56 protein-coding genes and 1 pseudogene (1 of these 57 only partly in view) are annotated in these 57384 nt (G+C 44.2%); 12 read left to right on the top strand and 45 right to left on the bottom strand.

Annotated elements, in window-relative coordinates; all coding sequences use genetic code 11:
• The 4 genes in view from modC to FTW16_RS06130 are tightly spaced (at most 43 nt apart) and all read right to left on the bottom strand, a layout consistent with a single transcriptional unit that may run on beyond the window.
• A protein-coding gene (gene modC / locus FTW16_RS06145; RefSeq protein WP_146490444.1) for a molybdenum ABC transporter ATP-binding protein ModC crosses the window boundary here: on the bottom strand, positions 1-641 show its 5' portion. It extends 466 nt beyond the left edge of the window; the window shows 641 of its 1107 coding nt (coding positions 1-641); the start codon lies at positions 639-641; the stop codon falls past the left edge of the window.
• Entirely contained in the window at positions 638-1336 is a 699-nt protein-coding gene (modB, locus tag FTW16_RS06140) for a molybdate ABC transporter permease subunit (RefSeq protein ID WP_146490443.1), read from the bottom strand. Before modB ends, modC begins: the two co-directional genes overlap by 4 nt.
• A complete protein-coding gene (gene modA / locus FTW16_RS06135; protein WP_146490442.1) occupies positions 1337-2095 on the bottom strand; it encodes a molybdate ABC transporter substrate-binding protein in 759 nt (252 codons plus the stop codon).
• 43 nt (positions 2096-2138) lie between these two features.
• A complete protein-coding gene (locus tag FTW16_RS06130) occupies positions 2139-3617 on the bottom strand; it encodes a cobyric acid synthase (RefSeq protein WP_146490441.1) in 1479 nt (492 codons plus the stop codon).
• A 280-nt stretch (positions 3618-3897) separates the two neighbouring features.
• Here FTW16_RS06130 and FTW16_RS06125 point away from each other — a divergent pair, with 280 nt between their 5' ends.
• Positions 3898-4296, top strand: a complete 399-nt coding sequence (locus FTW16_RS06125) for a YgiW/YdeI family stress tolerance OB fold protein (protein WP_146490440.1) — start codon at positions 3898-3900, stop codon at positions 4294-4296.
• Positions 4297-4394: 98 nt separating this feature from the next.
• Complete coding sequence (locus tag FTW16_RS06120) at positions 4395-4919, top strand: hypothetical protein (protein ID WP_019822713.1); 525 nt, start codon at positions 4395-4397, stop codon at positions 4917-4919.
• A 160-nt stretch (positions 4920-5079) separates the two neighbouring features.
• On the opposite strand, the gene FTW16_RS06115 is transcribed toward FTW16_RS06120, so the two are convergent.
• From FTW16_RS06115 to FTW16_RS06100, 4 genes are all read right to left on the bottom strand, one after another.
• Positions 5080-6687, bottom strand: coding sequence for an ABC-F family ATPase (locus FTW16_RS06115; protein WP_146490439.1), 1608 nt, complete (start codon positions 6685-6687; stop codon positions 5080-5082).
• A gap of 288 nt (positions 6688-6975) precedes the next feature.
• Positions 6976-7662 carry a RimK/LysX family protein gene (locus FTW16_RS06110; protein ID WP_146490438.1) on the bottom strand — a complete coding sequence of 229 codons (687 nt, stop codon included), beginning with the start codon at positions 7660-7662 and terminating at the stop codon, positions 6976-6978.
• Between the two features lie 11 nt (positions 7663-7673).
• The gene (locus FTW16_RS06105; RefSeq protein WP_146490437.1) at positions 7674-8858 is read right to left on the bottom strand and encodes an amino acid aminotransferase; all 1185 of its coding nucleotides are present in this window, start codon (positions 8856-8858) and stop codon (positions 7674-7676) included.
• A gap of 200 nt (positions 8859-9058) precedes the next feature.
• Entirely contained in the window at positions 9059-9907 is an 849-nt protein-coding gene (locus FTW16_RS06100) for an AraC family transcriptional regulator (RefSeq protein WP_146490436.1), read from the bottom strand.
• A gap of 90 nt (positions 9908-9997) precedes the next feature.
• Here FTW16_RS06100 and FTW16_RS06095 point away from each other — a divergent pair, with 90 nt between their 5' ends.
• Positions 9998-11425, top strand: coding sequence for an MATE family efflux transporter (locus FTW16_RS06095; RefSeq protein ID WP_146490435.1), 1428 nt, complete (start codon positions 9998-10000; stop codon positions 11423-11425).
• Between the two features lie 114 nt (positions 11426-11539).
• Here the strand turns inward: FTW16_RS06095 and nrdG are convergent, their stop codons facing one another.
• Complete coding sequence (gene nrdG / locus FTW16_RS06090; protein WP_102435170.1) at positions 11540-12010, bottom strand: anaerobic ribonucleoside-triphosphate reductase-activating protein; 471 nt, start codon at positions 12008-12010, stop codon at positions 11540-11542.
• Positions 12011-12184: 174 nt separating this feature from the next.
• Positions 12185-14305, bottom strand: coding sequence for an anaerobic ribonucleoside-triphosphate reductase (nrdD, locus tag FTW16_RS06085; protein WP_146490434.1), 2121 nt, complete (start codon positions 14303-14305; stop codon positions 12185-12187).
• A 303-nt stretch (positions 14306-14608) separates the two neighbouring features.
• Here nrdD and FTW16_RS06080 point away from each other — a divergent pair, with 303 nt between their 5' ends.
• On the top strand, positions 14609-15484 hold the full coding sequence (locus FTW16_RS06080; protein ID WP_146490433.1) for an endonuclease/exonuclease/phosphatase family protein: 876 nt from the start codon (positions 14609-14611) through the stop codon (positions 15482-15484).
• Between the two features lie 99 nt (positions 15485-15583).
• Here the strand turns inward: FTW16_RS06080 and FTW16_RS06075 are convergent, their stop codons facing one another.
• From FTW16_RS06075 to FTW16_RS06055, 5 genes are all read right to left on the bottom strand, one after another.
• Complete coding sequence (locus FTW16_RS06075) at positions 15584-16015, bottom strand: YeeE/YedE family protein (protein WP_146490432.1); 432 nt, start codon at positions 16013-16015, stop codon at positions 15584-15586.
• Positions 16015-16476: a YeeE/YedE family protein gene (locus tag FTW16_RS06070; protein WP_146490431.1), complete on the bottom strand. Its 462-nt coding sequence runs from the start codon at positions 16474-16476 to the stop codon at positions 16015-16017. The genes FTW16_RS06075 and FTW16_RS06070 overlap by 1 nt, the downstream gene beginning before the upstream one ends.
• 200 nt (positions 16477-16676) lie before the next feature.
• Complete coding sequence (locus FTW16_RS06065; protein WP_146490430.1) at positions 16677-17909, bottom strand: glycosyltransferase family 4 protein; 1233 nt, start codon at positions 17907-17909, stop codon at positions 16677-16679.
• A gap of 99 nt (positions 17910-18008) precedes the next feature.
• Positions 18009-18473, bottom strand: coding sequence for a GNAT family N-acetyltransferase (locus FTW16_RS06060; protein WP_146490454.1), 465 nt, complete (start codon positions 18471-18473; stop codon positions 18009-18011).
• A gap of 22 nt (positions 18474-18495) precedes the next feature.
• Positions 18496-19593, bottom strand: a complete 1098-nt coding sequence (locus FTW16_RS06055) for a ketoacyl-ACP synthase III (protein ID WP_146490453.1) — start codon at positions 19591-19593, stop codon at positions 18496-18498.
• A 122-nt stretch (positions 19594-19715) separates the two neighbouring features.
• On the opposite strand from FTW16_RS06055, the gene trxC reads away from it, so the two are divergent.
• Positions 19716-20150 carry a thioredoxin TrxC gene (gene trxC / locus FTW16_RS06050; protein ID WP_004731082.1) on the top strand — a complete coding sequence of 145 codons (435 nt, stop codon included), beginning with the start codon at positions 19716-19718 and terminating at the stop codon, positions 20148-20150.
• A gap of 109 nt (positions 20151-20259) precedes the next feature.
• Here the strand turns inward: trxC and FTW16_RS06045 are convergent, their stop codons facing one another.
• Positions 20260-21927: a GMC family oxidoreductase gene (locus FTW16_RS06045; protein ID WP_146490429.1), complete on the bottom strand. Its 1668-nt coding sequence runs from the start codon at positions 21925-21927 to the stop codon at positions 20260-20262.
• Entirely contained in the window at positions 21920-23503 is a 1584-nt protein-coding gene (locus tag FTW16_RS06040; RefSeq protein WP_146490428.1) for a long-chain-fatty-acid--CoA ligase, read from the bottom strand. Before FTW16_RS06040 ends, FTW16_RS06045 begins: the two co-directional genes overlap by 8 nt.
• A 392-nt stretch (positions 23504-23895) precedes the next feature.
• Here FTW16_RS06040 and FTW16_RS06035 point away from each other — a divergent pair, with 392 nt between their 5' ends.
• The gene (locus FTW16_RS06035; protein ID WP_146490427.1) at positions 23896-24927 is read left to right on the top strand and encodes an AraC family transcriptional regulator; all 1032 of its coding nucleotides are present in this window, start codon (positions 23896-23898) and stop codon (positions 24925-24927) included.
• A gap of 529 nt (positions 24928-25456) precedes the next feature.
• Positions 25457-26608, top strand: coding sequence for an MFS transporter (locus FTW16_RS06025; protein WP_048662820.1), 1152 nt, complete (start codon positions 25457-25459; stop codon positions 26606-26608).
• Positions 26609-26749: 141 nt separating this feature from the next.
• Here the strand turns inward: FTW16_RS06025 and FTW16_RS06020 are convergent, their stop codons facing one another.
• From FTW16_RS06020 to FTW16_RS06010, 3 genes and pseudogenes are all read right to left on the bottom strand, one after another.
• On the bottom strand, positions 26750-27085 hold the full coding sequence (locus tag FTW16_RS06020) for a helix-turn-helix domain-containing protein (RefSeq protein ID WP_048660133.1): 336 nt from the start codon (positions 27083-27085) through the stop codon (positions 26750-26752).
• Positions 27086-27232: 147 nt separating this feature from the next.
• Positions 27233-27671 (bottom strand): annotated as a pseudogene (locus FTW16_RS06015) (transcriptional regulator).
• A 69-nt stretch (positions 27672-27740) separates the two neighbouring features.
• On the bottom strand, positions 27741-28634 hold the full coding sequence (locus tag FTW16_RS06010; protein WP_146490426.1) for an AraC family transcriptional regulator: 894 nt from the start codon (positions 28632-28634) through the stop codon (positions 27741-27743).
• 50 nt (positions 28635-28684) lie between these two features.
• Between FTW16_RS06010 and FTW16_RS06005 the strand changes: the two genes are divergently transcribed.
• Positions 28685-30082 (top strand): MATE family efflux transporter, encoded by a 1398-nt coding sequence (locus tag FTW16_RS06005; protein ID WP_146490425.1) that lies wholly within the window; start codon positions 28685-28687, stop codon positions 30080-30082.
• Between the two features lie 107 nt (positions 30083-30189).
• Here FTW16_RS06005 and FTW16_RS06000 read toward each other — a convergent pair whose 3' ends face one another.
• Entirely contained in the window at positions 30190-30585 is a 396-nt protein-coding gene (locus tag FTW16_RS06000; RefSeq protein ID WP_146490424.1) for a nitrous oxide-stimulated promoter family protein, read from the bottom strand.
• Between the two features lie 2 nt (positions 30586-30587).
• Entirely contained in the window at positions 30588-31103 is a 516-nt protein-coding gene (locus tag FTW16_RS05995) for a GNAT family N-acetyltransferase (RefSeq protein ID WP_146490423.1), read from the bottom strand.
• Between the two features lie 97 nt (positions 31104-31200).
• Between FTW16_RS05995 and FTW16_RS05990 the strand changes: the two genes are divergently transcribed.
• Positions 31201-31410 carry a DUF2986 domain-containing protein gene (locus FTW16_RS05990; protein WP_146490422.1) on the top strand — a complete coding sequence of 70 codons (210 nt, stop codon included), beginning with the start codon at positions 31201-31203 and terminating at the stop codon, positions 31408-31410.
• A 123-nt stretch (positions 31411-31533) separates the two neighbouring features.
• Here the strand turns inward: FTW16_RS05990 and FTW16_RS05985 are convergent, their stop codons facing one another.
• The 9 genes from FTW16_RS05985 to FTW16_RS05945 all read right to left on the bottom strand — a co-directional run bounded on the left by FTW16_RS05985 (position 31534) and on the right by FTW16_RS05945 (position 38266).
• Entirely contained in the window at positions 31534-32457 is a 924-nt protein-coding gene (locus FTW16_RS05985; protein ID WP_146490421.1) for an ABC transporter substrate-binding protein, read from the bottom strand.
• Between the two features lie 2 nt (positions 32458-32459).
• Positions 32460-33335 (bottom strand): metal ABC transporter permease, encoded by an 876-nt coding sequence (locus FTW16_RS05980; protein WP_004739197.1) that lies wholly within the window; start codon positions 33333-33335, stop codon positions 32460-32462.
• Entirely contained in the window at positions 33335-34069 is a 735-nt protein-coding gene (locus tag FTW16_RS05975) for a metal ABC transporter ATP-binding protein (protein WP_146490420.1), read from the bottom strand. The genes FTW16_RS05980 and FTW16_RS05975 overlap by 1 nt, the downstream gene beginning before the upstream one ends.
• Complete coding sequence (locus tag FTW16_RS05970) at positions 34069-35004, bottom strand: metal ABC transporter solute-binding protein, Zn/Mn family (RefSeq protein ID WP_146490419.1); 936 nt, start codon at positions 35002-35004, stop codon at positions 34069-34071. The genes FTW16_RS05975 and FTW16_RS05970 overlap by 1 nt, the downstream gene beginning before the upstream one ends.
• 49 nt (positions 35005-35053) lie before the next feature.
• The gene (locus FTW16_RS05965; RefSeq protein ID WP_146490418.1) at positions 35054-35647 is read right to left on the bottom strand and encodes a DUF6162 family protein; all 594 of its coding nucleotides are present in this window, start codon (positions 35645-35647) and stop codon (positions 35054-35056) included.
• Positions 35644-35979, bottom strand: a complete 336-nt coding sequence (locus FTW16_RS05960) for a hypothetical protein (RefSeq protein WP_146490417.1) — start codon at positions 35977-35979, stop codon at positions 35644-35646. The genes FTW16_RS05965 and FTW16_RS05960 overlap by 4 nt, the downstream gene beginning before the upstream one ends.
• 116 nt (positions 35980-36095) lie before the next feature.
• Entirely contained in the window at positions 36096-36932 is an 837-nt protein-coding gene (locus FTW16_RS05955) for a DUF4198 domain-containing protein (protein WP_146490416.1), read from the bottom strand.
• Between the two features lie 101 nt (positions 36933-37033).
• Positions 37034-37552 carry a DUF2271 domain-containing protein gene (locus FTW16_RS05950; RefSeq protein ID WP_146490415.1) on the bottom strand — a complete coding sequence of 173 codons (519 nt, stop codon included), beginning with the start codon at positions 37550-37552 and terminating at the stop codon, positions 37034-37036.
• 84 nt (positions 37553-37636) lie between these two features.
• Positions 37637-38266 (bottom strand): PepSY-associated TM helix domain-containing protein, encoded by a 630-nt coding sequence (locus FTW16_RS05945; RefSeq protein ID WP_146490414.1) that lies wholly within the window; start codon positions 38264-38266, stop codon positions 37637-37639.
• A gap of 342 nt (positions 38267-38608) precedes the next feature.
• Between FTW16_RS05945 and FTW16_RS05940 the strand changes: the two genes are divergently transcribed.
• Positions 38609-38929: a hypothetical protein gene (locus FTW16_RS05940; RefSeq protein WP_146490413.1), complete on the top strand. Its 321-nt coding sequence runs from the start codon at positions 38609-38611 to the stop codon at positions 38927-38929.
• 130 nt (positions 38930-39059) lie between these two features.
• On the opposite strand, the gene FTW16_RS05935 is transcribed toward FTW16_RS05940, so the two are convergent.
• The 7 genes from FTW16_RS05935 to FTW16_RS05905 all read right to left on the bottom strand — a co-directional run bounded on the left by FTW16_RS05935 (position 39060) and on the right by FTW16_RS05905 (position 46254).
• Positions 39060-40238 carry a tetratricopeptide repeat protein gene (locus tag FTW16_RS05935; RefSeq protein WP_146490412.1) on the bottom strand — a complete coding sequence of 393 codons (1179 nt, stop codon included), beginning with the start codon at positions 40236-40238 and terminating at the stop codon, positions 39060-39062.
• The gene (locus FTW16_RS05930) at positions 40235-40855 is read right to left on the bottom strand and encodes an energy transducer TonB (protein WP_048612627.1); all 621 of its coding nucleotides are present in this window, start codon (positions 40853-40855) and stop codon (positions 40235-40237) included. The genes FTW16_RS05935 and FTW16_RS05930 overlap by 4 nt, the downstream gene beginning before the upstream one ends.
• Positions 40856-40874: 19 nt before the next feature.
• Positions 40875-41279, bottom strand: a complete 405-nt coding sequence (locus tag FTW16_RS05925) for an ExbD/TolR family protein (protein WP_004731145.1) — start codon at positions 41277-41279, stop codon at positions 40875-40877.
• Positions 41276-41836 carry a MotA/TolQ/ExbB proton channel family protein gene (locus FTW16_RS05920; RefSeq protein WP_146490411.1) on the bottom strand — a complete coding sequence of 187 codons (561 nt, stop codon included), beginning with the start codon at positions 41834-41836 and terminating at the stop codon, positions 41276-41278. Before FTW16_RS05920 ends, FTW16_RS05925 begins: the two co-directional genes overlap by 4 nt.
• A complete protein-coding gene (locus tag FTW16_RS05915; RefSeq protein ID WP_146490410.1) occupies positions 41836-43212 on the bottom strand; it encodes a MotA/TolQ/ExbB proton channel family protein in 1377 nt (458 codons plus the stop codon). The genes FTW16_RS05920 and FTW16_RS05915 overlap by 1 nt, the downstream gene beginning before the upstream one ends.
• Entirely contained in the window at positions 43212-43979 is a 768-nt protein-coding gene (locus FTW16_RS05910; protein WP_146490409.1) for a DUF3450 domain-containing protein, read from the bottom strand. Before FTW16_RS05910 ends, FTW16_RS05915 begins: the two co-directional genes overlap by 1 nt.
• A gap of 178 nt (positions 43980-44157) precedes the next feature.
• The gene (locus FTW16_RS05905; protein WP_146490408.1) at positions 44158-46254 is read right to left on the bottom strand and encodes a TonB-dependent siderophore receptor; all 2097 of its coding nucleotides are present in this window, start codon (positions 46252-46254) and stop codon (positions 44158-44160) included.
• Positions 46255-46812: 558 nt separating this feature from the next.
• On the opposite strand from FTW16_RS05905, the gene FTW16_RS05900 reads away from it, so the two are divergent.
• Positions 46813-48117, top strand: a complete 1305-nt coding sequence (locus tag FTW16_RS05900; protein ID WP_146490407.1) for a dicarboxylate/amino acid:cation symporter — start codon at positions 46813-46815, stop codon at positions 48115-48117.
• Positions 48118-48290: 173 nt separating this feature from the next.
• On the opposite strand, the gene FTW16_RS05895 is transcribed toward FTW16_RS05900, so the two are convergent.
• The 3 genes from FTW16_RS05895 to FTW16_RS05885 form a co-directional block, all read right to left on the bottom strand.
• Positions 48291-49676, bottom strand: coding sequence for a sensor histidine kinase (locus FTW16_RS05895; RefSeq protein ID WP_146490406.1), 1386 nt, complete (start codon positions 49674-49676; stop codon positions 48291-48293).
• Positions 49673-50338, bottom strand: a complete 666-nt coding sequence (locus tag FTW16_RS05890; protein WP_060981260.1) for a response regulator transcription factor — start codon at positions 50336-50338, stop codon at positions 49673-49675. The genes FTW16_RS05895 and FTW16_RS05890 overlap by 4 nt, the downstream gene beginning before the upstream one ends.
• A gap of 80 nt (positions 50339-50418) precedes the next feature.
• A complete protein-coding gene (locus FTW16_RS05885; RefSeq protein WP_004731130.1) occupies positions 50419-50892 on the bottom strand; it encodes an NYN domain-containing protein in 474 nt (157 codons plus the stop codon).
• Between the two features lie 220 nt (positions 50893-51112).
• Here FTW16_RS05885 and FTW16_RS05880 point away from each other — a divergent pair, with 220 nt between their 5' ends.
• Positions 51113-51664: a DUF4174 domain-containing protein gene (locus FTW16_RS05880; RefSeq protein ID WP_146490405.1), complete on the top strand. Its 552-nt coding sequence runs from the start codon at positions 51113-51115 to the stop codon at positions 51662-51664.
• A gap of 112 nt (positions 51665-51776) precedes the next feature.
• Here the strand turns inward: FTW16_RS05880 and cobA are convergent, their stop codons facing one another.
• From cobA to nirB, 4 genes are all read right to left on the bottom strand, one after another.
• Complete coding sequence (gene cobA, locus FTW16_RS05875; RefSeq protein WP_146490404.1) at positions 51777-52547, bottom strand: uroporphyrinogen-III C-methyltransferase; 771 nt, start codon at positions 52545-52547, stop codon at positions 51777-51779.
• A 318-nt stretch (positions 52548-52865) separates the two neighbouring features.
• On the bottom strand, positions 52866-53681 hold the full coding sequence (locus FTW16_RS05870; RefSeq protein ID WP_061016882.1) for a formate/nitrite transporter family protein: 816 nt from the start codon (positions 53679-53681) through the stop codon (positions 52866-52868).
• Positions 53682-53803: 122 nt separating this feature from the next.
• A complete protein-coding gene (nirD, locus tag FTW16_RS05865; RefSeq protein WP_017066844.1) occupies positions 53804-54127 on the bottom strand; it encodes a nitrite reductase small subunit NirD in 324 nt (107 codons plus the stop codon).
• Positions 54128-54142: 15 nt separating this feature from the next.
• Positions 54143-56701: a nitrite reductase large subunit NirB gene (nirB, locus tag FTW16_RS05860; RefSeq protein ID WP_146490403.1), complete on the bottom strand. Its 2559-nt coding sequence runs from the start codon at positions 56699-56701 to the stop codon at positions 54143-54145.
• Positions 56702-57384 lie beyond the last annotated feature (683 nt).

Here is a 57384-nt window from a genome sequence, read left to right as displayed (position 1 = left end):
ACGCCCGATGAAATAACTTTACCTTGGTCAATAATCACAAGGTGATTTGCCAAGCGTAAAATTTCATTGAGGCTATGAGTGACATAGATGATCGGTATTTGCACGCTTTCGGATAAGTTTTCCAGAAACGGCATCACTTCGCGCTTACGGGGCAAGTCGAGAGATGCCAATGGCTCATCCATCAACAAAATACTTGGCTTTGATAACAAGGCACGGCCAATCGCCACTCGTTGCTTCTCACCGCCAGACAAACGTGCAGGGTAACGATCAAGCAATGAACCTAAAGACAATAGCGAGACAATTTGTTCAAAGTGCGCTTTATCAACACCTTTCATACCGTACTTAAGATTAGCCCCTACCTTCATGTGTGGGAACAAGCGTGACTCTTGAAATACATAGCCCACATTGCGTTTGTGAGTCGGCAGGTTAATGCCATTTTGACTATCAAACAGAGTGGTTCCAGATACGCTGATCAAACCTTTATCTGGCTGTTTAAGACCACTAATCGCATTGATAAGTGAGGTTTTACCTGCACCAGAACGTCCAAAAATTGCAGTAATGCCACTGCTAGGCAGTTCTAAATCGATATCAAAAAATGTTTCACCAAGCTGTTGCTGATACCGGAGGATCAAAGCACTCATGCATTACCTCCTAATCGCTGTGCAGACTTTTTGTTAAGCCATTCAGATAGCATCAATGAACTAAGGGCAATCACAATAGAAATGATACACAAACGCGCTGCTTCCATTTCCGCACCAGGGGTTTCAATAAAGGTATACATGGCCAATGGAATGGTTTGAGTTTCGCCGGGAATATTTGAAACGAAGCTGATCGTCGCACCAAACTCACCTAGGCTTCTTGCGAATGAAAGCATGGTGCCAGTAATGATCCCAGGGATCATCAAGGGCAAAGTTATCGTAAAAAACACGCGAACAGGTGAAGCCCCCAGTGTGGCAGCGGCCTCTTCAAGCTTACTGTCTACGGTTTCTAGGCTCAACCTGATAGAACGAACCATCAACGGCAACGCCACAACCACGCAAGCAAGTGCCGCGCCCTTCCAGCTAAAGCTGAATACAATACCAAACACGTCATTGAGCCACGAGCCAATAATGCCTTGCCTACCCATCATCACTAACAGTAAATAACCGATGACCACTGGTGGCAATACCAAAGGTAAATGGACAATACTCTCTACAATACTTTTGCCTACAAATTGCTTCTTAGCAAGCAGCCAGGCTAAGCCAATGCCGATAGGGATAAGCCATAAGATGGCAAACCCAGCAACTTTCAAGCTCAGCAATAAGGCTTGATATTCGTATTCCGATAAATACATCATTTAACGCACTTCAAATCCAAAACTGTTCAAGGTGTCCTTCGCTTTTTCGCTATTAAGGAAAGTATAGAACTCTTCTGCAACGACTGTATCGCTCAATCTCGCTACAGGGTAACGTATTGGCGTATGTAAATCTGATGGGAACGTCTTTACTAGGTTCACTTCTTTAGACAGCAGCGCATCTGTTTTGTAAACAATACCAAGCTTAGCCTCACTGCGCTCTACTAAAGCTAAGGCCATACGAACATTGTTACTTGGTGCTAATCTAGTCTTCACATCGTCCCATACACCTAACGTTTCTAACGCCTCTTTAGCGTAGATACCCGCAGGAACAGAAGTGGTATTGCCCACAGCAAGCCTTTCATTAGTAAGCAGTTTAGCCCATTGATCACCTTTTGACAGGCTCAGTGATATCGACGTCTCTTTTGGGGCTATCAACACAAGTTCGTTTTCACATAGATTTGTGACATTGTCACTAGAAACCAATTTACTATCGACTAGGTACGTCATCCATTTCTCATTTGCCGAGATAAAGATGTCGGCTGGTGCTCCTCTTTCGATTTGTCGTACCAAAGAAGATGTGCTCGCATACACAGGAATCACATCGACAGAATGGCCTTTCTCAAACTCTTCAACCAACAAGTTGACTGCATTGGTCATTGAAGATGCAGCATAAACTCGTAGCTTTTCGGCAGCCAAAAGATGACTAGAACTCAATACCGAAGTTAAGGCCATGGTTAAAAGGAAGACTCGCTTTTTCATTGTTATCACTTATCTATGTTCGTTTAGGTTCTTTAGCTAACTTCTAAATGGCGGCCAAAGCTGTTAATTCTGGCCAAAGCAGGTCAAGATTTAAGTACTCTTCGATGGCATCCGCGATTCGATTAATACCCAGCTCTTTAAGCTGTTCGTGGTCAATCGCTGTCACATCGTTGGCTCCTGCCCATTCGCAAATAAGCGACAACGCATCACTGTTGTCGAATACGCCATGCAGGTAAGTACCAAAAATCGAGTTGTCTTGATTTACAGCGCCGTCTAGGCTGCCAGATTCTAACTGAACCGGTAAGGCTGTTTCATTGACATCAGTCCTACCTACGTGAATTTCATAACCTTTTACTTGTGCTGATTTTCCATCCAGCGTCATGGTACCGCGCACGTTAGTTAAGGTTTTCTGTTGCGTTAAAGTCGTTTCAGTATCGAGATACCCTAACCCTTCACTGCTGCCGGGGTCACCCTCAACTCCATCCGGATCGTGTATGATCTTTCCTAGCATCTGGTAACCGCCACAAATACCCATCACTTTGCCGCCTAAACGTAGGTGGCGCTGAATATCTTTGTCCCAGCCTTGCTCTTTTAAGTAATCCAAATCGGCTCTTACTGATTTTGTACCCGGCAAGATAATCAAATCCGCGTTGTTTACACGCTCGCCTTTGCCTACGTAACGTAAATCAATGGAAGGATTGAGCCTTAGTGCATCAAAGTCTGTGTGATTGCTAATTCGGGTTAGCACAGGCACCACGACTTTAAGTTTAGCTTCTCCGTCAGACTCTTGGGCTGAAGTAATGGCATCTTCCGCTTCTAGGTTAAAACCATGGAGATATGGCAATACACCAATCACTGGCTTGCCGGTTTTCTCTTCTAGCCAATCAAGGCCAGATTGAAGCAGCGCAATATCGCCTCTAAAGCGGTTTATCACAAAGCCTTTTACGCGAGCTTGTTCAGATTCAGATAACAGAGCCAACGTGCCGTAGAGGTGCGCAAAAACGCCACCACGGTCAATGTCAGCAACAATGATCACTGGGATATCCGCCTTTTCAGCAAATCCCATGTTCGCAATATCATTTTCGCGGAGGTTAATTTCAGCTGGGCTACCCGCGCCTTCAATCATCACGCTTTCGTATTCTTCAGAAAGTCGGTCAAATGAGTCAATAACGGTATCCATCGCCACTTTCTTGTAATCATGATAGCCCGTTGCTTCCATATTACTGATCGCTCGGCCTTGCAGAATCACTTGTGCGCCAGTATCTGAATTAGGTTTTAGCAATACCGGATTCATGTGAACAGTGGGTTCAATGTTACAAGCTTGCGCCTGAACCGCTTGAGCGCGACCAATTTCGCCGCCATCTTTTGTCACCGCACTGTTTAACGCCATGTTTTGTGGCTTAAAAGGTGCCACTTTGATCCCTTTCCTTGCCAAAACACGGCATAAACCTGCCACCAAAACACTTTTTCCGGCATCTGACGTTGTCCCTTGAACCATAAGGGCGTTTAACGGTGATCGCATCTGTACTTAAATCCTTAATTTCTTAATGTTCAATTTATAGCTGTACGCAATATCTCTCTGCCTCCATCTTAACGTCATTGCCGAGTAGATGCTCAATAAAATGAATGGAAAATGAATGTGTTACTCACTCTGGATTCAACCCCAGTGTTGTTTAATAGCTCCATCGAAACGAAGCTTATGAACAATAAGCAGCGCATCAACAAATAAAACGTACTAACGAAAAGAAACGTTTCAAATTCAGAAAAACGTTTCTACTAAAAACAACATTAAGGGATTCACCATGAAAAAAACTGTATTAGCTATCGCATCTACTATTATCCTTGCTCCTACTTTCGCAATGGCTGGTGACCACAAAGATAACTCCAATCACGCCAACAACAGCAAGCACGAGAGCGCTATTGCTTACACAGGACCGATTGAAACCGTATCTGTTGCTACACTACTTGCTGACACAAGCATGTTCGCAGAGCAAGAAGCGATTGTGGATGGCAAGATTGTTCGTCAACTAAAGAATGACACGTTTGTCTTCTCTGATGGACAGAGTGAAATTCAGATCGAACTGGATGATGATATCCGTCTTGCGCAACCCCTAACCGCAGATACAAAGGTTCGCATCTTTGGTGAATATGAAGGCGGAAAGACACCTGAAATCGAAGTAGATCATATCCAGGTTCTATAAGCGATTAATATAAAAATACTGACTTTAAATAATTGGCCTGCATATTGCAGGCTTTTTTGTATTATACTGCCGCAAAATACAATTTATATGGAGTCACCATGCTAGGTTGCACGAATAAGACTGTCCTTTTAGGACTCGCTGCACTGTGTTCATTCTCTGCGTCTGCAAACAACTTTAACTACAACACATTCGAGCTGCGAATGGGGACTAGCCCAAGTACTTTCGGTGGTGAAGTCACGACAATGTTCACTCAGAACTCTCACTTTGTTGCTCGTATCGATTCAGAATTTGAAAGTGATTGGGATGCCGCAGTAGGTATGGGATTCAACGGCCCAATCAGTCAATTTGCTGACGTTACTGGTCAAATGCTGTTACACAACATTGAACGTAATGATGACAACCACATCAAAACAGAAATCAATATTGGCTTAAGAGCTTGGTTAATGGCAAACGTTGAAGTTAACGCACGCCTTGGACAACTGATAGACAATGATGACACTCGTTCTATTGTCGGTATTGGTGCTCGCTTCCACTCAACCGATCAACTGTCTGTTGGCCTTGATATGCGAAACAACGGTACTTACGGTCACCAAATCCTAATGTCGGCTCGATTCGGCTTCTAAGCCAGATTTCGTACCTAGGTTTTATTAATAAGCTAGGGTTTCGTCACTAAGTAGTAAATAGCCGAACAAACAAAAAAGCCCCGAACATATTAATGTTTGGGGCTTTTTTTTGTTAGATTCGCTGGCCGTTAGTCGTTCAACACCCTAACTACAACTTACTCTATAAGTTAACCATCAGCATCTTTTTCTGATGATCGAGGTACTCTTCGTAAGTGCCTTGGAAACTCACTAGCTGTTGGTCTTTCACATCGATGATGTGTGTTGCCAATGAAGATACAAACTCACGGTCATGGCTCACGAAGATAAGCGTGCCAGTGTAAACCTTAAGTGCATCGTTTAGGGCTTGGATAGCTTCCATGTCCATGTGGTTGGTTGGTTCGTCCATCACAAGCACGTTGATGTCTTGCATCATTAGCTTGCCGAATAACAGACGGTTCTTCTCACCACCAGAACAGTTGCGAGCTTTCTTGTTCGCATCGTCAGCCGTAAACAACAGACGACCAAGAATACCGCGCACCATTAGGTCATCGTGCTTCGCTGTACGCCATTGTGAGATCCAATCGAAGATGCTCAGGTCGTTATCAAAATCTTTAGTGCTGTCTTGTGGGCAGTAACCTACAGAAGCATTTTCAGACCATTTAACAATACCTTCGTTCTGCTCTAGTTCTTGAACTAGGCAACGTAGCAGCGTGGTTTTACCTACACCGTTCTCACCGATAACCGCAAGGCGTGTACCCGCTTCAAGCAGTAAATTACCACCAGTAAACAGTGTTTCGCCATCGAAGCCGTGACCAAGTTCTTGAAGTTCAAGAGCTTGACGGTGCAGTTTCTTACCTTCACCGAAATTGATTGATGGGCTCATACGGCTCGATGATTTCACTTCATCAAGCGTGATTTTATCCATTTTCTTAGCACGTGAACTTGCTTGCTTCGCTTTAGATGCGTTAGCACCAAAACGGTTTACGAAGTCTTGAAGCTCGCTGATTTCAGCCGCTTTCTTAGCATTGCTTGCTAGAAGTTGTTCGCGAATCAAGCCAGATGCTTCTAGGAAGTACTCGTAGTTACCTGGATAAATACGCAGCTCACCGTAATCGATGTCCGCCATGTGCGTACATACAGAGTTCAGGAAGTGTCTATCGTGCGAGATGATGATCATTGTACATTTACGTTGGTTTAGCTCTTCAGCCAGCCAGTTGATCGTATGAATGTCCAAGTTGTTGGTTGGTTCATCAAGTAGCAAGATATCTGGGTTTGCAAACAGTGCTTGTGCCAATAGCACACGCAGTTTCCAACCTGGAGCAACTTGCTGCATCAGACCGAAGTGGAACTCTTCCTCGATACCCGCTTGAATCAGGATGTCACCCGCGCGGCTTTCTGCTGTGTAGCCGTCCATTTCTGCGAATTCACTTTCAAGCTCAGCGACTTTCATACCATCGTCTTCACTCATTTCTGGCAAAGAGTAAATACGGTCACGCTCTTGTTTTACTTCCCAAAGCTTTCTGTCGCCCATGATTACAACGTCGATAACGCTGTACTGTTCGAATGCGAACTGATCTTGGCTCAAAACACCCAGTTTTTCTCCAGGAGTGATAGAAACGTTGCCCGAACTTGGCGTTAATGCGCCACTTAGGATTTTCATGAACGTTGATTTGCCGCAACCATTAGCGCCGATCAAACCATAGCGGTTGCCGTTACCGAATTTAGCAGAGATGTTTTCAAACAGCGGCTCTGCGCCAAATTGCATTGTGATGTTCGCGGTAGATATCAAAGAACTAATTCCTAAGCGTGTACTGACAGTTAATTATTAGGCAGAAAGATGTGCCTAAATAAGAAGTACGAAAGTATGGATTAAACATAAAACGAAGCGCGGATTATATAGAGATCAGGATCACATTGTCGAGGTTAAACAGTGAACGGATAGCGAACAATGGACAATTAAATGCATTTCGTCGGTTATTACGCCATAAATAGAAAAAATCCCCGCTAATTCCATTAGCAGGGATTCAATTTATCAAAACAGAAATGTCAGATTGAGTCAGAACTCATAGACTTAAATCTATTTAGTGATTTTCTTCTGAACGTATTTTTTGCTCACATCGACAACCGCAACATCTCTAAAGAAGCTTCTACCCAACAGAAGTGGGAAAGAAAGATGCGTTCGGTCGGCTAGAGTGAATTCAGTTTTGTCTTTTAGATCACCAATTTGAATCGAAGCAACTACCACAGCGCGTCGTTGTGTTCCTTCTGCGCTTGATTGCTTGATCTTCACCCAGCGTTCTACTGGTAAGCTGATTTCTTCCGTTGTGATACCGTCGTGTTCAATCTTGAACTTAACCCAGTCTTTTCCGTCACGTTCAAAATCAACAATATCAACCGCACTGATTGAAGATGTTGTTGCACCTGTATCTACACGTGCTTTAAACGCTTCTTTCAAACCAGGAACAAATACCCACTCTTCTTCACCAAGGATCAGTTTACCATCGCTTGTTTTAGTCGGCTTTGGAGCTGGCTTTTCTTCAGGCTTTGGCTTCGCTTCTGGTTCAGTTGGTTTTACTTCTTCAGCCTTCTCTGTGGGTTCCGTTACTTTCTGACCTTCAGTTGCATCAGTCTTTGAAGAATCATCCACAGCAGGTTGTTCTACTTGAGGCTTTTGTTCCGGCTCGGCAGGCACTTGAGTCGTCGTCGAACAAGCAAACAAGCCACCACTTAGCATTAAAACTACAATCGCTTTCCAGTTATACATTCAGTCACCTTCTATTTTGAAACGTTGGCTATCGCTTTAGCTACATAAGGAATATGAGATTCAGAAAGGCCTGCGATATTAATGCGTCCGTCACCAACACCATAGACTCCATATTCTTCACGTAATTGATTCATTTGAGTTTCTTTAAAGCCTAGTACACTAAACATGCCTTTATGGCTTTCAATGAAATCAAATTGTGACGTGTTATAAGTATTTCGCAATTCATCACATAAATTTTGGCGCAGATTTAACAAACGTTGCTGCATTTCACTCAGTTCTTGCTTCCAAATCGATGTTAGCTCTTGATTCTGAAGAATTGTTTTAACCAAAGCTGCACCATGGTCTGGCGGCATTGTGTAAGTAGAACGAGCAAGGGTAAGAAGTTTACCTTTAGCATTGCCAACGTGTTCGCTGTTCTTGCCAATCACGATAGCGGCACCCGTTCTTTCACGGTACAAACCGAAGTTCTTTGAGCAAGACGTTGTAATCAACATCTCTTCAACGTTATTTGCCATGTGTTGAAGACCTTTCGCGTCTTCTTCTAGGCCGTCACCAAAGCCTTGGTAAGCAATATCAACGAACGGTAAGAAACCATTCTTTTGCGATAACTTAGTGATTTCCTGCCACGCTTCAAAGTCGATGTCAGCACCCGTTGGGTTATGACAGCAACCGTGCAGTAGTACCACGTCTGATGGACCGGCTTTTGAAAGGTCGTCCAACATTTTTGCAGTATCAACTTGCTTCGTTTCAGGACTGAAGTAATTGTAGTAGCGAACTTTTAAGCCTGCCGCTTCCATCACCGGTTTGTGGTTAACGTAGCTTGGGTTTGAAATCCAAACTGTCGTGTCTGGTTGAGAAACTTTCATTAAGTCACCCAACATACGAAGTGCACCACTTGCACCCGGTGTTTGAATCGCAGCCACGCGATCCATTGCAGAAGTCCCTTTAAGCAGCAGATCAACCATGCTCTGGTTAAACTCTTCACAGCCTGCTAGGCCAACGTAAGCTTTGGTTTTCTGAGTTTCAACAACGATATCTTGAGCCTTAGAAACGGCTTTCATGATCGGTGTTTCGCCTTGGTCGTTTTTGTAAACGCCAATGCCTAAATCGACTTTATCAGTACGAGTATCGCCGCGGTAAGCAACAGAAAGAGATAGAATTGGATCTAAAGTTGGTTTTGGTAGATGTGAAAACATGAAAGTCACAACCCTTTGAAATTCAAGTAATGAATTTCACGTTAACATTTTAGTACTAAAATCAGAAACATTTTTTAATAGAAGCGCTTAGTTAGAATAAGTAATCAGAGATTGGTCGTTTTACATCACTAAACAGCGCAAATTTCGAACAGCTACTGATAAGTTATGAAATTATGGTGACTGGTTTAGTCAGTTCCCTATTAAGTTTCCAACCAAGAACCATGTTTGAATTGCCTAGGTGTCATTCCTGACCACGCCTTAAACCGAGTGCTAAAGTTAGCGGCATTGGGATATCCAACTATCTCGCCAATGTGTTGAATCGACCAATCGCTCGACCTGAGCAATCGTGCAGCGTATTCCATTCTCATACGCATAATATGCGTCATCGGGCTATGAGAATAATAACGTTGGCACAAACGATGGAAATGCGGCTCTGAGCACGGGAATAGGTTTGCTAGCTCATGCACATTCCACTCTTTGTGAAGCTGCTTTTGCACGTTATCGAACACACGCCTCAAGCGAATCAAATTTCGAGATTGCTGCTGCGGGACTGGCGCATTAATCATGAACTCTATTTGCGCTACGCTGTGAATGGCAATCGCTCCACCTAAATCAATGGGCAAGGCAATACTTCTCAGCAAGGTATGAATACAAGACGAAACAACTTCTGCTGCCGGAGAGAGCGTATAACTCACCTCATCACTGACGACATTATCCCATTGCTTGTCAGGCGATAGAAAGATCCACGCGATCTGCCATGTTTCTTCCTCAATACCAAAACCGTTCTCAACGCCTGCAGGCACAGTAATACACGAACCTGGCTCGAGAATATATCGACACCCTTCACTTTCGAGCCACCCTTTGCCTCTTACGGTATACAGCAACATGTGTTTTTGTTGGTTTTTTCGATAGACAGAAAAGAAATCGCGGCACGATGCTGTCCCACATTGAACGATACCGAGCTCTTCGAATGCCAATACATGGCTTTGATCGACAAACTCTTGATGCGTCTTTTCAGAGATCTCGTACCGTTCTTGTTTATCACTCATTCCATTGCTAGCTCGTTCATGTTGCCAAACTACCAAAGTAGATAGTTTGACAAAAGTTTGTGATGAGTCTGAACAATACAGCTAAAACAAATGCCGATACACTTCTCGCATATTCAACAGAGGGGAAATGCGATGCTCTCGACATATCGTCATTTAGATAAAGAATTTTGGCAAAAGCTATTACACATCGGTTTACCTGTCTCACTGCAAACCATGTTGTTTTCATTGCTCGGCGTGGTCGATATTTTCATGGTCAATCAGCTTGGTGATGCAGCAACCGCAGCAGTCGGCGTTGGCAACCGTATCTTCTTCTTTAACTTGATCATGGTATCGGGAATCAGTGGTGCAGTCAGTGTGCTAGCTTCGCAATATTTTGGTGCGGGCGATTTCAATGGCATTCGACGTGTCTTGTCGCAATCTTGGGCATTGTCTATCTTTGCCATCATCCCTTTTGTTTTGATTTATACATTGGTTCCTGAATCAGTCGTGTCTGTGGTGGCCTCAGACCCTGATTACGTCCGCTTGGCAACGGATTACCTTTGGATAACAGGAGCCAGCCTTATTGGTACCGCCGTAGTTGTGCCGCTAGAGAGTGCACTTCGTTCTGTGGGCGAAGCTAAGCTACCCACCAAAATCAGTATTTGGGCGATCGTCGTAAATGCGATTCTCAATGCGCTGTTGATCTTCGGACTATTTGGCTTTCCAGAACTCGGCGTGGTTGGCGCAGCGATTGGCACCACGGTTTCTCGATTCTTTCAAACGATTGCACTGCTTGTGATGGCGAGAAAACATTATGCACATCTATTCCCAACAATAGAGAGTTGGCGTGATGCAATCTTACCTAAACACAGAAAGAAGTACTTTAAGATTGCTATTCCTATGTTAGTTCACGATACGGCATGGGCTGGTGGAATACTGATTTACAACGTCATTGTAGGTCAGATTGGCGTTGGTGAACTGGCGATCATCTCACTGTTATCGCCAGTTGAAAGTATCTTAATTTCAGCCTTCTTAGGCTTTGCGGTTGCCGCTTCAATCATTCTGGGTAACGAGATCGGCGCGAAGAATTATCAACGTGTTGAAAATACCGCTTGGGGCTATGTACTTGTGAGTTGTGCGCTTGCGACACTATTGGCACTGCTATGCTTTATCGCCAAGCCAGCCATTGTTCAATTAATCGATTTAACGCATCTGGAGCTCAAAGATACAGCGGTCAACGTCGCCTTGGTGATGGCAGCAGGGATGATATTAAGAGTATTCAACATGGTTGGCATCGGAGGTGTTTTAAAGAGTGGTGGGGACATCAACTACAGCATCTTCATCGACATATTCGGCCAGTGGGCGATTGGTATCCCCCTCGCCTATTTCACCGCTTTAGTGCTTGGCTGGTCTTTAGAATGGGTGTTGATGATTGTGTTACTGGAGGAGTTAGTGAAGATAGCTTTAACTAGCCAGCGGATTCACTCTAAGAAATGGATCAACAACCTAATAGAAGAGCCAGACCAGCTAGCTGCTTGAACAGTAGTTTGAGCGAATAAACAAAAAGAACTCACACCCAAGGGCCGATTGGTTGCATTGCGCTAACCATGACGCCCTTTTTCGTTTTACGAGTATACGAAGTCACGACAACCGTTATATGTCAGTAAATCGATGAATGATTTGGTTTGAACTGCCACGCCAATCGAGCATTGGATCCGCTTTGTCTTGCTCAAAACGACCATCAATCAAAGTATCCACGTATTCAAGCACTTGCTTCTGCTTTTCATCTAGCTCGTCTAGCTCGTAACCGGTCCACATCCAGATGTCTTTGCCTTCGCACTCCGCTTTTACACGTTGCACAAGCTTAAGCACTTCAGACACATTTGCCGGATGCATTGGGTCGCCACCAGAAAGTGATAAACCACGACGCTTGATTCGCGGATCATTGAGATCAGCGATAATTTGGTCTTGTAGTTCTTGAGTAAACAAATGCCCAGAGTCCAACCTTTGCGTCGACTGGTTATAGCACCCGCGACACTGGTGTACACAACCCGACACAAACAAAGTGCAGCGTGTTCCTGGGCCGTTTACAACGTCGATTGGGTGATATTGATGATAGTTCATAAGGCAGTATTGAAAACTCGTGATGGCTTAATAGTTTGAAGCGAAATGCTGTAAGTGCTGAAATAAAAGAATTGGTATCGACATAACGCCGATACCAATCTTATTTCTTGAAACCTAGCTCTTCTAAATTGACTAGCTAAAGATCGCAGATCTTAATTAAGATCCTTCGTTAGATTAAAGATGCTTCACGCGACGTTTAACTTCTTCTTGCTTGCCGAAGTTAAATGGGCGTGCATCTGGGCTACCAAGGTAACCACAAACACGGCGCGTTACCGATACTTTGGTTGAGTCATGGTTGCCACACTTAGGACACGTAAAGCCCTTACTTGTACAGTCAAACTCACCGTTGTAACCACATTCGTAGCACTCATCAATTGGCGTGTTGGTGCCGTAGTATGGTACGCGTGTGTAGCTGTAGTCCCATACGTTTTCTAGCGCTTCGATGTTCTTCTGCATGTTCGGGAATTCGCCGTAACAGATGAAACCGCCGCTAGATATTTCAGGATAAGGCATCTCGAAATCGATCTTGTCGTATGGGTTCACTTTCTTCTGTACATCTAAGTGGAAGCTGTTGGTGTAGTAACCACGATCCGTTACACCATTAATCACACCAAACTCTTTGGTATCGATGCTGCAGAAACGACTACATAGGTTTTCACTTGGTGTGCCGTATAGGCTGAATGCGTAACCTGTCTCTTTTGTCCAAGATTCCACTTCACGTTTCATGTACTCCACCAGTTCAAGCGCTTTAGCACGCATTTCGCCGTCGTCGTACAAATGAACGTCAGTGCCGTAAAGCGCGGTCATTGCTTCGTGGATACCAATGTAACCAAGAGAAACAGATGCACGGCCGTTCTTGAAGATATCAGCAATAGAGTCGTCGGCTTTCAAGCGAACGCCACATGCACCTTCCATGTATAGGATTGGAGCAACACGCGCTTTAACGTTTTCTAGACGAGAAATACGAGTTTCTAGCGCACGGCGAGCTAGCTTGAGTTTTTCATCAAGTAGTTCGTAGAACTTAGCCATATCTTGTTTTGCGTTAATCGCGATACGTGGCAAGTTCAAGCTAACAACACCTAGGTTGTTACGGCCTTCATGAATCAACTCACCATTTTCTTCGTAAGTATTCAAGAAGCTACGGCAACCCATAGGCGTTTTAAATGACCCTGTCACTTCTACTACTTTGTCGTAGTTAAGAATGTCTGGGTACATACGCTTAGACGCACACTCAAGCGCCAATTGCTTGATGTCGTAGTTTGGATCTTGCTTCTGGTGGTTCAAACCATCTTTGATTGCAAATACCAGTTTAGGGAATACCGCTGTTTTGCGGTTCTTGCCCAAACCAGCAATACGGTTCTTCAAGATAGATTGCTGGATCAGTTTTGAACCCCAGCTTTCACCTAGACCAAAACCAAACGTCACGAATGGTGTTTGACCATTAGCGGTATGTAGCGTGTTTACTTCGTACTCTAGAGATTGGAATGCATCGTAACACTCTTTCTCTGTACGAGAGATAGCAAAAGCTTCTGGGCTATGAATGTCCCACTCTTTCGCTAATGACAAATGCTTCTCGTAGCTCGCCATTACGTAAGGTTCAAGAACCTCATCGATACGGTTAATCGTTGTACCGCCGTAAATGTGGCTCGCCACTTGTGCGATGATCTGTGCTGTTACCGCTGTCGCCGTAGAAATAGACTTAGGCGTGTCGATTTCTGCGTTACCCATCTTGAAGCCATGCGTTAACATGCCTTTCAGATCGATAAGCATACAGTTAAACATTGGGAAGAACGGTGCGTAGTCTAGATCGTGGTAGTGAATATCACCACACTCGTGAGCTTGTACGATGTCACGTGGCAAAATGTGAGTTTTCGCATAGTGTTTAGCCACGATACCCGCCAGCAAATCACGCTGAGTTGGGATAACTTTGCCGTCTTTGTTGGCATTCTCATTGATCAGATCAACATTGCTTTCTTCGATCAAACCTTCGATCTCGCGAGTTAAAGCGCTTTGCTTTTCACGTGCGATGTCGCGGTCATGACGATATTCAATGTAGGCACGAGCCAGAGACTTATATGGTCCCTGCATTAGCTCGTTCTCGACCATAGTTTGAATTTCAGAGATATGAACTTCATCGTAGTCTTCGAGCTTCAACTCAACTGCTAATGCCACATTCAGTGCATAAATAGCAATTTCCTTATCGGCTTTGTCTGATGCTGCTTCCACTGCAGCTTGGATGCGATCTCTACTGAATGGAGCTCTTGAGCCATCACGCTTGATTACGATTGATTTCACCACTTCTCCTTACTCTTGATGTATTCACAGACTTATCCACAAACACACTATATAGAGCGATTTATCGTTTAACTAACACTAGATATTGTGGCGTATTTAACGAGAACCACCAACTTTGAGTATTGATTTAGATCAATAAAACTCTCACGCTGACTAAGATCAATTCAATATTATTACGCTAGTTCTCAAGTCGAAAAGAAACAATGTAACAATAAAAAAACTGCTAAAAAGAGTTGAATTTTTGGTAAGTGTTGTAGGATAACGGCTCAACTATATTGGACGACAAAATCAGGGATATTTGGGATGAAACGACTTCAAAACTGGATAATGTTAGGCTGCTTACTCAGTAGCCAGACATTTGCTGAACCTTTGACCATATCCAGTTGGAATATCGAATGGTTATCAACCAACGAGGCTGTGAATAAGTTTTCTGCCCAACGTGATCAAACTGATTTCGACAAACTTGAAGAATACTTTCAATCCTTAGATGCGGATGTGGTCGCCTTTCAAGAAGTCGATGACGTAAATGCCATTCAGCGCGTGGCTGGCGATCAATACAAGATATTGATGTCTGACCGAGCATTACCAGAAAACAGTAACCATCAGTTCAAAGAAGTGAACCAATACACAGGCTTCGCAGTTCGTAAAGGAATCACACTCACCGATTACGCTGATTTTCCTCTGGAATCGAATACTAACAGCAAGCTTAGGTTTGCCAGTTACGTGGTCGTTGAAACAGGCTCGAAACCAATTCACATGTTGTCTGTACATTTAAAGGCAGGCTGCAGCGGCGCGTATAAGTCTAACCGCGATTGTTCACGCCTAAAAGACCAAGCTCAACAACTGAATAAGTGGATACAACAAAGAGAACGTAACGGTGAAGACTATGCGATCTTAGGCGACTTCAACCATAACCTATCCTACTCAAGAGATTGGATGTGGAAGGATTTAACTGAAAACACGGATGCTCGTTTGGCGACAAGAAAGACCCGTGCGGATTGTAAGGTTCGCTCAAATCGTAATAACCACCGCACACACCAATTCCGCTCTGTGATTGACCACATTGTCGTTAGCGATTCATTGAGTGCATCACCTGCAAAGCAGAAGGTATTTGAAACGCAAGATGTGTTGGACTACAAACTCAGTGACCATTGCCCAGTTTCAACGACTATTAAATAATAGATAGAAATGTACAAAGAGGCTGACTGGCTTCTGATTAAAGAACGTCAGCCTCTCAATACTCATATCAAGCCTATGCGGTCAGCGATAGGTTTAACGTTAACAAATTTTATTCGTTCGACCTGCCAACCACATTCCCGCCAGCATGCTTATCATAAACACCCACACAGTTGGGTTACCGCCACTAAGACTTGTAACTGCAGGCCCTGGACAAAAGCCTGCGAGCCCCCAACCGAGTCCAAACGCTGTTGAACCTAGAATCAGTTTTCTGTCGATTAGCGGGTTGTTACGGCTATCTAACGGCTCGCCATTGATTGCTTTAGCGCGCTTTTTAATGACTAGGTGATAAAACGGAGCGAACACCAGTAGCGCACCGCCCATGACGAATGCCAAGCTGATGTCCCAATCGCCAGTCAAATCTAAAAAGCCAAGCACTTTGTTCGGGTCAACCATGCCTGAGATGATCATACCCATGCCAAACAAGATTCCAGCCAATAAACCGACAATGATAGTAAATGAAGAATTTTTCATTATGCCCCCAACCCTATCAGGTTTTTGATAAGCACGGTGGCTATTGCCACACCCATGAATACACACGTTGCGATAATCGAGCGTTTAGACAAACGCGCCATCCCTACAATGCCATGTCCGCTAGTACACCCATTCGCCGTTTTAGTGCCAAAGCCGACTAACAGACCAGCAATAACGACTACCAAGAGGTTCATCTCTTCCAATTGAGGGAGTTGGTAACCGGTAGGAATTAACAACCAACCACTTACGATCATTCCAACAACAAATGCGATACGCCAATGCTTGTCAGTTTTATCTGTATCCACGCCTTTGCTTTCTTTGTTGCTGGTTCCAACTGGTAATAAACGGCTGACAATGCCACTAATACCTGCAACTCGACCAATGCCCAACATTAAAACAATGGCCGACACGCCTAACAGCATGCCACCGAAAAAAGCATTCCAAGGAATCAAACTAAGCACAGACCTCTCCTATTCACAAACATCATAAACTCATAACAACCTTTAAATTAGAGTTTACTAATAAATATAAATTAGTCAATGCTAATGTAATGGCGTTATGTTTCGATTTGTAAGTTTGGAATTAACAAACGCCCAGCATGAAAAAGCCCCTAGGCGTTAACCTAAGGGCTTAAGATTTATTCTGTCTTTTCCTAAAGAAGTTATTTGCTCTTGTTCTTCTCAGCTATCCACTGCGACATGTACTTAGTGCTCGCCATACTATGGTGCTTGAGCATTGAACCAAAGAAATTATCCAGTCGATGCGAATCAAGCTCAGAATCTAACGCAATCAGTCGCTCGATCAATTTTTCGCCCAGTTGATTCTGTTCATAGTGCGCTTCAAGAATTGAATGACATTGGCTTTGAGCTTTAAGCCATTTCTCTTCATCTTTATAAAGAGCGACTGCTTGTTCAACAAATTCGTCGATATCATCTGCAACCGCGCCCGGCCATTGCAACTCACCTTGTGGCAACATCCCTTCACGACCAATTTCGCTAGTCACGTTGGGAGTTTGCAACTTCATAGCATCAAGTAACTTACCTTTAATACCTGCACCAAAACGTAATGGCGCAACACAAACACGCGCCTGTTCCATTACTTCTTGAGCGTCTTTGGCCCAACCTTTAATATGGAAGCCGGTTTTAGGGTTGTGCAAAGCCGTTGCTTTCGGCGGCGGATAAGATCCGTAAATATGAAGTTCAGTATCAGGCAGCTGCTTACGAATCTTCGGCCAAATCTTCTGTAACTGAAGCACAGCATCCCAGTTAGGCGCATGTCTAAAATTACCTATCGTCATGAAATGCTTACGTTCTTCAAAGCTTTTCGTACTTTCAGGCAACGTGTTGAGATCAACCATGAACGGCAGATGATGTAACAGCTTTGGATCGATATTGAACTTAGATTGGAGCAGTTCCATCTCATGGCTTGAGATGATCAACGAAAGATCACAGCGTAGAATCGCGGCAATTTCACGTTTCGCCAAATCACTGTACAAGTGCTCTTTGGTCAGTTCTGTCTCTTTCTTAACAGCTTCATGTCGAGCATTGCGTAGGAACTGTAAATCTTCAGTATCCAACAGCTTAAAGGCATTCGGACATACCTTCTCAACGCGCCAACCGAACTGCTCTTCCATCATGAAACGGTCAAACATCACGACATCCGGCTGCAGCTCTTCGATGTACTGGTCAAAGCTATCGCAATTTAGCTGAATAGATTGGCTTGTGATGCCCTCTTCAGAGAGATCAATCATGTGCTCGGTTTCTTGAGCTGGCGTTGCGAACTCAACGGACCAACCTTGTCGCTTAAATAGACGTAAAAGTGACATCATATGGCTACCAGCCGCCGATGAATTCGGTTCTGGCCAAACGTAGCCAATTGCTAAAACTTTCTTCAAAACACTTCCTAAGAAATAACAAAAGGGGCTGTAGAAGTCCCTAATTAAACGTAAATCAATTTACATCGCTGATTATAATTGGTTCTAAGTACTCAGCGATCAGATTCGTTCACCCACATTGCGAGCTATCATAAGCACTTCATCCGCAGAGTACAGGTTTGAAATCGTGGTTTCGACTTCTGCACCCAACGTCGATTGATAAAGCTTTTGTGCAAAGTTGTCTGCTCTGGTGGTCACTAATACATGTTTTAGTGTCGAGCCTTGCTCTGCTAGCTTGTGCTTCACTTGGGGCAAGGAGTCTAGAATCAGCTTTTTGCCTAATCCTTGCCCCTGCGCGCTCGGTAACACAGCAAGTTGCTCTAGTTCCAAAACAGCTTCAGGTCTAAACCCACTCTTTTGCACCCAAATTATGTAGCCGACAATCTCACCTTCACTCTCTGCAACGAAGTTAAGAAAGCGTGGTGCAGCGCTTAAGTTACATTGTAACCAATCTTTTGAGTTTTGCTGTCGAACAAAAGTAGCTTGGTGAACTAAAGCCGCCCCATCAAGGTCGGCTTTTGTCATAAAACGAACTTGCGCGATGCTACTACTCATTCTCAGAATTAGGACGCGTTTTACAGTGTAAAATGGCTCTTTCTAAAAGCTCTAAAGCCGACTTATCTGCTTCTGGAAGCTTAGCGTCCGACTGACCTAACGGTTCAACACGGCTACCCCATTTAATATGACCAGCACCCCAAGTTAAACCGGCACCGAATGCCGCCACAAGGATGTTTGAGTTAGGTTTAACAAAGCCTTGCTCTAACGATTCACACAATGCAATTGGCACAGTCGCAGCCGACGTGTTGCCGTAGTTTTGAATGTTCACAAACGCTTTCTCACGTTCAATGCCCGCCATGTCGCACAGAGTTTGAATGATTCGGATGTTTGCTTGGTGTGGAATCACTACATCGATGTTGTCTGTTGAGATGCCAGTGCGGCTCAATACTGTGTGTGCTGCTGCACCCATGCCTTTAACCGCACGTTTGAAGATCTCTTTACCTACGAAATCAAAGTCCCAGTAACCGTTGTCAGCAGCGAAGCGATCCATAGAAGTACCGAACTTTGGTACTGCTAAAATATCGCGGCCTTCCGCGTCACAACCGATCTGCGCTTCTTGCAGGCCAACTTGCTCTTCAGTACGCGATAGAACCACAGCGCCAGCACCATCACCAAATAGAACCGCAGTATCACGCTTGGTCCAGTCAATGAAGAATGAAAGACGTTCTGCGCCCACAACGATCGCATTGCGGTAGTTGCCGGCTTGAATTAATCGAGTCGCGGTTTCAACACCGTAAATGAAGCCAGTACATGCTGCATTAAGGTCAAAAGCCGCTGCGCTCTTGATACCTAGGTTCTGTTGAACCTTAGACGCAGTATTTGGAATAAGAGAATCAGGGCTGCACGTTGCGATGATCACGAGATCGATATCATCGGCAGTAAGGCCAGCACACGCCATTGCGTGTTGAGCAGCAACAGTCGCTAGCTCAGAGGTATTTACATGACTGATACGACGGTTTTCGATACCAGTTCGAGTACGAATCCACTCGTCAGACGTATCAATGAAAGTGCTTAAATCATCGTTGGACAGCACGGCTGGTGGCAGACACTTTCCCCAGCCAGTAATCTCGGCGTAAAATTTTGTCATCATTTACCTGTTTATTGTTTGTTTTTATTTAAGTATCGTATTCTTGTTTTAAACAGTATAAGCGTTCCGTGCGTGATTCGTAAATCGCGTTAGACACGGAGTAGCGATAAAAAGAGAAAGTTATGTCTACATTCAACACACGTTGCCCTTCTTGTAATGGCGTAAACCGAGTTCCTTCAGAAAGAATTTCAGAAAGCCCAACCTGCGGTAAATGCAAAACAGCATTGCTCGATGGCGCTCCTATCGAGGGAACGTCACTTAATTTCCAATCTATCTTAAACAGTTCACAGCCTGTGGTTGTCGATTTCTGGGCGACATGGTGTAACCCATGTGTTGGCTTTGCGCCAGTGTTCAGTGACGTTGCTAAAGAGCGTTCGGGAGATGTTCGATTCGTTAAGATTGATACTGAAGCTCAGCAACAACTTGCCGCAATGTATCAAATCAGAAGTATTCCGACGGTAATGGTGTTTAAAGATGGCAAACGTGTCGATACGATTAACGGTGCGCTACCAAAAGGTCAATTTGATCAATGGCTTAATCAAGCTTTAACTAAGTAAGTTTGTTTCAATTCTTTGAGTAATCAACAAACAAAATAGGTTAAGGAATCTTAATAAATAAGGCTCCCTAACCTATTGTAAATCCGTCTGTTTTCTCTAATCTTGCCGGCTAACCAGTCATTTCATGCTCTGCGCTCTCATTCGCGCCTTGCTTATTTGTACTGCCTTTCTTATCCAAGCTATATTGCTCTTTAATCTGATCAGCGACTTTCTCAGCAATCATTATGGTTGGCGCATTAGTATTGGCCCCGACTAATGTCGGCATAACCGACGCATCAATGACTCTTAAGTTGTTCAACCCATAGACTTTAAGGTTTTTATCCACCACGGCTAATGAATCACTGCTATGTCCCATTTTACATGTTCCAACGGGGTGATATTGGGTATCAGCCCGGTTACGGATATCTTGCTCAATAGCCTTGTTATCATTGGCATCGACAGGATAAAAAGCATTGCCACGGATATCATCGAACGCTTCGCTTTCTAGCATTTGATACTGCTTCTTCCACCCTTTAATCATAATCTCCATGTCTTCTGGATGACTGAAAAATGCAGGATCGATCTTAGGTGGATCGTATGGATCGGCGCTATTCAGTGTCACGGTGCCATGGCTTTTAGGTCTCAGCAAAGTGACGTGTGAGGTAAAGCCATGACTGGTATGAATTTTTCTCGCATGGTCATCGACTACTGCGACCACAAATACAAACTCTAAATCCGGCACAGCGATATGATCATCGGAACAAAGAAAACCGATTCCCTCTGCAAAGTTACTGCTCATCTTGCCACGGCGTTCTTTATGCCATAGCGGTAAAGCTTTGGTCATTTCAGATGCCATTTGCAATGAAATCCCGAACGTTTCGCGCTTTTCGCTGCATTTATATGAGTGAACCAAGTCGATATGATCTTGCAGGTTCTTACCCACTCCCGGTAACTCATGAACTTGCTCGATGCCATGAACCGCCAACTCATCTTTAGAACCGACGCCCGATAGCAACAGCAACTGGGGAGACCCAAAAGCCCCAGCCGACAAAATGACTTCCTTGTTGCATCGGATCTGATAACGCTTGCCATTCGAGCCATATTCAACCCCGACCGCTTTTTTACCCTCAAACAAAACCTTATGTGTGGTTGCTTTGGTCACGACGGTGAGATTTGGACGCGAGAGATTTGGCGTCAAGTAAGCCTTGGCAGCACTACATCGTTCACCATTCAGCTGAGTCACCTGCGTCGGCATTGCACCAAACTGAGCGGCACCGTTGATGTCTTCATTGCGAGGAACACCTATCGACTCACAGGCGGTTAAGTAGCGTTCCAACATCGGGCTTGGTGACCTTAGGTTCGCCACATTCAATGGACCACCTTGGCCGTGATACTCATCTTGATGGACTTCGTTATTCTCTGCTTTTTTAAAGTAAGGCAGACACGATTCATAATTCCAGCCAGCATTGCCCAAACTTTCCCATGTGTCGTAGTCATAGCGATGCCCACGGGCGTACATCATGGCATTGATAGAGCTTGAGCCACCGAGTGTCTTACCTCTCGGTTGATAGCCCTTACGGCCATTTAAACCCGGCTGTTCAACGGTCTCGAACGCCCAGTTGTTGAGTTTGGTCGGCATCATAGCCACAACACCAACTGGAGTATGAATAAATGGGCTCGTGTCTTTGCCACCAGCCTCCAATAAACAAACGGTCGTGTTTGGATCTTCAGACAGCCGAGAAGCCAACACACAACCAGCGGAGCCTCCGCCTACGATAATAAAGTCATAGTTATCCATTGATTGCCTCCGCGACTTCTACAGGGTGCAACTCTCGCTTCAAGATTTTACCTGTTGCCGTCATGGGTAACGCACTACGAATGAACACCTTACGAGGGTATTTATAATCCGCGAGTTGCTCACGACACCAAGCCATCAAGGCTTTACTATCACATTGAGTATGCTCGTGAAGCACCACATGGGCATGAATCTCCTCACCTAACTGATCATGATGTTCACCCACCACTGCCACCATTTCCACATCAGGGTGACACATCAATACTTCTTCGATTTCTCGCGGATAGACGTTGTAACCACCTCGGATAATCATGTCTTTCACACGATCAACAATGAACAAGTTTCCATGCTCATCAATGCGTCCGATATCGCCTGTTAAAAACCAACCATCTCTGATCGCTTCTGCCGTTGCTTCAGGTCGTTGATAGTAACCTTTCATAACGCTTGGGCTCTTAATGCACACTTCGCCCAATTCTCCCATTGCGACGGAGTTACCTTGTACATCAGTAATCTTGATAAGGTGACCACACAGCGGTTGACCAACACTGCCCGAGAGACGATCGCCATCAATATGATTGAAAGTCGCAACCGGCGCTGTTTCAGATAAGCCGTACCCTTCCAATACCGGTAACTCAAAGCGCGATTCAAACTGACGAATTACCTCAAGTGGCATCGAAGCACCACCAGACACACCAAGCCTTAAGCTGTGTTTGACCTGCTCAGAACGCTCTAAAGATTCTTCCCCGGCTCTTAATAGAGCGATATACATGGTAGGAACGCCAGCAAAGACACTGACTTTATGGCTAATGATCTGATCGATCACCAGTGACGGCTCAAAGCGTGGAATCAAGACCATGGTTGACCCCGTCAACACGCTCGCGTTCATCATGACAGTTTGGCCAAAGCTGTGGAACAGAGGAAGCGTAGCCATGGTCGTGTCGCTGTATTCCAATCTCATAAGATACTGTGACGACATCGCATTGGTTTGCATGTTGGTGTGAGAAAGCTCAGCGCCCTTTGGCTGACCCGTTGTGCCAGAGGTATAAAGGATCACAGCGGTATCATCACCATAGCAAGCGACAGATTCAAAAGGACTCAAAGGTTGTGTTAGCCAGTCAGCGATTGATTCATGCTGCTCATTTGTTTCTGAAGTAGTGTTTGCGCTTGTCGGGATAGGCATCTCGACAAAGTGTTCACAGTGCTTTGCCTGCTCAAAACCTTGTAAACCATAGCGACCAATTGGAAGCTCTTCACTGCCCTCAAAGCATAAATAAGCTTTCGCATCAGAGTCATTGAGGTGATAAGCGATCTCTCTAGCCTTAAACAACACGTTTAAAGGCACAACGACACAGCCTGCTTTTAGAATGCCGTAATAAGCAATGGGAAAATAAGTGACATTGGGACACGACAGCGCGACCTTATCTCCCTTCTGCAACCCAAGTCTTTTCAAGTTAGCAGCCACGTTTCCAGAAAGTTGTTCTAACTGAGCGAAGCTGACTTCATCCGAGCCCATACGTAGAGCAGCTTTAGTTGGAAAAAGCGAAGCACTACGCTCCAAATTAACAGCAAGATTGTGCATCCATGATCTCCTTATGCGGCTTAGACCTGTTAGTGGCGGTCACCGTAGACGTTCTAATCGTTGTAATAAGTGTCTTTCTTGTAATCACGAGCCTGCGCACTGGTGTGTCATGTAGGTAAGAGTATTTATTTATTGAGCAAAATAGTAGTTATTGAGCAAAATGTCTGAGACGCTCCAATGTGCAACCCAAGAAATTACAACATTTTGGTAACATTTCGAACAGGTTTCAAAAAGACAAAAACCGGTGAAATTCGGACAAAGCCTGCGCAAGCCCAATAAAACCTTGCACACATAAACCAAAATTTGGAACAAGCTTGCGAAAGTGAGAACAAGCAACAGGCATAAATGTTAAAAGTTCGGTTAAAATATCGATATTCAACAAGAGGCAGCTTATGGAATACACCGCAGTTTACGAACCCGATATGCAAGCATTCGGCATTCTGGATCTTCAGTTGCTGCATCGTTACCTATCACCTGCTCTCTGTATCGAAGAGTTACTCGAAGGCAGTAACATCGATGCTCTCCAACTCAACACACCGGATACACACATCACTTTGGCGCAAAAGCTTGCTGTGTTCAGTAATGCGTTAGCGAACACAGATGAAGGTGGTTTAGGGTTAAGAGTCGGCCAACAAGCACGATTTAGTGACTTTGGTGTTTTGGGTTATGCGGTATTCAGTAGCGAAACGCTGTTGGATGCTTTACTGATTGGGTTCAAGTATCTGCAACTTGCTGGCCCAGTTCTTAGAAAGACCATGTCAGTAGAAGACAACGTTGGCTACTTTCGGGCAGAGCAACTGATCGAACTTGATTCTTTACTGCCCTTTTGTTGTGAATACTGGTTCGCGGCGATACACAGTTTGTGCGAAGAAGTCTTGCAACAACCCTTTCCTTCTCAAGTGATCCGATTCCCCTATCCAAAACCTGAATACGGGGATCTTTATACAGAAGTTTTTGGTTGCCCGGTTGAATTCAATAGTGACCGTCTTGAATGGGAGTTTGACGCAACCACCTTGTATTCGTCTCTTCCTACCGCCAATACCATCACTTTACAGATGTGCTTAAAGTCGTGTGATGACATGTTGGCAAAAGTCAGCGCACCCACCAGCCTCAAAGAGAAAGTCTCACAGATGCTGATTGAAAGGCCGGGATGTTACCCTTCGATAGAATCCATTTCTTCAGAACTCGGCATGTCTTCTCGAACACTGCGCCGTCACCTAAAGGCTGCTGATACAAGCTATCAGAAGATACTTGATCATGTTCGCTATCACCTTTCCCGGCACTACCTTTCTTCAACTCAAATGAGTATTGAAGAGATATCTGAACGAGTTGGCTTTTCTGATAGTGCTAACTTTCGACATGCCTTTCGTAAGTGGAGTGGTAACTCGCCACGCCAATACCGTAAAGAAGCGCTCTTATCGTAAACTGCACTTCAAATTTAATTTCAACGCTACAAATAAATTTGTTTTCACCCTCTTAATTAAATAGCCAATGAACAAGGGTTTAACGGCTTTTTGACCACATAAAATCTCGTAAAACGATTAGGGCGTGTTGACCTTTCGTGGTTAAATTTTGTTCGAGATAAAAGCGTTTTAATCGCGGCGAGGGAGAAGTAGCCTAGCCATTCTAAGCAAATCTCCCTCAACAAAGAGTAAAACGCTTTTAGCCGAACCCTTCGGGCAGCGTTTGCTGGTCATTTTTACTACGTTATCGGCTTCTCATGTAGACTAGCTACACATCAAAGCCTCTGCCTTGTATAAATCCCCAGCAATTCGCTGCAAAAATCAGCTCGAAAGATCAACACGCCCTAAACATCGCAACGGTATTTTAGCTTAGTCAGTCGATAAATTTCTTTTATCTTAACGACCATTTTTATTCGTTTTACCCAATTCAGTTTCTCCCCCATAGTCGCGGAAAATTCATCGTTTCTTTTACTATTTAGAGGCTCCTGCATTGGACAACATCCAACCAACAACTCGCATAACTGTTCCTGTTATTGCATTGTCTTTTTACGCGATCGCTTCAGGCTACTTAATGAGTTCATTACCATTAATGCTGTCTGAGTATGGCTTAGACAAAGATCTATCGAGTTGGTTGGCGAGTGCATTCTATGCAGGTCTACTGGCTGGTACATTATTGATTGAACGTGCCATTGCGCGTGTTGGTCACAAAGACGCGTTCGTCATCGCATTGAGTGTGTTCATCGCAACGATCCTTGTATTGCCATTGATCCCACACCAAGCTGTATGGCTATTAGCTCGCTTTGTGGCTGGTGTAGCGGTTGCAGGTATCTTTGTGATTGTAGAGTCTTGGCTAATGAGCGGTGACGAATCACAACGCGCAAAACGTCTCGCTATCTACATGTGCTCACTGTACGGTGGTTCTGCAGTTGGTCAGCTTGGTATCGGTTACCTAGGTATTACTGGTGGTGTACCTTTCATCGCAATGTTCACCCTTCTGTTTGGTGCGATCATTGTTCTGATGTACGGACAAGCAACACCACCACAGATCCACGATGCGCAATCTTTGTCTTTAAAGCAGATCAGCAAATTAAGCCACAGCGCGCTAATTGGCTGCATTGTGTCTGGATTAACGCTAGGTGCGATTTACGGCTTGATGCCAGTTGAACTTGCTCAACGTAACATTGCGCACGAAGACATTGGCGGTTTGATGGCTTTGGTTATCATGGGTGGCATGGCTGTACAGCCGATGGTGACTTGGTTATCTCACCACATAGGACAAGTGTTATTAATGGCTCTGTTCTGCCTGCTAGGCGTTGCAAGCATTGGTGTGCTGACTATCAATCACGATTTCTACGTACTAGGCATGAGCTTGTTCGTATTAGGCATGGCGACATTTGCGCTATACCCAATCGCGATTAACTTGGGTTGCCGAAACCTTGACCCAAGCTACTTGGTGTCAGTGACTCAGATCATGCTACTTTGCTACAGCATCGGTTCTGTTGCCGGACCAATCGTTGCAGACAGCTTTATGGATTCACAAGCAGGATTATTCACATACCTGTTCGCGTCTCTACTTGCTACAACGATCTACATGTTGATTGCTAGTCTAAAGCGCTCTCACCTACAGATTGCAGGCGAGTAAGCTCAAATAGACAGACACAAGAGACGTGTCATCAGGGCTCTGAGTTAAGACTTCATGTCTAAGCGAAGAGCCCTTTTTGTTTTATGCCAACGGTAAGAAAGATCGACAACAAATAACAATAACGTCTATTATTTTAGAAAGTTAAGGTTGAAATACGTAACCTTCACCAGTGATGGTAATGATTAATCCATCTCCGAATAACGATCTTATTTCGGATATCGCAACAATCACAGATGAGTTGGTCACTTTCTCACTTTCCCAGCCAATCTTCTTTAATTGACTAACACTGAACAATTCACCCCTATGTCGATTCATAAATAGAATGATCTTTCGGTATGCCAAAGGCATGGTAGCCAGTACGTAGCCGTTCTCTACGTTGCGAACAAGTTTGGTGTTGAGTTCAACAATTTTACCGTTTAATTCAAGTACTACGTTGTTTTCAGAATGGTTCGTTTCTATTACAGGATAAGAGTCCATTTTTATATCATTCCCTTACTATATAGCCAGCGACAATGTCAGATTTGTTCGTATTTATATAACGTCGCTTATATGTGGACGTTTTAGATTTGACGATAATCAATGGAATTCGTACGGTAAAGAGATTAAATTTTTATTATTAAAATATTAATAGGATATCAATAGGAGATTATTTATTACTCCATGACATACCCTTCGTTGGAAATTGTTTGAATACAACGACAGTCAAGAATCCTTCTTATTTCGTAAATAGCGACCAAAACAGAAGCAGATGTCACAGCTTTACCAGCCCAGCCTACGCTCTTCAATATTTGCTTGCTAACTACTTGACCTCTGTTCAGGTAAAGATAGAAAAGCACTTTACGATGAGGCTCAGAAAGCGTTCCTATTATTGAACCACAGCCCTGTTTTCGAACAATTTTCGTGCATGATTGAAACTCTTTATTATTTAAAGTGAGCTTTGATGGAAGAGTAAAATCATTCACCTTACCGATAGCTTGTTGCATTTATTCCTCACATTGCATATGCATTGATGTTTTTTAGATATTTCCAATAGTACCGAATAGAGTAAAAATACTAAATTGATAGATAGCTCAATACCGTAATATTACTGCAAAGCTTGATCTTGCGTAATTGATCGAGGAAACAAGCAAAGCTAACCGGGCAGTCGATGACTCTTTCGATACTGACTGGGTGACAAGCCGAAATGCTTTTTGAAACGATGCGAAAAGTTATAAGGATCCTTGTAGCCCAAGCGATTAGCAATCATAGAAACAGACCAATCTTGATATTTCAGCAGACTGGTGGCTTTATCCATACGTAATTGAATCAATTTGCTGCGTGGTGACAGGTTAAATAGCGTCTTGGTGACTCGGTTGAGTTGCTCTTCACTAATGAACACTCTTTCGGCCATCCCTGCTACTGTCCATGGCTGGTGCAGACTGCTTTCAATCTCGTTATAAAGCGCTTGAACACGTGCAGTGGTGCTGGTCGACTTAGGCTCAAACCCCGTCAAGGTTCGAATAATTTCACTCAAGAGTAACTTACGGTAACTGGCTCTACCGCCTATCTCAAAGTAAACCAAGTTCATTAATGACCAGATCTGCTCACACTCTCCGAACGGCACAATCCCCTGACCTAAACTTGCGATGTGCTGCCACTGCTTAGTGTCAGGCGTCAACATCCACGCCATTTTCCAATAATTATATTGAGGATCGAGTTCAAAACGAAATGGGGTTTCAGCAGGAAGAACCACGAGTGTATAAGGCGTAATCGCTTGTACCGATGTTGCGGTTGTTAGAATACCACCACCTTCCATAGTGAAAATCAACGTATGAACATTAACGGATTCACGCTCAACCCAATAACCATCATATAGCTTCGCCATACCGCCCATATAAACACCAAAGCTTTTCATCTCTGGAATATCTTCAACGGTCAAAAAACGTTCTTTGCACTGTTCAGCGAGAAAAACATCATCATACCAAGTTGATTTTGGTCTCATTGAATCAATGACGGATTTGCACAGGTTTTGTTGTTTTTTAAACATGTTGTTACTTCACTCAAATCACTATAGTTCTGCCATAAATCGGAGAGCTTATGACAACTAACATCAACCCTAACTCATCTATGAATAACAAGCCAGAGAGCATCTTGCCTCGTATCGTTAAACTTGGCTTACCTGTCGCTTTGCAAAGTGCGCTGGTGGCTATTCTTGCCCTTGCTGACGTATTAATGGTCAGTGATTATGGTATGGAAGCAGCTGCAGCTGTGGGAATTGCGTCAAAATGGCACTTCGTTGCTATTATGATTATGGCAGGGTTGGCCTCAGCAAACGGTACATTAGTCGCTCAATACTGGGGGAAAAATGACCGAAAAAGCGCACGAACTGTATCATCGATTGCGATGATATTTGGCTTAAAAGTTCTGCTGCCTGTTACTGCAATCATCACTCTTGGTTCTCAGTTTTTAATGATGTTGCAAACCAGCGATCAAACCGTGATTGAACTTGGCGCAACTTACCTATGGTATGGCTTCCCTGTTCTACTTCTGACTCACATTGTTGTCGTGGTAGAAGCAAGTATGCGCTCATCAGGTGACACCGTAACTCCGCTGTTATTAGGTGGCGTTACCATCGCACTCAACATTGCGCTTAACTTCATTCTTATTAAAGGTGCTTTCGGCATTCCAGCAATGGGCGTCGCAGGTGCGGCATTGGCGACAACCTTAGCGCGATTGATTCAAGTGGGCTTGATGTATAGCTACATGCGTATGCGTAAACATTGGCTATTAACGACACCGAGCTCACCACATCGCCCGTCATTGTGGTTGTCTTACCGTCGCATTGCTTTGCCGTTGACGATGAATGCTGTGTTGTGGGCAATGGGTACCATGGCATATCAAATGATTTTCGGTCACATGGGCACGACTGAGCTTGCGGTGTTTTCGATGCTCGCACCATTTGAATCGCTGTGTTACTCGATCTTCTTTGGTATCTCAGTGGCGTGTTCTGTACTGCTTGGCCACTCACTCGGCCGTGATGAATTTGATGATGCTATGAGCATGGGTCTAACATTCATAAAGGCTGTGATTGGATTTGGCGCGGTTGTTGGCCTTCTTCTCTTCCTAGGCAAAGAGCACGTGTTGAGTTGGCTGAACTTAACAGACGAGAAACTGTATCCACTCGCCGCGCCAGCAATGATGATCATGTGCTTTGCTGTGGTGATCCGCATGCTGAACATGGTGATCATCAATGGCATTATTCGCGCTGGTGGCGATAATGCGTTCTGCCTGCGTATGGATTTCATCGCGATGTGGATGGTGGGCATTCCAGTATGTGTTTACGGCGCGTTTGTCGCTGGATGGGATTTCAAATACATCTATGGTTTGATGTTGGTAGAAGAAGTGGTGAAACTGGCAATTTGTTCTCATCGTTACCTAAGCCGACGCTGGATCAACAACCTGACGGTGACCTACGAACAACCTCAAGTAGCGTAATCTCTTACGTTCAAGGTTCTAGTTTTAGGTATCGAATATAAACACAAAAAGGTCTGAGAAATCAGACCTTTCTTGTTTCTGAACCGTTTTGTACGGCAAACAATACGTTACTTCTTGTTCATTCGGATATGGCGGTTCGACACATTCGGCAGCGGCTTCTCGGGCACTTTTCGTTTTTCATGTATCAAATGCCTGATCGCTAAAATCGGATGCTTGAGTAACATTCTTGGCCCGGCATAACGCATCACTAAACGCATCTGCTCTTTAGGGTCGGGCTTATAGCAATGAATCGGACACTTATTGCAGGTCGGTTTTGCTTCGCCATAAGGGCAACGATCAAGTCGTGTTTCGGCATAGCGCAACAATTGCTCACACTCTTCACATAACGCGCCATTCGGACACACTGCACCGTGGTGATCTTTACAGTAGATGTGCACCATCGCAATAACGGTTTTGTACTCCGTCGCGAGTTCACCTTGTAGAATATTGTTATGTTGGAACATGATTAACTACCCAGAGAGAGACTGTACAGATTGAGATTAACGCTTTCACTTATCACGTCTTCAACCCGCTCGAACGCAAAACCCAGTTTAGTCAGTAGTGCGATGCTTCGAATGTTATCAGAGGTAGTGATGGCAACTAAATGATCGATGTCAGCATTCTGCTTAGCTTGTTCGATTATTGCTTTTGCCGCTTCATGAGCAAACCCTTGCCCATACACTTCAGGAACAAAGCCATAGCCAATATCATGCGAGTCTAAGCTATCTCTTTTAATTAATCCGCAAATACCAATTGGGGTTAAGGAATCCTTTATTTCGACCATCAATAGGCAAACACCCTTCTCTTCATGCATCTTAAGAATGTTGTTTTCGATGTACTCGACAGCCTTTTCAGTGTCGCTGATTTCCTTATCACCAATGTAACGCAGGAAATCTTCTGAGCTGTATAATCGTTGAATAAACGCCGCATCTTGAGGTATGATCATTCTTAATCGTAAGCGTTCGGTCTCGACTGCATGCATAGTGATATTTTCCTTGCTGAATACCATGTAAATATTGAGTTCTAGAGCTAAAATGATTATCCTCCACCGCCTAAACTAAATACAAGGCTATGCAGCAATGAACCGTAAGAAAAAAATTAATCAAATTCTAAAAAAGAAGCAGAAACAGGCGAATTCTAAACTGCATAGTAGCAACAAGCCTCGCTACATTTCTAAAGCTGACCGTGCAAAAATGGAAGCTGAAGAACAGACTAAAGCAGCTCAAGAGCAGGCTGAAGGCACAGTCGAAACAACTGTTGAAGCTGAAGAGACAAAAACTGCAGAGTAAGTTTATACTCGCAGCCCTTGTCTAGCTCAATACACAGAGCAGATGAACAAAAACAAAAAAAGCAGCCTCTATTTGGGCTGCTTTTTTGATCGAGCGGTTTATTAGCTCACTTATTTTAGCCACCTAACCTTTGAAAGGTTGGACTTCCCAACGAGCAAACGGTGCTTTTGCGTTGATTCCTGCTCTACCCCAACGATCAACAGAATCCACAACCAAGATACGCTCATTCGGTACCAATGATTTAATCAAGTTGCTTGGCTTTTTCGCTGTAACTAACCATAGAGCATCGTCTTCTGAAAACATCGCTTTGAGTTTGGCTTTGTCTTGTTCTGTCCATTCAAGTTCAGCTTTGAACATACGTTCTTCAACAAACAGTTGAGTACCTGAAGCGAAATCTTCCAAGCTTTCTGAAAGCAACAATACAGAGTCTACGTCGTTATCCAGTAAGACTGCTTGTTGCTTGTTAATCAGTTCACGCACATCAAGCATTACACGCTGTAGGTTGCTATCAATGGTCTCAGCTTGCGCCGGCCACAATAACTTAAAGTCATCAGCAACAATCGCCGCCATACGAATCAAGTTGGTTGGGTTTAACCATGCGTATTTAGACACATCGCCATTTGATAACGTCAGCGCGGCAACACCTTGTGCTCGTGGTGTAATGGCTTGAGCGGCATCAACCTCAACCAAACGGATATTGCCTTGTCTTGCGTAAACAAATGTAGGATCAGCTTGCCAGATGGATGACAACGTGACTGCTACCGTCGCCTTTTCGCCGGATTGAAACACTTTACTTGCCCCCTTGGTACCAAACCAATTCGGCAGACGATCAATACCATAGCGCTTTGGTGGCAGGTACTCCGTCGTGATGTCAGTACCTTTAGTTAGCTCTGTCGCTAGTGCATAGGTTACAGGTGTACTCGTTAGAATATCTTCCGCATTCACGTTCAGTGACATCACAGAGCCAGCCATTAACACACTACCAAGCACACCTACTTGAGCCGCTGTTTTTACTGAGCTAGTGATACGATTCATTAAACAAGTCATGATTACGCCTTTCTTACAATTCGGTATAACGTTGCTGCTAGGAAAAACGTTGCAGAAACGATGATGATTGAAGCACCTGACGGTACTGGCAATTTAAGTTCCATTGGTAATACCGTACCAACCAAACAAGCAATGGTCGCAAGCAGAGCTGATAACAGCACAAAGCTACCCATGCGTTTAGTTAGTAGTCGAGCCGTCGCACCTGGAATCAATAACAAAGCGCCTACCAAAACTGCACCCACGATCTTCACGGCAGCAATCGTGACTAACGTAATCATCATGACAAACAGGTAGTCGTAGAAACTGGTGTTGTAACCGCGAACCTTCGCAATATCAGGACTGATGCAGGTAAGCAGGATACGGTTGAATGTCGGTATCAAAAGCAAAATGATGATCGCGCAACTGCCTGCGAGAATCGCTAAGTCTTGGTCCGTTACCGTAAGGATCGAACCAAACAGTACGTTCTCAAGCATGTGAATATTGATCTTACGAGCCACGTACATCAGTAACGCTGCACCCACTGCCAATGCCAGCGCAAGGAACACACCAACCAAGGTATCGTATGGAACGTTGGTTCTATTTCTTACAAAATGAAGAAGCAGAGCGAAGATCATACAGAAGCTAAACAGACCAATGATTGGGTTTTCTGGTGGCTCACCAAGCAACACACCAATTGCAATACCAGTTAACGCGGCGTGACCAACGGCTTCTGAGAAGAAAGCCAGACGCTTGGCAATCACCAAAGTACCCAGACCACCTAATAGAGGACCAAGTAGTAACGCTGCAACCAAAGCGTTTACCATGAAGGCATACATGAAGCTTTCTGATAACAGACCCGCTTCAACACCACTAATGGCAAGTTGTCGTAACCAATCCATTACGCAACCTCCTTCGATTCAGAAATTGCAGCGCCACTGCTGTAGTGCTGGAACAGACGCTCAATCTTAGTTGGATGCAGAACTTGCTCATGCGGGCCACTATCCACTAAGAATCGGTTAACGACATGTACGTTCGCTTCAAGTCGACGAACTGCCGTGACATCGTGGTGTACCGCAAGAATCGTACGACCTTCATTAACACATTCACGAATCAGCGATTCCAGATAACGCACGCCCTGCTCGTCCATACCGGTCGTAGGTTCATCCAACACCAATAGACTTGGGTTATCCAATAACGCTTGAGCAAACAACACGCGTTGCTGCTCACCACCCGATAACTGTCCCATGCGGCGGTCACTACGAGTCGCCATACCCACACGATCTAACTGTGCGAGAGCAAGATCCAACTGCTTGGACTTACGACGCCAAAACAATGGAATTCGAGTTTGGTTAAGCAACACGAAATCCATGACAGTCAAAGGCAAGCTTGATTCGAAGGTCGCTTTTTGAGGAACGTAACCAATACTTGGCTTTTCTGGCCAATGAATATTGATTTGCCCAGAGAAAGGCGTAAGACCAAGAACAGATCGCAACAAAGAAGTTTTGCCACCGCCGTTTGGTCCCATGATCACATGGCACTCACCCGCTTTAAGTTCTAGTGAGATATCGTCAAGAATGACGTTGTTGTCATATTTCAGACCAAGTTGATTGATTGAAATCGATGGACCTAACATTATGCGTTCCCGCTTTTAGCTTGGTTCGCAGCCGCAAATTTCATTGCTTCGATTAACGTTTCTAGGTTTTTCTTCATCTCAACTTCCACTTTATCGTCTTCATATTCGCCGTGGGTCATGTGAGAGAAACGGTAAAGCTGCACGCCAGTTTCCGCTTCAATCGTGTCAACAAAACGGTTTGGCATATTTAGCTCGTAGAACAGAACATCAATACCCGATGCGCGGATCTTTTCGATCGTCTCTTGCAGTTGACTAGCACTTGGCTCAACACCGTGTGCAGGTTCAATCACCGCCGCCACATCCACACCAAACTCTTGGAGGATATAGCCATAAGCATTATGCGTGGTTGCGACCTTCATACCTGATGTATCGAGTTCGCCCAGCGACAGCATTGCATCACGCTTCATGAGGCGGAATTGCTTAGCGTATTTACGTGCATTCTTGCGATAAAACGCAGCGTTGTCTGGGTCGAGCTTAGAAACCTCGCTGGCAATGGTGTAAACCTTTTGAATGGTTGTCGAAAGCCCAACAAAAGTATGCGGGTTCACGGCACCCTGACCAACAGACTGACCAAGAGCAGGAAGTAGAGGTACTTCTTTGTTTGCTTCGATCACGACTAGGTCATCACGTTGCGCTGCTGAAATCACTTTAAGCGCGAAGTCATCGTGACCAATACCGTTTACCACGATTGCATCCATCTGGCTCAATCGCTTCAGGTCGTTCGGTTGTGGTAGGTAGTTATGCGGGTTAAAGCCAGCATCAACCAAAGGAAGGATGTTCACTTTGTCTCCGACTACAGCTTTCACATAGCTGTAGTAAGGTTGAAGTGTGATACCAATCGTCAGTTTGTCACTGTCGACATTGTATTCTTTTGCTAATGCATTAGGAGCCATGAACACCGCTAGTAACGACATGAACAGAGTCATAATTCGCATAGTAAATCTCTTATTATTTGTGAGCATTTTGTATTTCGAGAATCTCGAGTTAATGAGAAGAAGCATGATGCAGTTCGATTTCTGATTCATTCACAACCATTTTCCAACCGGTAGACTCAAGCATTTGTTGGTCAAAAGTATCAGGCTGTTTCGCTACACCATCGAAGAAGATCCAGATTTCTGGAGAAACGCTGTTCGCGTTTAAAATAAAAGAATCTGCAAAACCATGATCAGTTGGTGTAGCTTGTCCACTTGGTGTCGCATATTCACTTGGAGTAGAGAAATAATAACCACGCTCGTCCAATAACCAAGTATGAGAACCTTTGCGCTTCCAGCTTTGGTCTTCTACAAATGGCGCAACCCATTCATCTTTAAGTGACGCGACACTCGGCCATTCGCCGTCTGAGTCAATACGCAGGTCACGAATCTCTTCATGAGCCAAACGCAGCTCTGATAACATCGCCAAGTTTTCTTGTTCAACATCAGTCACCAAAATTTGATGATCAAGCACTGCTTTAACGTGGGATTCTGCCTGATGAAATGGGATAGCGACCGTGGCAAAGCTCAGGATGAATACAATGCTCAGCCCTACCCATTTGCCTTCTCTGCCACCCGTGTCTGCACGTACACCCTCAATCATCATTTCTCACTGATCTCAACAACGTCCACTTCAACAGGAAACTCGTGGCCTGAATCAAACACAAGATAGAACTCAGTGTCTGGGTTTGGAAACTCAACGATAGAGCGCTTATCCGTCATCTCTTTCGCAATCAAGTTGTCTTCGTAGTCGTACATCTCAACCGCGTAATCAATCGCTTTACTACCGTCTGAATAACCCGCTTCACAGACCACGGTTTTGCCTTCAAACCAGCAACTCATCAATGGAAAGTGTGCTTGTGCAGGTAATGCAGCGAAACCAAGTCCCAGTGCTAAGCAAGGAGTCATTAATGCGTTAAGTTTTGTTTTTATTGTCATGGTTCGTACCCTAGCCACAGTGCAAATTCTCAGTAATAAACTGAGCGATAAAGGGCTCAAATGAGCCCTTAAGTTTTTGGTTGCTTAATCAGGAACCTAGCCCCCGATAGCACAGATTATTGAAGCAGTGTTTCGAACGTTAGGTGAACGTTCGCGCTTGCTTTGTCTGCCAGTGGGTTGTCAATCAACTCACCTTTGTAGTTCGCTTTCATTACGTAACGACCCGCTACGTCTGGAGTAAAGGTGATCTCGCCGTTCTCATCGCTCACCACGTCAATCTGCTCTTGGTGGTTGCGGTAAAGCGTACCTTCACGAGTGATTTCCGCCTTCACGCCTTTCTGAACATCACCGTTGTAGAAGAACTGGAATGTCACTGGTTCGCCTTCAACGATGTCTGATGGGTGTGTCACAGGCTTCATTTCAAGAAGCTTGCCTTCAATTTTAAAGACTGAATCTGTTGGCTTACCTACCGTGATGTAGCTTTCTGCGCGCGTGAAGCTGATTTGTGTTACCACGTCACGTGATTTTTCAGGAAGCACAGAGCCACGCTCCGCTTTGTTTGCCTTCATCCATTTCACCGTGTCACGGCGGCCCGCTTTGTATTGTGTGTAGTAAGACGGTTCATTGTTGATCGCAACTTTGTGCGTACCTTCTTCTTCAAAATAGAAGTCGAAGATAGAGCGGCGCTTACCACGAATAACAAAGTTAGGACGCTCGCTGCGACCGTCTGGCATGATGACATGAGCATTTTCGCTACCAGCAGGCTTATCAAACACAAACGTACCGTGAGACGCAGTTACGTCGAACGTTAGCCAATCACCACCTTCTTTAGATACAGTGAAGTGAGATGGCAGGATCCAACGCGGGTGAGCTTGCGCTGTTGTCGTTGTTGCTAGGCCGAATGCCATCACACCCGCTACAGCGAGTGCCTTAATTTTTATCTGTTTCATCATGTTCAATTCCATTATTTATAATTGTTAGCCGTGTCGCTCTATCTGAGCTTACGATGACGACTGTCTATTCTGTTCAGTTTGCTTTTGCGATTTCGCACTTACTATCTAGCGATATAGTTCAGAGTGATTTCACCCGTCTCTTCCGTTGCCTTTAGCTCATATGAAGCATTTGTATCCGTTAGTGATACTTTTTGACGAAGGTAATTACGGCCACCGTGTTCGCGAACAACTTCGATATGAACCGTGTACTCGCCTTGTTCTAGCGTTTCACCGCTGTCGCTCTTGCCATCCCAAACGAAACGGTACTGACCAGCAGGGCGTGTTGCAGACGTCACAGCGTCAACCAGTTCACGATCGTAACGGCCAACCTTTCTCCACCAGCTACGCAAATCCTTAAGCCATTCGTCTTTACCGACCCAAAGCTCGATGGTTTTCACTGACTTTCGTTCGCTGTTCTCTACCCACACCGCCACATAAGGACGCGCGTACATAGAGGTATCGATCTTTGGTAGCTTAAAGTTCACATCAAGTTTTGCCGTATCAGGGATCGCTTGTGCCATACCTAGGCTTGGCAAAAGAGATAAAGCAAGAAGCGCCTTGCTCCAGTTCATTTTTTTCATGTTTAACAACCTTTTAAATCCGTTTAACCATTAATTATTTCTTCAAGTCGATTCATCAAACTAATTCGTCAAGTCAAATAATGGTTATGGCACGGCGACAAAATAGATAACAAGTGAGATTGCAGACCCAAACACCGTCCACTTGATGGAGGTATTGAGTGTCTTTTTCTTAGGTAGCAGTAAGCACACGCCAGTCAGCACAAAGAAGATCATCAGTAGCGCGGTGATATCGATAAACCATTTCCATACTTCTCCGCTGTTACGACCTTTGTGTAGATCGTTCAACAATGCGATAACGCCGTAATTAGTGGTTTCGACTTCTACAAATTCAGACGCAACGTCAACAAACACGGAAGCGTTGTAGCCTGGTCCTTTGAAGTCCATAGACACTTCACCGATGAGCAACTCACCGTCTTCAATCTCTGCGTAGATGTCCAAACCTGAAGGAACGCCGGAGAGGTTAGCTTCTTCAAACAGAAACGTTTCAAAGGCTGTTTCGTTAGCTTTTAAACGTCCGTCTTGGATCGTAAATACACTCGTGGGAAGCATTAACGTAGAGCGTTGGATATTGGGTTGGCTTGATTCAAATAACTCAGGTCGGTTCAGGGTGATACCTGTCACTGAGAAAAAAAGAACCACGAACAGAAGTGCCATAGAAATATAAACATGAAGTCGGCGAGCCCATGACTGAACCGCCCTACTTTTTAACGACATACAAACCAATACCTATAAATTTTATGGCGACAATTTAGTTGATAATCATTCGTATTGGCATTCAATTTACATTGTTTACGTTTGCCGAGCGGCGTAAGGAAATTTACATAACATTACATCGGAAGTAATCGAACTGTATGCATATTCTTGCTAACGTGTACTAGAGGGATTTGATTCGTTCTATTAGAGGTAATCGATAACAGGGTCAAAGCTCAAAAAACCTCAATCTCAACATCCTTGACTGAGATGGGTTTAAGGTAACAGTTGTGGCTTTAAGGATAGAAAGTTGGGACTATTTGACCACTGGTTTGAGATAGCTAATGAAGCTTAAAAGGATTTGAAATGCGTATTATTGTTTTGGCTTTTGCTGCGCTAGCAACGGCGTGTACCAGCCAAATAGCCAGCACGGAAGAACATATTCAACAATACATCGGTTCAGACATAACCGATGTACAAGAACGTTATCTCACCGAACGCTCACGCCCTATCAGTTTTTGGGCGTCTCGCAACTATGCTTGGATTGAGACGAAGAAGCCGTTAGACAATGGTTATACAGTACACGCATTCAAAAATCCTTATCGTGACTGCACCATTAATTGGGTCGCTGATACCAGTGGCGTAATTCAGAGTGCGACGTCCAGCGGCACGATGTGCGAGCCTTAATTGACGCACTGGAACGATAAAGATCAAACAGTTTTAATCGCCAAAAATTAAAAAGGGTGTCATTTGAACCATCAAATGACACCCTTTTCTCTTTGTTACTTTCTCTTGTCTTCTGTTGTGCTATTAGCAGTTAAACGTTGCCGTTATCACTCACTGTTCTTAGCTGAGTCAGATATTTAATCCAACCTTTTGCTTCAGAAGAAGGCTCAATGTTGTTCGCACGTTTCGCTTGAGCAAGAGCATTATCAAGATTCTTTAGCTTGTACCATGAACGTACTTTCGCTAAAGCAACATCAGCTTGCTTGTTCTTGTCTTTCACTTTATCCAAAACAACCAGAGCACGATCGTAGTAACCTTGCTGAACCAGTAATTGAGCCACGTTCCAATGATATTGCGTGTCTTTTTTAGACGCTAACGTCCACACTTCAATCGCATTGTCCCACTCTTTCGCTAACTGCCAGTAGGTTGCTTGCTCAGCCAGAAGTTGAACATCGCTGTTCGCATCATCTAACTTAGCGATCTCTTGTGCTGCACGCTCTGGAATACCACGTTTAGCATAAAGCTGAGCCAGTAGTCGGCGGTCTGAGTTTTTCAGCTCAACACCTTGTAGATCCGCCAACGCTAACGTGTTCAATGCATCGCGGTTACGTTCTAGTCTTAACTGAATGCCCACAAGTTGACGCCACCAGTTGTCTTTTTCTGGCTGAAGTTCAATCAGGCTTTCCAGTGTCGGAATAGATTGCTTCCACTGCTTTAACTGTAGTTGCGCACCCAGTTTTAGAGACAGAGGCGACAGTTCTGATTTTGCATTGAACTTATCACGATTACCAATCGCTACTAGTACTTTTGACCAGTTTTCGATTTGGTATTCCGCTTGTGCAATTCGCATCCAAAGCACTTCTTTCTTTTCTGCCTCTGGTGCTGTTTTTACTAACTCGTAGTAATGTGGAAGCGCGTTTTTGAACTGCTGATCGTTTAATAACAGATCCGCAAGCATACGCTTCGTTATCCAAGCTTGTTCATCCACCAGCAAATTAGTGTCTACGGCATAAGTAAGCTGCTTAATTGCCTTATCCGTTTTGCCATCTTGCCAGTAAAACACACCCAGCATACGAGCTACGTACGCTTTGTCGTAGCCCTTAGAAAGCTCTAAACCTGTAAGTACGTCAATGGCCTGTTTAACCTGTTCATCTTGAGCAAGCTTATGCGCCTTTTGAACACGAATAGCAGTATATTGGGTTAGCTCTTGTGCCTGTGTTGTAAGGGGCATTAACAACAAGCCCACTAATATCCATATCTGTTTCATCATTTTGCCAACTTAAACTCTAGTTTCACGGTTTGACCAACCTGAGCTATCGCTTTTCCATCGACGACTTTCGGTTGATATTTCCATTTTTTAAGTGCTCTCATCGCTTCACGTTCAAACATACGACGTGGGTTTGCGTCAGTGACTTGAATATCAATTGGGCGCCCCGTTTCATCGATGGTAAAAGACATAATCACATGGCCTTCAGCTCCACGCTTAAGCGCTTTCGCTGGGTAACGAGGCTCCACTCGGTACAAAGGCATTGCTTGTTGGTTTGACCCAAAATCAGAGAATGTCGGTGCGTTAATCGCTAGGCCATCAATGGATGTATTCAAATCCAATGAAGGCAGAGAAGACATCGAATTCAGAGGCGTAACTTCAGCTTGTGACTGAGATGTTTGCGCTTCCGGTGGCGGCTCTGGCATTTCTGGTTTTTCAGGGACTGCACGTTGCCTTCTTTGGACTTCTTGTTCTTGTTCCACCATCACCATGTTGAAACTTAACGTCTCACTGTTGTCTGGTGAACGTTGGTGGCCATTATCGACCATCCAAGCCATAAAAGAAAACAGAGCTAAGCCCAATGCGCCCGCTAGCGGTAAAGCAAGAAATAGGCGAATCATTTATGAAGATCCTCCAAGATCATCGCTTTTCAGCAGCAAGCGCAATGTTTTTAACACCCGCACCTTTCGCGGCGTCCATCACTTTAACAACCGTACCGTTGTAAGCGTGCTCATCCGCTTGAATAACCAAAGAAGCATCAGGTTGTTCTAGCAACAAGTGTTCTAACGTTGCTTGGACACGTTCAACATCAACAACACGTTTATCGATGAAGATGTCATTCGCAGAAGTAATCGCAACAAAGATGCCCGCATCCTTTTGGCTTACTACGTTAGACGCTTGTGGGCGATTGACTTCAACCCCTGATTCACGAACAAATGAACTGGTCACAATAAAGAAAATAAGCATGATAAATACAATATCAAGCATCGAAGTAAGGTCTATTTGAGCCTCTTCGTTTTTTGAATGACGTCGACCGAGTCTCATCGTTGACTCCTTAAAGATTTTTCTAATTTCAATTCTAAGCGGTTACACACTTTCGCTAAACGAGCGTGAACAAACATGCCCGCTAATGCAGCAACCATACCAGCCATGGTTGGCAGTGTTGCCAACGAGATACCTGAAGCCATCAATTTAGGGTCACTGCTACCTTGTGTCGCCATGACATCAAAAACAGAGATCATACCGGTAACGGTACCTAGCAAACCCAACATCGGACAAATAGCGACTAACAGCTTAATAAAGTTCAAGTTTTGGTTAAGTAAGATACTCGCTTGCCCTAACCAACCTTCACGAATGGCCTTAGCATGCCAAGAAGAGTGATCTTCTCTTTCATGCCACTTAGTAATCCAAGCTTGGCGCTGCTTTGGAAAGTAGAACGCAAGATAAAGCATACGTTCTACTACAAGCACCCAGTAAACTAGGACAACAGCTGCTAGCCACCACAGGACGAAACCGCCCTGCTCCATAAAGCTTGATAAAGACAGCAGCCAGTCACTCGTTAACCAACTCGCTGGTAATAGAGAACCCGACAGAATATCCATTACGCAGCAGTCCCAACTGGTGAAACGACAACTTTTGATTCATCCGTCTTTTCTGCCTGCTCAGCAACGAGGCCAATACCTTGTTTCTCAAGAATATTGCGAATGTTTTCAGCCTGAGTGCTAAGAATGTTATGCGCTAATAGAAGGGGCATTGCAGCAACAAGACCAAGTACGGTTGTTACAAGTGCCATCGAAATACCACCCGCCATCACTTTAGGGTCGCCATTACCAAACTGTGTGATCACTTGAAATGTTTCGATCATACCCGTTACTGTACCTAGAAGGCCCAACATTGGTGCTAGTGCTGCCAATAGTTTAAGCATTGATAGGCCTTTCTCTAAATGAGTCTGCTCATCAACAACCGCTTCTAAAAGTCGCAACTCTAACGCTTCTACCGTTTGGTTTTGCTCTTTGTTGTAAACTGCAAGAACGCGACCAAGAGGATTGTCGCCCGCTTGTTCAGGGTTCTTCAGTTGTGCGCGAATTTTCTGACGAGCGATAGCTAAAGAAATACCACGAACCAATGCGATGATTAAGCCAATTGCAAGCAAGCCAAGAATCACTTTACCAACAACACCACCCGCTTGAAGGCGATCTGTGAGGCTTGGTGTTAGCGCTAGTTGCTCTAGCATGAACCCACGAGAAGGATCGACAACCACGTTAGACACGTCGCCATTAGCTAATGTAGATAGCGATGCTAAAGTTGGACCATTCGATGGTTGTTTCAGATACGCAATCGCATCTTCACGCTGAGTGTTCCAGCTAACATAGCCTTGGTCTGTTACTAAGCCGATTGAACCTAAGCGATAAGCGTCGACAGTTTGTGTATTGCCTTCACCATTGATGAATGCAATTTGAGATTTGCTAAGCTCAGAGCTCGCTTGGATCTGTTCAACCATACTCATCCACAAACCGGTCAGCTGTGGCATTGAAGGCAGTGATTTAGCATCAATGATTTGATCAACAGTTGCAGTGTATTCAGCGCGATCAACACTGTTCACGGTTGAGCTAAGTTCTGCGCCGAGTTCTTTTGCGTTTTGACGAACGACACCGAACAGCTCGCCTAAGCTACCGGTTTCTAAACGCAGCTTCTCTTCTAAGCGAGCAAGCTTGTTTTCGTTATCACTGAAGGTTTGAGTCAGAACATCTGTCGCACCTTGGATAGAGGTACGTTTCGCTTCAAGCTGCGCTTTGATCGCTTTCAGTTCTTGTTCTGTCTTTTTGAAATCAGCTTCACGCACCACGTTGTGAGAAGCTTGAGTTCGGCTTTCTGATTTTGCTTTATTAACAAGCTGAGCTGTCGTGTCTGATGCAGAGAAAGCAGAAAATGAAATGGACGTAATGCAAAGCAATGCTGCTAATGGTTTTAAGTTCATTACTTAACCTCCGCAACAGTTAAAGAAACAGGTAAAGTAATTAGGCTTGGCGCCGCTTGTTGGCTAGCAATATCGTACGCTTTATCTAGTTCAGACTTCATTGAAGAATCTAACTCTTGCCATTGACCTTTTGTTTGATCCCAAGACCAATATTGGCTGCCATTTAGGTTGCGAGCAACTAAAGAGATACGACCTAGGTGCAACACGTCAGCTTCAATCGTTCTGTCGCTGCTCAATACTACTCGACCTTGATAAGCACCTAGCTTGATGCCGTAGTCCATCTCAATTTGGTATGCCTCTAAAATACGGCGGTATTTCTCAGCATCACTCACATCAGCACGAGTCATCATTGCTTGCAGCTTTTCTACTCTTTCTAGACGCTGTTCTTTCTTGATTGGCACATCTTGCTCAACTAACTGTTGAAGGCCATCAATCATCTGGTACATCAAAGGCACAACACCTTGACGTGTGTATTTGATTTCGTCGATCTGCCCTTCAATGCTTTGAGCTTCTTGATTTTGGCTGTAAACCAAGGCGGCAAGGTGATCGTGATAGATTTCTAGGTTTTTGACTTCTTCTTGCAGGCGCTCAATCTCAGCTTGCAGCATTAAAGTTGCTTGTGAGCTTTTATCAATAACCTTTTGGCTCGAAGCCGACGCGTTATTGGTTTTATTTTGAATTGATTGAGCTTGTTCTAAGCTATTTGCCATAGAAGACGTTGCGGCCAAACTGATGGCAAGCGCTAGGCTAGTTTTTAAAAGATTCATAATTGTAGTCATTTACTATAAGAAGAAGGTCAAATGAGTTTTATTGATAAGCGGTCTCATTATCATTAAAACCCACTCACATAGCTAGGGATATTTTAAGAAATAGCAGAATCACGAAAGGGGAAAGTCGAAACCTTCCCCTCTATATTTAAGCTAACAATAGTACCCTACTAACAAATTAGTATTTTACCTGTAAAGTCGCCATGTAGTTGCGGCCTTCGCCGATTACTACGTCTTCTGCAAATTGGTGTTTTGAAGAAGTTGAACCACCACCCGCTAGGTATTCTTTGTCAAATACGTTCTCTACTGTTAGACGAGCAACGAAGTCTAGAGAGTCGTCGTACTTAAGCGTGTATGCTGCACCCATATCGACACGAGCATAGCCATCTTTCTTGAACGTGTTCGCACTATCACCGTAACGAGAACCCTCGTAGATAAGGCCTAGGTTAACATCAACTTCGTTTGTCGCTGCGTAAGTAGACCAAACGCTTGCTGCAAACTCAGGTACGTCAACTGGACGGTTACCTTCATACGTTTCATGGTTCGTGATTTCTGCATCTAAGTACATTGCTGAGCCAGACATAGAGAATTTTTCAGAGATAAAACCTTGCGCGGCTAACTCAGCACCACGGTGAACTTGTTCGCCACCTTGTGTCTTCGTCCAATCGCCTGATGAAGTGTCTTCTACATCCATTGAGATGTTTTCTTGGGTAATATCAAATACCGCACCAGAAACGAATAGACGTTCGTCCATCAGTTCCCACTTAGTACCGACTTCATAAGAAACACCCGTCGCGGCATCAAGAAGTTCACCATCGTTCGTGTAATTGCGGCTACCGCTAGAGACAACGCCTTGTGGTTCAAAGCTTTCAGAGTAAGAAGCGTAAATGCTACCGTTTGATGCTGGGTGGTAAATCACGCCAAGCTTAGGTGCTACGTTTTCTTCTGCAACGCCATCACTTACTTTACGGTCGAAACGAGCGCCCGCAAGAACTTGCCATTCGTCATTGATAGTAATCAGATCTTGAATGTAGAAACCCCAAGTATCGTAAGTGCTCATCTTACCTAGCGATGTTGGACCCACTGACGGTGCTGGTACCGTTGCATCTGGTGCGTATTCACCGCTGCTGAAGCGATCCATACCACGATAATAGCTGTAGCCTAACCAGTTAGCGCCGAATAATAGTTGGTGCTCTGTGCCAGCAAGATCAGCGGTTGTTGTTAGATCGACATAAGCTGTTCTGAAACGCCATTTGTCGTGACGGTAGTTGCCGCCTTGAGTCACGGTGCCTGTACCGTCAGGATTCATGTTTGAAAAGCTTGGGTAGCTTTCCATATCGATACGTTCGAAATCTTGGTAGTTGAAACCTGTTTTTAAAGACCATGTGTCAGTCAGGTTAGCAGCAATATCAAAGCCTACGTTCTCAACATCGTTTTCAATCTGTGACCACTGCGCATCCCAAATGTGCTTGTCGCTACCCACGCGGTTGCCATCTAGTGTGTATAGTGCACCAGAATCTACGCTACCTTCGTCATTGGTCTTGTCGTAGTGAACAGAAACCATTACGTCTTCAGTTACATCGTAATCAACGAATACACCGCCAACAAAACGCTCAGTCTGTGGTTCGGTACCGTCACCGTATGTTCTCCAAGAGCCGTAGCTTTCTTTAGACACAATTGCACGACCACGTAAAGTTTCCGCGTCGTTCAATGCGCCACTTACATCAACAGTCGTACGAGAGTGATCATTCGAGCCAATGTCTTGGCTTAAGCTTACTTGCGTGTCGTAAGTAGGTTTCTTACTGACCATGTTGATCAAACCACCAGGTGCAGAAATACCGTAAAGAAGACCAGAAGGTCCTTTAAGTACTTCAACACGTTCTAGAAGTTCGATTGGTTGACGGTAGTGTGACCAATGTTGCTGGCCATTTTTAAGGAAGCCCGAAGAGCTTTCTACCGAAAAACCACGTAATGAGAAACGCTCACGGTTACGGCTTGTACCACCCGCACTTACACTTGCGTCATTCTTAAGAACGTCACCTAACGTCGTTGCACGCTGTTCATCGATGATTTGCTCATCGATTACTGAAACTTGTCCCGGAGTCTCTAATTGAGTCGCCTCCATGCGCATTGCTGTTGTGTTCGTGTCGGCTTTGTAACCGTAGTCACGACCTTCAACAACCATATGCTCGTCTGTTTTTACTGTTTCTGCCAATACTGCTGGTGAAGCTAATACTGCACCGATCACTAAAGCCAATGGGCTCTTTGAAAACATGTCCTTTACTCCGCTTTTATTCTTTATCCGAACACCTTGTTATTTATTCGATGTGTTCGTTGAACCGTTTCCGGTACCACTGAATTATTTCGGGAGTGAATATAAGTGATAATTATTACCATTTGCATTAAATTTACATTCTTTGCATTCGTAAAGTTTTGTAAAGGCGTATTGATGACTTGTTTTTATGATATTAAGCAAAACCAATTCAATACAGATATTTAGAGAGCATTTACGCTAAAAAATGGTTGTCACTATCCAGTTTTTTGAAACGGCGTTATTGGCCGGGTCAATTTAAGACGCGAAGATCAATAAGAAATTCATCTCTTCTTATTTACTACCTTTGAAATGACAACTTTATGTATAAAACCCTCGATAGATGTAAAATTATGGTGAATTATATTGTTCAATTTTGTTTAATTGACACAAATATCAGTGATTATGATCACATCTATAATTTCAAACTCATTTTTTGTTTTTCGATTTTAACAACCGACTGCTAATCTCCTGCTCACTTTGAAAAGGTATCAAAGTTATAAATAATAAGGAGTGTTCTAAATGAATACCAAGAAACCTATGTCTCTGACCGGTCGAGTAATCCTCGGTATGGTCGTAGGTATATTAACGGGATTTGCCATTCAATCCCTTTTTGCAGACAGCGGATTTGTTAATAACTACATCGTTAACGGATTCTTTGAAGTAGGCGGGCAAATCTTTGTCGCCAGTTTAAAAATGCTTGTTGTGCCACTAGTCTTCGTTTCACTAGTGTGCGGTACAAGTTCTCTTAAAGACTTATCAACTCTTGGCCGTATGGGTGGCAAAACGCTTGCACTTTATATCGGTACTACAGCCGTTGCTATCACTCTAGCACTCACTATCGGTAACCTGTTCCAACCTGGAGCTGGTGCGGATCTTACTGCTGCGAGCTCTTTCAAATCAGCAGATGCCCCTTCTTTGGGCCAAGTAATCATCGACATGTTCCCAACCAACCCTATTCAGGCGATGGCTGAGGGCAAAACGTTACAAGTTATCGTATTTGCAGTGTTGTTTGGTATCGCAATCAGTGCAGCGGGCAAACCCGGTGAACGTATCGCCGCCGTTTTCTCTGATCTTAACGAAGTGATCATGAAGCTAGTTGCGCTACTAATGAACCTTGCTCCTTACGGCGTATTCTTCTTAATGGCGAAACTGTTTTCTGGCCTTGGCTTGGGTGCGATTTGGAACCTAGCAGAATACTTCTTAGTACTTGCAGGTACCCTACTGTTACACGGTTTGGTTACTTACAGCGCAATGCTTAAAGGATTCACAGGTCTTAGTCCGATTACATTCCTACGTAAGATGGAAGATGCAATCATGTTTGCATTCTCAACAGCATCTTCAAACGCAACGATTCCAGTAACCATGGAAACGGCTAAGAACCGTATGGGCGTAGACAACAAAGTAGCGTCTTTCACAGTACCACTAGGTGCGACTGTGAACATGGATGGTACTGCTATCATGCAAGGTGTTGCGACTGCGTTTATCGCACAAGCTTACAACATCGACCTGACTATGGGCGATTACCTGATGGTTATCCTAACGGCGACACTGGCGTCTGTTGGTACTGCAGGTGTTCCTGGTGTCGGTCTTGTTATGCTAGCGATGGTATTAAACCAAGTTGGTCTACCGCTTGAAGGTATTGCTCTAATCATGGGTGTTGACCGCCTTCTTGATATGATCCGTACTGCTGTAAACATCACAGGTGATAGTGCCGTATCTATCATTGTTGCTAAGTCTGAAGGTGCTCTAGATGAGTCTCGCTTCAACGACCCAGCTGCTGGCGAGAAAGAAGAAGAAGTTAAGCTAGCACGCCAACAGGCATAATCTAGTTTCTCTGACGCTCTTGCCTTCGAGCTAAGGTGTAATTAATGGCTACACCTTAACTCACAAAAAGCGCATAAACAGAAACGCCACTGCAGATGCAGTGGCGTTTTTTATTGGGTATCGTTTTTTGAATTCGTATTCGGTATTAACTATCTCTAGAAAAAGTACTTAAATTAATCGTCGATTGGGAACATAAGATTGACCCTGAGTCCCCCACCTTCTCTATTCTCAGCAGTAACGTGCCCATTCATCACACCCATTGCTTCTTTAACAATCGCAAGCCCAAGACCATAACCACCAGACTGTTTATCACGCGCTGACTCAATTCGTGTAAAGGGATCGAAAATCCCTGCTATTTTGTTATCAGGAATACCATCTCCGTCATCTTCTACAGATATGACGCTGTAACGTTTGTCTATGACCTGTTCATATGTAGTGACGACAACATGCGCACTATCACCAGCGTATTTAATGGCGTTACCCACCAAATTGCCGATAACCCTTAGCAACAGTCGCTCATCAATATTTACCATTGAAGTCGGAGTATCTAAATCTCCGATTAAAGTTTGATTGGTTTTTAAATCACTTTGCATTTGGGCAATCAGCATCGAACAGTAGTGCTCAAGATGCATTAGCGTTAACTTAGAGTCGTAGCGAGACGTTTCTAGTCGGCTGAACTCAAGTATCTCACCCACCAGCTTATTCATCTCTTCTGTCTCATTTTCCATCCGTTCAAGCAATCCTAAGCTTTTCTCATCCACCTTATTGCGTAGTAAGTGTAATACGAGGTTTTGCCTTGCTAATGGTGTTCTCAGCTCATGTGATACATCACGAATCAGTCGACGCTGCTTTTCTGCCAGAGACTTGATCTCAAATGTCATATGATCAAAATCATGCGCGAGTTCGTTGAACTCGCGCGTCGTGGAGTTTAACTCCGAAACCACACTGACAGTAAAGTCACCTTGAGCAAGTCTGCGGCTAGCCTCCCTCAATCTATCCAGCGGTTGTTGCAAGCTCTTCGCCATAATAATTGAGAACAGCGATAATACGACTAGAGCAATCAAAGCTTTGATCATATAGGAGTATGGAGCAAAGGATTTAGCCGGATGGAACTGGTGCGGTAGTTGAATTACGAGCGTGTTGCCATTATTCAGAGGTAGGCCGAATATAGGCTTACTAACACGATCACTCAGTTGATGATCTAAGCTGCGCAAGTACTTCAATTTGAATTCAAAATGCGGATGCATGTTACGGTGCGTGATAGGTCGATTATCTTCATCGATAACGAACAGATAATACTGTTGAGCATTACCCCAATCCGCGAGCTCATCCATGTCTCCATCTTCGATCAACACATTCGCTTGATAAGCAAGATCCAACATTTCAGCTTTAACGGACTCAGGGACTTTTAGCAGAGCTTTCATCAACGCTCTTTCAGCGACGCCTTGAAGGATCAAGATACTGACTAAGATAACCGTGAGATAGCTAAACAATTGGAAAGTGAGCCCGTCTTTACGTTTAGCAATGAACTCCGGACAGCGTACCAACTTAGCACTCATGCTCCGACAGACTCTAGGTAACTGTAGCCTTTACCACGCACGGTTTTTATATGCTGTTTCGACAAGCCAGCCTGAACCAATTTCCGGCGTATATTGCTAATATGCATATCTAAGTTACGGTCGAAAGGACATAACTCTTTCTTCAGGACATGTATCTGCAGATCAGACTTGGATACAACGATACCATCATTTTTGATCAGATAATCAAGTAGGTCCTTTTCAGTCCCCGTTAGAGGTAAACGGGAGAGTTGTTCACACAAGCCGTGATTAGATGAAGCAAAAGATTGCCTCTGACGCTCGAACCCAACTCGGCGCAAGATCACCTTAATTCGGGTTAAGAGTTCAGGAACATTAAAAGGTTTAGCGATGTACTGGTCGGCTCCAGCTTGATAGCCATCGAGCATTGAGGCATCGTCATTAAGAGCGGTTAGCATAAGAATGGGAGTAGCAAAACGCTGACAAATACGTCTTGCTACTTGAATACCGCTTAGATTTGGAAGCATTACATCGAGTAAAACCAAATCAACAGGGTGAGACTGAATAAACTCTAAAGCCGATTCACCACAATGAACGGTATCAACGTGATACCCCTCATTTTCCAATACTTCACCCAGTAACTCACACAACTGAATATCATCATCAACAACTAAAACGCGAGACATTGCACACACCGATAAATAAGAACTGTTTGCATTCTAATTATCGTTATTATTGATTTCAATTATAAAGTGACTGATTTCCTCTATAGAAGAAAATCTTTTTCGATCGGTACAAATTTTGACGCAGAATCGATAAGATTTTGAGCGGTTAACCCCGGGACACCATACACTTCAACAGGTTTACCAAAACGCTCTTTGATTCGCTCTACAAGAATTTCAAAATCACCATCTCCTGATACTAAAACAATCGTATCAACCGTCTCTGCAAGCTCTATCGCGTCTAACGCAATACCCACATCCCAGTCGCCTTTTGCACTACCATCTCGACGCTGAATAAACGGCTTTAACTTCACATTAAACCCCACACCACGAAGGATGTGATGAAATTGACGCTGCTTTGGGTCTTGGCTTGAGATTGCGTAAGCATTAGCTGCAACAACATTACGCCCTTCCGTGGCAACATACCAAAACTGGTTATAGTCAAAGTTAGAACGGTATTTATCCCGTGTTGTGTAGTAAACGTTCTGAACGTCGACCAAAATTGCTATGTTTTCCATAAATTCATACCTTTAGATTTTCCGTATACCCTATTCTATTCACTTCTAAAATGCGAGTCGCTTTACTCAATAAAAATGAACCTGTCGGCTATCGTTAACGTAAATCTAACTATGCTTATTGTATGCCGATTGGCTTTACTCGTTGCTCAATAAGACTGAATTTCAGACGAGTCACATTCAAATAACGATAAGGCTTAAAGTTATTTAAGGGAGGCTGGTTATGCTACACCGACAAACACGCGAAATGTGCTTAAGCATCAAGTCAACCCAATCAGTGCTGCCTGTGGATCAACCATTCGGATCTGGCGTTGGTACTGGTTTGCTTAAACTAATGACTATCAGCATAATCTTAATCATGTGTATGGCGACTAACTCAGCCCTCGCCTACCCAGCGTACTCTCACTCCAAAGCACTACCGCACCGAAGTGTTATTTATTTCGCACCAACCGAAGATTCGATCGTTAAAGAGTTTCTCAATGAGGTTTTGATCAATAACTGTCAGTTAGAAGAAAGAGATGTTGTCATTATGGTCATTGCGGAGAGCGGCTACACTGTCCCAAATTGGTTAGTGGAAGAGTTTAACCTGGAGGCGGTAACAAACAGCTATGACATACCGAAAGGATCGCACACCGCGGTATTGATCGGTAAAGACGGAAAAGAGAAGCACAGATGGAATGGTAAGACAGATTGGAACCTAATCACCAACATAATTGACGAAATGCCCATGCGCCAGCAAGAAATGCAGCGACAAGGCAGCCGCTGCAGTATTTAATCTTCAGATTGAAGTAAGACACTGTTTATTACGCTAAAGCTATTGGTTCTTACCAACACTGTTTGCTAAACCCACGCTATTTAATAAGGCAGCGTTACTTAATAAGAGAAAGCTACTTGTTAAACCAATCAAGTTTTTCATGAAGCTGAGCCACGCTGCCAACAACGATCAAAGCCGGGCTTTTCGCGACACTCGCAAGGTTAGCTAAGTCACTCAATCCACCTCGATACACCTTCTGTTCTTGGCGAGTACCGTTTTCGATAATCGCTACAGGCATGTCTGATCGCATACCATTATCAAGCAAGTTTTTCTGAATATTCGGGCTCTCTTTTAACCCCATGTAAAACACTATCGTGTGGTTGTGCTGCGCAAGAGAGCGCCAATCGATATCTTCGCCATCTTTCTTTAAGTGACCAGTAATGAACTGGACGCTTTGTGCGTGGTCACGGTGCGTTAGAGGGATACCGGCATAAGCAGTTGCCCCAGCTGCTGCAGTAATGCCTGGGATGACTTCAAATCTAACGTCATTCTCAGCCAGAGTTTCACACTCTTCACCACCGCGACCAAAGATAAACGAGTCACCACCTTTTAGGCGTACTACATGCTTATTCTCTTGCGCTTTGGTGACCAATAATTGGTTGATCTGATCTTGCGGTACGCAGTGATGATCAAGCTTTTTACCCACATACAGCATTTCTGCTTCTGGGTTAGCCATCGCCAAGATATCTTTTGATACCAAGCGGTCATAAACCAAAACGTCTGCTTGTTGAATCACTCGTGCCGCTTTTAACGTAAGTAAGTCTGGGTCGCCCGGACCTGCACCTACTAATGAAACAAATCCTGTGTTTCCTGTTTTAACATTCGATGGCGATACTTCTGACATGCTTTGCTCCGAAAGTTAGCTTGTTATATTTCAAGCTTAATTCTGTATGACGATTCATCATTGTATGAATCACCAATATCCCTACTTCTTAGACTATCAGTTGTTGCCATAAAACTTCACGATTAATTCTAATCAAGATAGAAGTTTATATAACAAAACAATCTATTACGCTGGAACACGCTGACTTTTGCACCATTAACAAGCTCACAATGCTCATTGATAGTGCGCCCTTGATCAAGTAGAGACTGTTGAGATCAAAAAAGCCCCAAACCAACTGCTTGGGGCTTATCATTTGCTCATTAATCTAGAGCAAAAGAATTACTTAGCGCCTAGAGAAGGAGCTGTTCTAGCGTGTGTTAGGAACAAAGGAACACATGTTAGGAACAAACCACCCACGATGTTACCTAGGATTGTTGGGATAAGGTTGAAGTTCAACCATGTCGCGATACCGAAATCAGCGCCAAGAATCATACCCAGTGGGAATAGGAACATGTTTACTACTGTGTGCTCAAATACTAGTGCGAAGAAGATGAAGATTGGGAACCACATCATCGCTACACGGCCAGCAACAGTACGTGCAGTCATGTTACCAATCACACCTAGACATACCATTAGGTTACAGAAGATACCGCGTACGAAACACGTAATCCATCCGTCCATACCCATGTTTTCAAAACCTAGGCTACGCCCTGTAGAAACTGCAATAAACTTTTGCGCAACAGCGTTTGGCTCTAGAGAAAAGTTACCCGTTAGTGAAACGGCAACTAGGAAAGCAACAATCAAAGAACCGATAAGGTTACCAAGACCAACAATACCCCAACAACGAAGGATACGGCCCCAAGTAATGCCTGGGCGGTTGTCAAATTTAGCTAAAGGCGCAAGACCAAATACACCCGTTACTAGGTCATAGCCCATTACACTTAGAATGACAAAACCAACCGGGAACACAAGAGCGCCAACAATACCGATACCTGTTTGCACGATAGTTGTGATAGCAACAACAACCGCAAGAGAAAGGATGATACCAGCCATAGTGCTTCGGATCAGAAGATCACGAGTACTCGTTTTAGTTTTAGCTTCACCTACATCGATCATAGTTTGAACGAATTCTGCCGGTTTAAAATCAGTAGACATAAGGTTGTCCTTAAAAGTTAAATTTAAAAGTTAAAATTGGATAGGAAAAGGCTCTAGTTGCCGAGTTAAGGCAATATCGAAAACTAGAACCCTTGAACTATCAAATCTTACTCATCCAAAGATTAAGCAGAGATTTCTACAGCACCTTTGGTAACACGAGCTTTGTACGCTTTCACGTTGAAGTTCTCGTCTTCCATGCACGCACCTGTTGTCAGGTTAAAGCGTTGCTTCTTAAGCGGGCTTGCCACCCAAAGCTCTTCTTTGTGCTCTACAATCAGACCACGTGATAACACGTTAGACTGGAAGTAAGGGTCGGTGTTGCTAATCGCGAATACTTCTTCAGCCTTAGTTGGGCGGAAGACTGCTACTTGCTCACCACCAACCAATGCACAAACACCTGTACCTGGGATAATATCTTCGATCTTACAAACTTTGGTAAATGCCATGATGTCGTCTCCCAATTAAACCAGTTCAACGTGAAGGATATCGCCCTTCGCTTCAGGGTGTTTCTCAGTGAATGTCGCTGGACGGTGTTGTTCACGGCCATCATCAACAAACACAACGTTTTCATCACGGTCATCAGCATTGATGAAGTGTGCAAAGCGCTTAAGTTGAGCTTCATCGTTGATTGTATCTGTCCACTCACAAGCAAAGTTATCCACTAGACCAGCAATGTCAGTTTCAAGTTGGTCATTGATGCCAAGCTTGTTGTCTACAATAACTTCACGTAGGTAATCAACACCACCTTCTAGGTTATCCATCCATACCGAAGTACGTTGCAGCGGAGCAGCCGTGCGGATGTAGAACATCATGAAACGGTCGATGTATTTGATCAGCGTTTCTTGGTCTAAGTCGCTTGCAAGCAAGTCTGCGTGACGAGGTTTCATACCACCGTTACCACACACATACATGTTCCAGCCCGCGTCAGTCGCGATGATACCTAAATCTTTACCTTGAGCTTCAGCACACTCACGAGTACAACCAGACACACCAAACTTCATCTTATGAGGAGTACGGATGCCTTTGTAACGGTTCTCGATCATCACGCCTAGGCCAACTGAATCTTGAACGCCGTAACGACACCAAGTAGAACCAACACATGTCTTAGCCATACGAAGTGCTTTTGCGTAAGCTTGACCCGTTTCGTAACCCGCAGCGATTAACTTCTTCCAAATAGCTGGTAAGTCATCTTTCTGAGCACCGAACAGACCGATACGTTGTGCACCCGTGATCTTGGTGTACAGGTTGTATTCTGCAGCAACATCAGCAAGAACGCTTAGTGCTTGAGGTGTTACTTCACCACCCGCCATACGAGGGATTACAGAGTAAGTACCGTCTTTTTGCATGTTACCTAGGAAGTTATCGTTGGTATCGTGCAGTTTCACTAGTTCAGGCTTAAGGATGTGTTCACCCCAGCAAGAAGCAAGGATAGAACCCGCTAGTGGCTTACAAACTTCACAGCCGTAGCCTTTACCGTATTTCTCTAGTAACTCATCGAACGTTTTGATTTCTTCGATGCGAATCAGGTGGAAAAGCTCTTGGCGAGAGTAAGCAAAGTGTTCACACACGTCGTTCTTCACTTCAACACCAGCTTTAGCAAGTTCAGCGTTTAGTACTGAAGTCACTAGTGGAATACAACCACCACAACCAGTACCTGCGCCTGTTACCGCTTTGATATCACCAATGGTGTGGTGACCTTCGGCAACCGCTTGAGCGATCTTGCCTTTCGTTACATCGAAACAAGAACAGATAACCGCAGATTCAGGAAGCGAGTCTGCGCCAAGTGTTGGCTTTTCAGCACCAGCGTGCGCAGGAAGAATCAGTGCATCTGGGTGTTCTGGTAGGTCGATTTCGTTCAGCATAAGCTGTAGAAGATCGCCGTAGTCAGATGTATCACCAACCATTACTGCACCAAGAAGCTTCTTGTTGTCTTCAGAAACGATGATACGTTTGTAAACTTCTTGCTCTTCGTTTTGGTAAACGTAGCTCTTACAACCTGGAGTACGACCGTTCGCATCACCGATAGAGCCTACTTTCACGCCTAGAAGCTTAAGCTTCGCAGACATGTCAGCACCTTCAAATGTGCTTTCGTTACCAACAACGTGGTCAACCGCTACCGTCGCCATTTTGTAGCCAGGAGCCACTAGGCCGTAGAACGTTTGGTTCCAAGACGCACACTCACCGATGGCATAGATATCTTTGTCTGTCGTTTGACAGTGATCGTTAATCTCGATACCACCGCGAGGCGCAATACCTAGACCCATTTGACGAGCAAGTTTGTCTTGTGGGCGAATACCAGCAGAGAATACGATGAAATCAGTTTCTAGCTCTGTACCGTCTGCAAAACGCATTACGTTACGAGCTTCAGTGCCTTCAGGAGCAATCTCAAGCGTGTTCTTACTTGTATGTACGTTTACGCCCATACGTTCGATTTTTTGACGAAGTTGATTACCACCCGCCTGATCAAGCTGCTCAGCCATTAACTTAGGAGCAAACTCAACAACGTGAGTTGTCACGCCAAGTGCTTTTAGTGCGCCTGCCGCTTCAAGACCAAGTAAACCACCACCAACAACCACACCAGACTTAGAGTTTTTAGCCGTAGCTTCAATCGCTTTCAAATCTTCGATTGTGCGGTAAACGAAACAATCTTTACCTTCGTTACCTTTGATTGGTGGTACGAATGGGAAAGAACCGGTAGCAAGAACAAGTTTGTCGTATTGAATTTCGCGACCAGTGCTTGAGTAAACTGTTTTCTTTTCACGGTTAACGTTGATTGCACGTTCGCCGATCAGCATGTTGATGCCGTGTTTCTCGTAGAAGCCTTCTTTAACTAAAGAAAGTTCGTCTGCAGTGTGGTGTGAAAAGTAAGAAGAAAGGTGCACACGGTCATATGCTACTCGTGGTTCTTCACAGAACACGGTGATGTCCATGTTTGCAACATCTGTCTTCTCGACTAAATCTTCGATATAGCGATGGCCGACCATCCCGTTACCGATTACGACTAGCTTCATCTTGCTCATAAGAATTCCTGAAGGTTATATATTTCTTAACTGAGCGAATAATGAATTATGAAAGAAAATGAAAATATGATGTAAATCAATTACGAAAACAAACTACCCTAAAGGGGTAGAACAAAAGAGGTAGATCTGCTTAATTATCAGGCTAAGCAAACGAATAACCGTAGGCTTAATGGGGTTTAGCGGGGTTTTATATACACTTTCTTGCACTAGAGAGGATGTTGTAAAGTTTCATAATAGATTAGCAACAACGCAAGTAAATGACAATCATTTTCATTTATAGTCATAAGAACTGTAATAACTCATGAAAGCGTTACAGGTTCATGAGCAACTATGTATAAATATGAAGAACTTAATGACCCAAAGGACAGGCGCCCTTTTCCATTCCCTACTAATTCCACTTACAAACAGCGCAATTAGTTTAAATATGCTGGTGGTTGTTTAGTAAATGATAGATTTCCGCAAGGAAAAGACCGACAAAGAAAATCATCAGACAAGGGCTTGTTCCTAGAGGCACTAATGAACAGAGGTCAACATCGGTATTTGGAAGTAATGCTAGGAAATGGAATTTCAGATAGCAAAAAGGCCAGCATTTCTGCTGGCCTTTCAACTTTAAGTGATGGAGGCGCCTCCCGGAGTCGAACCGAGGTCCACGGATTTGCAATCCGCTGCATAGCCACTCTGCC

It is taken from the genome of Vibrio sp. T20, from assembly GCF_007858795.1.
GTDB classification, from domain to species: Bacteria; Pseudomonadota; Gammaproteobacteria; order Enterobacterales; family Vibrionaceae; genus Vibrio; species Vibrio satsumensis.
Note: the sequence above shows the minus strand (reverse complement) of the source record. Positions and strands in the feature narration are given on the sequence as shown.

Excerpts from the sequence above, each read along its gene's own strand:
- modB (WP_146490443.1), bottom strand. The coding sequence starts at position 1,336 with ATGATGTATTTATCGGAATACGAATATCAAGCCTTATTGCTGAGCTTG.
- modA (WP_146490442.1), bottom strand. The coding sequence starts at position 2,095 with ATGAAAAAGCGAGTCTTCCTTTTAACCATGGCCTTAACTTCGGTATTG.
- FTW16_RS06130 (WP_146490441.1), bottom strand. The coding sequence starts at position 3,617 with ATGCGATCACCGTTAAACGCCCTTATGGTTCAAGGGACAACGTCAGAT.
- FTW16_RS06125 (WP_146490440.1), top strand. The coding sequence starts at position 3,898 with ATGAAAAAAACTGTATTAGCTATCGCATCTACTATTATCCTTGCTCCT.
- FTW16_RS06120 (WP_019822713.1), top strand. The coding sequence starts at position 4,395 with ATGCTAGGTTGCACGAATAAGACTGTCCTTTTAGGACTCGCTGCACTG.
- FTW16_RS06110 (WP_146490438.1), bottom strand. The coding sequence starts at position 7,662 with ATGTATAACTGGAAAGCGATTGTAGTTTTAATGCTAAGTGGTGGCTTG.
- FTW16_RS06105 (WP_146490437.1), bottom strand. The coding sequence starts at position 8,858 with ATGTTTTCACATCTACCAAAACCAACTTTAGATCCAATTCTATCTCTT.
- FTW16_RS06100 (WP_146490436.1), bottom strand. The coding sequence starts at position 9,907 with ATGAGTGATAAACAAGAACGGTACGAGATCTCTGAAAAGACGCATCAA.
- FTW16_RS06095 (WP_146490435.1), top strand. The coding sequence starts at position 9,998 with ATGCCGATACACTTCTCGCATATTCAACAGAGGGGAAATGCGATGCTC.
- nrdG (WP_102435170.1), bottom strand. The coding sequence starts at position 12,010 with ATGAACTATCATCAATATCACCCAATCGACGTTGTAAACGGCCCAGGA.
- FTW16_RS06080 (WP_146490433.1), top strand. The coding sequence starts at position 14,609 with ATGAAACGACTTCAAAACTGGATAATGTTAGGCTGCTTACTCAGTAGC.
- FTW16_RS06075 (WP_146490432.1), bottom strand. The coding sequence starts at position 16,015 with ATGAAAAATTCTTCATTTACTATCATTGTCGGTTTATTGGCTGGAATC.
- FTW16_RS06060 (WP_146490454.1), bottom strand. The coding sequence starts at position 18,473 with ATGACAAAAGCCGACCTTGATGGGGCGGCTTTAGTTCACCAAGCTACT.
- FTW16_RS06055 (WP_146490453.1), bottom strand. The coding sequence starts at position 19,593 with ATGACAAAATTTTACGCCGAGATTACTGGCTGGGGAAAGTGTCTGCCA.
- trxC (WP_004731082.1), top strand. The coding sequence starts at position 19,716 with ATGTCTACATTCAACACACGTTGCCCTTCTTGTAATGGCGTAAACCGA.
- FTW16_RS06045 (WP_146490429.1), bottom strand. The coding sequence starts at position 21,927 with ATGGATAACTATGACTTTATTATCGTAGGCGGAGGCTCCGCTGGTTGT.
- FTW16_RS06040 (WP_146490428.1), bottom strand. The coding sequence starts at position 23,503 with ATGCACAATCTTGCTGTTAATTTGGAGCGTAGTGCTTCGCTTTTTCCA.
- FTW16_RS06035 (WP_146490427.1), top strand. The coding sequence starts at position 23,896 with ATGGAATACACCGCAGTTTACGAACCCGATATGCAAGCATTCGGCATT.
- FTW16_RS06020 (WP_048660133.1), bottom strand. The coding sequence starts at position 27,085 with ATGGACTCTTATCCTGTAATAGAAACGAACCATTCTGAAAACAACGTA.
- FTW16_RS06010 (WP_146490426.1), bottom strand. The coding sequence starts at position 28,634 with ATGTTTAAAAAACAACAAAACCTGTGCAAATCCGTCATTGATTCAATG.
- FTW16_RS06005 (WP_146490425.1), top strand. The coding sequence starts at position 28,685 with ATGACAACTAACATCAACCCTAACTCATCTATGAATAACAAGCCAGAG.
- FTW16_RS06000 (WP_146490424.1), bottom strand. The coding sequence starts at position 30,585 with ATGTTCCAACATAACAATATTCTACAAGGTGAACTCGCGACGGAGTAC.
- FTW16_RS05995 (WP_146490423.1), bottom strand. The coding sequence starts at position 31,103 with ATGCATGCAGTCGAGACCGAACGCTTACGATTAAGAATGATCATACCT.
- FTW16_RS05990 (WP_146490422.1), top strand. The coding sequence starts at position 31,201 with ATGAACCGTAAGAAAAAAATTAATCAAATTCTAAAAAAGAAGCAGAAA.
- FTW16_RS05985 (WP_146490421.1), bottom strand. The coding sequence starts at position 32,457 with ATGACTTGTTTAATGAATCGTATCACTAGCTCAGTAAAAACAGCGGCT.
- FTW16_RS05980 (WP_004739197.1), bottom strand. The coding sequence starts at position 33,335 with ATGGATTGGTTACGACAACTTGCCATTAGTGGTGTTGAAGCGGGTCTG.
- FTW16_RS05975 (WP_146490420.1), bottom strand. The coding sequence starts at position 34,069 with ATGTTAGGTCCATCGATTTCAATCAATCAACTTGGTCTGAAATATGAC.
- FTW16_RS05970 (WP_146490419.1), bottom strand. The coding sequence starts at position 35,004 with ATGCGAATTATGACTCTGTTCATGTCGTTACTAGCGGTGTTCATGGCT.
- FTW16_RS05965 (WP_146490418.1), bottom strand. The coding sequence starts at position 35,647 with ATGATGATTGAGGGTGTACGTGCAGACACGGGTGGCAGAGAAGGCAAA.
- FTW16_RS05960 (WP_146490417.1), bottom strand. The coding sequence starts at position 35,979 with ATGACAATAAAAACAAAACTTAACGCATTAATGACTCCTTGCTTAGCA.
- FTW16_RS05955 (WP_146490416.1), bottom strand. The coding sequence starts at position 36,932 with ATGATGAAACAGATAAAAATTAAGGCACTCGCTGTAGCGGGTGTGATG.
- FTW16_RS05950 (WP_146490415.1), bottom strand. The coding sequence starts at position 37,552 with ATGAAAAAAATGAACTGGAGCAAGGCGCTTCTTGCTTTATCTCTTTTG.
- FTW16_RS05945 (WP_146490414.1), bottom strand. The coding sequence starts at position 38,266 with ATGTCGTTAAAAAGTAGGGCGGTTCAGTCATGGGCTCGCCGACTTCAT.
- FTW16_RS05940 (WP_146490413.1), top strand. The coding sequence starts at position 38,609 with ATGCGTATTATTGTTTTGGCTTTTGCTGCGCTAGCAACGGCGTGTACC.
- FTW16_RS05935 (WP_146490412.1), bottom strand. The coding sequence starts at position 40,238 with ATGATGAAACAGATATGGATATTAGTGGGCTTGTTGTTAATGCCCCTT.
- FTW16_RS05930 (WP_048612627.1), bottom strand. The coding sequence starts at position 40,855 with ATGATTCGCCTATTTCTTGCTTTACCGCTAGCGGGCGCATTGGGCTTA.
- FTW16_RS05925 (WP_004731145.1), bottom strand. The coding sequence starts at position 41,279 with ATGAGACTCGGTCGACGTCATTCAAAAAACGAAGAGGCTCAAATAGAC.
- FTW16_RS05920 (WP_146490411.1), bottom strand. The coding sequence starts at position 41,836 with ATGGATATTCTGTCGGGTTCTCTATTACCAGCGAGTTGGTTAACGAGT.
- FTW16_RS05915 (WP_146490410.1), bottom strand. The coding sequence starts at position 43,212 with ATGAACTTAAAACCATTAGCAGCATTGCTTTGCATTACGTCCATTTCA.
- FTW16_RS05910 (WP_146490409.1), bottom strand. The coding sequence starts at position 43,979 with ATGAATCTTTTAAAAACTAGCCTAGCGCTTGCCATCAGTTTGGCCGCA.
- FTW16_RS05905 (WP_146490408.1), bottom strand. The coding sequence starts at position 46,254 with ATGTTTTCAAAGAGCCCATTGGCTTTAGTGATCGGTGCAGTATTAGCT.
- FTW16_RS05900 (WP_146490407.1), top strand. The coding sequence starts at position 46,813 with ATGAATACCAAGAAACCTATGTCTCTGACCGGTCGAGTAATCCTCGGT.
- FTW16_RS05895 (WP_146490406.1), bottom strand. The coding sequence starts at position 49,676 with ATGAGTGCTAAGTTGGTACGCTGTCCGGAGTTCATTGCTAAACGTAAA.
- FTW16_RS05890 (WP_060981260.1), bottom strand. The coding sequence starts at position 50,338 with ATGTCTCGCGTTTTAGTTGTTGATGATGATATTCAGTTGTGTGAGTTA.
- FTW16_RS05885 (WP_004731130.1), bottom strand. The coding sequence starts at position 50,892 with ATGGAAAACATAGCAATTTTGGTCGACGTTCAGAACGTTTACTACACA.
- FTW16_RS05880 (WP_146490405.1), top strand. The coding sequence starts at position 51,113 with ATGCTACACCGACAAACACGCGAAATGTGCTTAAGCATCAAGTCAACC.
- cobA (WP_146490404.1), bottom strand. The coding sequence starts at position 52,547 with ATGTCAGAAGTATCGCCATCGAATGTTAAAACAGGAAACACAGGATTT.
- FTW16_RS05870 (WP_061016882.1), bottom strand. The coding sequence starts at position 53,681 with ATGTCTACTGATTTTAAACCGGCAGAATTCGTTCAAACTATGATCGAT.
- nirD (WP_017066844.1), bottom strand. The coding sequence starts at position 54,127 with ATGGCATTTACCAAAGTTTGTAAGATCGAAGATATTATCCCAGGTACA.
- nirB (WP_146490403.1), bottom strand. The coding sequence starts at position 56,701 with ATGAGCAAGATGAAGCTAGTCGTAATCGGTAACGGGATGGTCGGCCAT.